54 protein-coding genes and 2 tRNA genes (2 of these 56 running past the window's edge) are annotated in these 56591 nt (G+C 55.0%); 31 read left to right on the forward strand and 25 right to left on the reverse strand.

Annotation, left to right across the window (positions count from 1 at the left end; all coding sequences use genetic code 11):
* A protein-coding gene (gene tssM, locus NYE85_RS14460) for a type VI secretion system membrane subunit TssM (RefSeq protein ID WP_259005447.1) crosses the window boundary here: on the forward strand, window positions 1-532 show its end. 2948 nt of this gene lie to the left of the window's left edge; only the last 532 of its 3480 coding nucleotides appear in the window; its start codon lies off the left edge, out of view; its stop codon occupies window positions 530-532.
* A 10-nt stretch (window positions 533-542) separates the two neighbouring features.
* Window positions 543-887, forward strand: coding sequence for a DUF6277 family protein (locus NYE85_RS14465; protein WP_259005448.1), 345 nt, complete (start codon window positions 543-545; stop codon window positions 885-887).
* Between the two features lie 109 nt (window positions 888-996).
* Here NYE85_RS14465 and NYE85_RS14470 read toward each other — a convergent pair whose 3' ends face one another.
* Window positions 997-1905: a LysR substrate-binding domain-containing protein gene (locus NYE85_RS14470; RefSeq protein WP_259005449.1), complete on the reverse strand. Its 909-nt coding sequence runs from the start codon at window positions 1903-1905 to the stop codon at window positions 997-999.
* A 270-nt stretch (window positions 1906-2175) separates the two neighbouring features.
* Between NYE85_RS14470 and NYE85_RS14475 the strand changes: the two genes are divergently transcribed.
* Window positions 2176-2472, forward strand: a complete 297-nt coding sequence (locus NYE85_RS14475) for a hypothetical protein (RefSeq protein ID WP_259005450.1) — start codon at window positions 2176-2178, stop codon at window positions 2470-2472.
* A gap of 1477 nt (window positions 2473-3949) precedes the next feature.
* Here NYE85_RS14475 and ychF read toward each other — a convergent pair.
* Window positions 3950-5041, reverse strand: a complete 1092-nt coding sequence (ychF, locus tag NYE85_RS14480; RefSeq protein ID WP_259005451.1) for a redox-regulated ATPase YchF — start codon at window positions 5039-5041, stop codon at window positions 3950-3952.
* Between the two features lie 374 nt (window positions 5042-5415).
* Between ychF and NYE85_RS14485 the strand changes: the two genes are divergently transcribed.
* Entirely contained in the window at window positions 5416-6891 is a 1476-nt protein-coding gene (locus tag NYE85_RS14485; protein WP_259005452.1) for a SulP family inorganic anion transporter, read from the forward strand.
* A 133-nt stretch (window positions 6892-7024) separates the two neighbouring features.
* Here NYE85_RS14485 and pth read toward each other — a convergent pair whose 3' ends face one another.
* Window positions 7025-7615, reverse strand: coding sequence for an aminoacyl-tRNA hydrolase (gene pth / locus NYE85_RS14490; RefSeq protein WP_259005453.1), 591 nt, complete (start codon window positions 7613-7615; stop codon window positions 7025-7027).
* Between the two features lie 312 nt (window positions 7616-7927).
* On the opposite strand from pth, the gene ychH reads away from it, so the two are divergent.
* Window positions 7928-8206: a stress-induced protein YchH gene (gene ychH / locus NYE85_RS14495; protein ID WP_259005454.1), complete on the forward strand. Its 279-nt coding sequence runs from the start codon at window positions 7928-7930 to the stop codon at window positions 8204-8206.
* Between the two features lie 169 nt (window positions 8207-8375).
* Here ychH and prs read toward each other — a convergent pair whose 3' ends face one another.
* The 3 genes from prs to lolB form a co-directional block, all read right to left on the reverse strand.
* Window positions 8376-9323, reverse strand: a complete 948-nt coding sequence (gene prs / locus NYE85_RS14500) for a ribose-phosphate diphosphokinase (protein ID WP_039992027.1) — start codon at window positions 9321-9323, stop codon at window positions 8376-8378.
* Window positions 9324-9495: 172 nt separating this feature from the next.
* The gene (gene ispE / locus NYE85_RS14505; protein ID WP_259005455.1) at window positions 9496-10362 is read right to left on the reverse strand and encodes a 4-(cytidine 5'-diphospho)-2-C-methyl-D-erythritol kinase; all 867 of its coding nucleotides are present in this window, start codon (window positions 10360-10362) and stop codon (window positions 9496-9498) included.
* The gene (gene lolB / locus NYE85_RS14510; protein ID WP_259005456.1) at window positions 10359-10982 is read right to left on the reverse strand and encodes a lipoprotein insertase outer membrane protein LolB; all 624 of its coding nucleotides are present in this window, start codon (window positions 10980-10982) and stop codon (window positions 10359-10361) included. Before lolB ends, ispE begins: the two co-directional genes overlap by 4 nt.
* Window positions 10983-11380: 398 nt before the next feature.
* Here lolB and hemA point away from each other — a divergent pair, with 398 nt between their 5' ends.
* From hemA to kdsA, 6 genes are read left to right on the forward strand one after another with little or no spacing between them, the layout of a single operon-like run.
* Window positions 11381-12643 (forward strand): glutamyl-tRNA reductase, encoded by a 1263-nt coding sequence (hemA, locus tag NYE85_RS14515; RefSeq protein WP_259005457.1) that lies wholly within the window; start codon window positions 11381-11383, stop codon window positions 12641-12643.
* Between the two features lie 32 nt (window positions 12644-12675).
* Window positions 12676-13761, forward strand: a complete 1086-nt coding sequence (gene prfA, locus NYE85_RS14520) for a peptide chain release factor 1 (protein ID WP_004962017.1) — start codon at window positions 12676-12678, stop codon at window positions 13759-13761.
* The gene (gene prmC / locus NYE85_RS14525; protein WP_259005458.1) at window positions 13761-14591 is read left to right on the forward strand and encodes a peptide chain release factor N(5)-glutamine methyltransferase; all 831 of its coding nucleotides are present in this window, start codon (window positions 13761-13763) and stop codon (window positions 14589-14591) included. Before prfA ends, prmC begins: the two co-directional genes overlap by 1 nt.
* A gap of 38 nt (window positions 14592-14629) precedes the next feature.
* Window positions 14630-15028 carry a SirB2 family protein gene (locus NYE85_RS14530; protein ID WP_259005459.1) on the forward strand — a complete coding sequence of 133 codons (399 nt, stop codon included), beginning with the start codon at window positions 14630-14632 and terminating at the stop codon, window positions 15026-15028.
* Window positions 15025-15834: an invasion regulator SirB1 gene (gene sirB1, locus NYE85_RS14535; protein ID WP_259005460.1), complete on the forward strand. Its 810-nt coding sequence runs from the start codon at window positions 15025-15027 to the stop codon at window positions 15832-15834. The genes NYE85_RS14530 and sirB1 overlap by 4 nt, the downstream gene beginning before the upstream one ends.
* Before the next feature lie 33 nt (window positions 15835-15867).
* Window positions 15868-16722, forward strand: a complete 855-nt coding sequence (gene kdsA / locus NYE85_RS14540; protein ID WP_259005461.1) for a 3-deoxy-8-phosphooctulonate synthase — start codon at window positions 15868-15870, stop codon at window positions 16720-16722.
* Window positions 16723-16776: 54 nt separating this feature from the next.
* On the opposite strand, the gene dauA is transcribed toward kdsA, so the two are convergent.
* The 3 genes from dauA to NYE85_RS14555 form a co-directional block, all read right to left on the reverse strand.
* Window positions 16777-18468, reverse strand: a complete 1692-nt coding sequence (dauA, locus tag NYE85_RS14545) for a C4-dicarboxylic acid transporter DauA (protein WP_259005462.1) — start codon at window positions 18466-18468, stop codon at window positions 16777-16779.
* Between the two features lie 520 nt (window positions 18469-18988).
* Window positions 18989-19078, reverse strand: a tRNA-Ser gene (locus NYE85_RS14550).
* Between the two features lie 417 nt (window positions 19079-19495).
* Window positions 19496-19585 (reverse strand) — tRNA-Ser (locus NYE85_RS14555).
* 430 nt (window positions 19586-20015) lie between these two features.
* Here NYE85_RS14555 and NYE85_RS14560 point away from each other — a divergent pair.
* The 4 genes from NYE85_RS14560 (at window position 20016) to NYE85_RS14575 (ending at window position 24026) form a co-directional block, all read left to right on the forward strand.
* Window positions 20016-21497 carry a peptide MFS transporter gene (locus tag NYE85_RS14560; protein WP_259005463.1) on the forward strand — a complete coding sequence of 494 codons (1482 nt, stop codon included), beginning with the start codon at window positions 20016-20018 and terminating at the stop codon, window positions 21495-21497.
* A gap of 135 nt (window positions 21498-21632) precedes the next feature.
* Window positions 21633-22574, forward strand: coding sequence for a glyoxylate/hydroxypyruvate reductase GhrA (gene ghrA / locus NYE85_RS14565; protein ID WP_259005464.1), 942 nt, complete (start codon window positions 21633-21635; stop codon window positions 22572-22574).
* Between the two features lie 90 nt (window positions 22575-22664).
* A complete protein-coding gene (locus tag NYE85_RS14570; protein WP_259005465.1) occupies window positions 22665-23402 on the forward strand; it encodes a phosphatase in 738 nt (245 codons plus the stop codon).
* Between the two features lie 42 nt (window positions 23403-23444).
* Complete coding sequence (locus NYE85_RS14575) at window positions 23445-24026, forward strand: molecular chaperone (protein ID WP_259005466.1); 582 nt, start codon at window positions 23445-23447, stop codon at window positions 24024-24026.
* Window positions 24027-24064: 38 nt separating this feature from the next.
* Here the strand turns inward: NYE85_RS14575 and NYE85_RS14580 are convergent, their stop codons facing one another.
* The 4 genes from NYE85_RS14580 to NYE85_RS14595 form a co-directional block, all read right to left on the reverse strand.
* Window positions 24065-24631 (reverse strand): lipoprotein, encoded by a 567-nt coding sequence (locus NYE85_RS14580; protein ID WP_259005467.1) that lies wholly within the window; start codon window positions 24629-24631, stop codon window positions 24065-24067.
* Between the two features lie 150 nt (window positions 24632-24781).
* Window positions 24782-26425, reverse strand: a complete 1644-nt coding sequence (locus tag NYE85_RS14585) for an AarF/ABC1/UbiB kinase family protein (protein ID WP_259005468.1) — start codon at window positions 26423-26425, stop codon at window positions 24782-24784.
* 31 nt (window positions 26426-26456) lie between these two features.
* Window positions 26457-27104, reverse strand: a complete 648-nt coding sequence (gene grxB / locus NYE85_RS14590; RefSeq protein WP_259005469.1) for a glutaredoxin 2 — start codon at window positions 27102-27104, stop codon at window positions 26457-26459.
* A gap of 126 nt (window positions 27105-27230) precedes the next feature.
* Window positions 27231-27476: a hypothetical protein gene (locus NYE85_RS14595; protein WP_259005470.1), complete on the reverse strand. Its 246-nt coding sequence runs from the start codon at window positions 27474-27476 to the stop codon at window positions 27231-27233.
* 382 nt (window positions 27477-27858) lie between these two features.
* Between NYE85_RS14595 and rimJ the strand changes: the two genes are divergently transcribed.
* The 4 genes from rimJ (at window position 27859) to murJ (ending at window position 31669) form a co-directional block, all read left to right on the forward strand.
* Entirely contained in the window at window positions 27859-28443 is a 585-nt protein-coding gene (gene rimJ, locus NYE85_RS14600) for a ribosomal protein S5-alanine N-acetyltransferase (protein WP_259005471.1), read from the forward strand.
* Window positions 28444-28452: 9 nt separating this feature from the next.
* Window positions 28453-29097 (forward strand): DUF480 domain-containing protein, encoded by a 645-nt coding sequence (locus NYE85_RS14605; RefSeq protein WP_259005472.1) that lies wholly within the window; start codon window positions 28453-28455, stop codon window positions 29095-29097.
* Window positions 29090-30025 (forward strand): Gfo/Idh/MocA family protein, encoded by a 936-nt coding sequence (locus NYE85_RS14610; RefSeq protein WP_259005473.1) that lies wholly within the window; start codon window positions 29090-29092, stop codon window positions 30023-30025. Before NYE85_RS14605 ends, NYE85_RS14610 begins: the two co-directional genes overlap by 8 nt.
* 108 nt (window positions 30026-30133) lie before the next feature.
* Window positions 30134-31669, forward strand: coding sequence for a murein biosynthesis integral membrane protein MurJ (gene murJ, locus NYE85_RS14615; protein WP_259005474.1), 1536 nt, complete (start codon window positions 30134-30136; stop codon window positions 31667-31669).
* Between the two features lie 62 nt (window positions 31670-31731).
* On the opposite strand, the gene argS is transcribed toward murJ, so the two are convergent.
* Window positions 31732-33462 carry an arginine--tRNA ligase gene (gene argS, locus NYE85_RS14620; protein WP_259005475.1) on the reverse strand — a complete coding sequence of 577 codons (1731 nt, stop codon included), beginning with the start codon at window positions 33460-33462 and terminating at the stop codon, window positions 31732-31734.
* 828 nt (window positions 33463-34290) lie between these two features.
* Here argS and NYE85_RS14625 point away from each other — a divergent pair.
* On the forward strand, window positions 34291-34854 hold the full coding sequence (locus NYE85_RS14625; RefSeq protein WP_259005476.1) for a VOC family protein: 564 nt from the start codon (window positions 34291-34293) through the stop codon (window positions 34852-34854).
* Here the strand turns inward: NYE85_RS14625 and NYE85_RS14630 are convergent.
* On the reverse strand, window positions 34851-35999 hold the full coding sequence (locus NYE85_RS14630) for a MalY/PatB family protein (protein ID WP_259005477.1): 1149 nt from the start codon (window positions 35997-35999) through the stop codon (window positions 34851-34853). The genes NYE85_RS14625 and NYE85_RS14630 overlap by 4 nt on opposite strands.
* Before the next feature lie 101 nt (window positions 36000-36100).
* On the opposite strand from NYE85_RS14630, the gene cutC reads away from it, so the two are divergent.
* Window positions 36101-36859, forward strand: a complete 759-nt coding sequence (gene cutC, locus NYE85_RS14635) for a copper homeostasis protein CutC (RefSeq protein WP_259005478.1) — start codon at window positions 36101-36103, stop codon at window positions 36857-36859.
* Window positions 36860-36944: 85 nt separating this feature from the next.
* Here the strand turns inward: cutC and NYE85_RS14640 are convergent, their stop codons facing one another.
* Window positions 36945-38786: an exopolysaccharide biosynthesis protein gene (locus tag NYE85_RS14640; RefSeq protein ID WP_259005479.1), complete on the reverse strand. Its 1842-nt coding sequence runs from the start codon at window positions 38784-38786 to the stop codon at window positions 36945-36947.
* A 187-nt stretch (window positions 38787-38973) separates the two neighbouring features.
* Between NYE85_RS14640 and NYE85_RS14645 the strand changes: the two genes are divergently transcribed.
* Window positions 38974-39687 (forward strand): HPP family protein, encoded by a 714-nt coding sequence (locus tag NYE85_RS14645; protein WP_259005480.1) that lies wholly within the window; start codon window positions 38974-38976, stop codon window positions 39685-39687.
* A 62-nt stretch (window positions 39688-39749) separates the two neighbouring features.
* Here NYE85_RS14645 and cmoB read toward each other — a convergent pair whose 3' ends face one another.
* The 5 genes from cmoB to NYE85_RS14670 form a co-directional block, all read right to left on the reverse strand.
* A complete protein-coding gene (gene cmoB, locus NYE85_RS14650) occupies window positions 39750-40721 on the reverse strand; it encodes a tRNA 5-methoxyuridine(34)/uridine 5-oxyacetic acid(34) synthase CmoB (protein WP_259005481.1) in 972 nt (323 codons plus the stop codon).
* Window positions 40718-41461 (reverse strand): carboxy-S-adenosyl-L-methionine synthase CmoA, encoded by a 744-nt coding sequence (gene cmoA / locus NYE85_RS14655; protein ID WP_259005482.1) that lies wholly within the window; start codon window positions 41459-41461, stop codon window positions 40718-40720. Before cmoA ends, cmoB begins: the two co-directional genes overlap by 4 nt.
* A 207-nt stretch (window positions 41462-41668) precedes the next feature.
* A complete protein-coding gene (locus tag NYE85_RS14660; protein WP_259005483.1) occupies window positions 41669-42064 on the reverse strand; it encodes an MAPEG family protein in 396 nt (131 codons plus the stop codon).
* Between the two features lie 102 nt (window positions 42065-42166).
* Window positions 42167-42982, reverse strand: coding sequence for a DUF72 domain-containing protein (locus NYE85_RS14665; protein ID WP_259006335.1), 816 nt, complete (start codon window positions 42980-42982; stop codon window positions 42167-42169).
* Window positions 42983-43042: 60 nt separating this feature from the next.
* Window positions 43043-43627 (reverse strand): hydrolase, encoded by a 585-nt coding sequence (locus NYE85_RS14670; protein ID WP_259005484.1) that lies wholly within the window; start codon window positions 43625-43627, stop codon window positions 43043-43045.
* Window positions 43628-44023: 396 nt separating this feature from the next.
* On the opposite strand from NYE85_RS14670, the gene aspS reads away from it, so the two are divergent.
* The 6 genes from aspS to ruvB all read left to right on the forward strand — a co-directional run bounded on the left by aspS (window position 44024) and on the right by ruvB (window position 49355).
* Window positions 44024-45808: an aspartate--tRNA ligase gene (gene aspS / locus NYE85_RS14675; protein WP_259005485.1), complete on the forward strand. Its 1785-nt coding sequence runs from the start codon at window positions 44024-44026 to the stop codon at window positions 45806-45808.
* Window positions 45808-46254: a dihydroneopterin triphosphate diphosphatase gene (gene nudB / locus NYE85_RS14680; protein ID WP_259005486.1), complete on the forward strand. Its 447-nt coding sequence runs from the start codon at window positions 45808-45810 to the stop codon at window positions 46252-46254. Before aspS ends, nudB begins: the two co-directional genes overlap by 1 nt.
* A 22-nt stretch (window positions 46255-46276) precedes the next feature.
* Window positions 46277-47020 carry a YebC/PmpR family DNA-binding transcriptional regulator gene (locus tag NYE85_RS14685; RefSeq protein WP_259005487.1) on the forward strand — a complete coding sequence of 248 codons (744 nt, stop codon included), beginning with the start codon at window positions 46277-46279 and terminating at the stop codon, window positions 47018-47020.
* 61 nt (window positions 47021-47081) lie between these two features.
* Entirely contained in the window at window positions 47082-47603 is a 522-nt protein-coding gene (gene ruvC, locus NYE85_RS14690) for a crossover junction endodeoxyribonuclease RuvC (protein WP_259005488.1), read from the forward strand.
* 112 nt (window positions 47604-47715) lie between these two features.
* Window positions 47716-48330, forward strand: coding sequence for a Holliday junction branch migration protein RuvA (ruvA, locus tag NYE85_RS14695; protein ID WP_259005489.1), 615 nt, complete (start codon window positions 47716-47718; stop codon window positions 48328-48330).
* A gap of 20 nt (window positions 48331-48350) precedes the next feature.
* On the forward strand, window positions 48351-49355 hold the full coding sequence (gene ruvB, locus NYE85_RS14700) for a Holliday junction branch migration DNA helicase RuvB (RefSeq protein ID WP_259005490.1): 1005 nt from the start codon (window positions 48351-48353) through the stop codon (window positions 49353-49355).
* Window positions 49356-49409: 54 nt separating this feature from the next.
* Here the strand turns inward: ruvB and znuB are convergent, their stop codons facing one another.
* Together znuB and znuC are read right to left on the reverse strand one after the other, a co-directional pair.
* The gene (gene znuB / locus NYE85_RS14705; RefSeq protein ID WP_259005491.1) at window positions 49410-50195 is read right to left on the reverse strand and encodes a zinc ABC transporter permease subunit ZnuB; all 786 of its coding nucleotides are present in this window, start codon (window positions 50193-50195) and stop codon (window positions 49410-49412) included.
* Entirely contained in the window at window positions 50192-50950 is a 759-nt protein-coding gene (gene znuC, locus NYE85_RS14710) for a zinc ABC transporter ATP-binding protein ZnuC (protein WP_259005492.1), read from the reverse strand. Before znuC ends, znuB begins: the two co-directional genes overlap by 4 nt.
* A gap of 78 nt (window positions 50951-51028) precedes the next feature.
* Between znuC and znuA the strand changes: the two genes are divergently transcribed.
* From znuA to lpxM, 3 genes are all read left to right on the forward strand, one after another.
* Window positions 51029-51985 (forward strand): zinc ABC transporter substrate-binding protein ZnuA, encoded by a 957-nt coding sequence (gene znuA, locus NYE85_RS14715; RefSeq protein ID WP_259005493.1) that lies wholly within the window; start codon window positions 51029-51031, stop codon window positions 51983-51985.
* Window positions 51986-52006: 21 nt separating this feature from the next.
* Complete coding sequence (gene mepM / locus NYE85_RS14720) at window positions 52007-53329, forward strand: murein DD-endopeptidase MepM (protein ID WP_259005494.1); 1323 nt, start codon at window positions 52007-52009, stop codon at window positions 53327-53329.
* A gap of 159 nt (window positions 53330-53488) precedes the next feature.
* Window positions 53489-54457, forward strand: a complete 969-nt coding sequence (gene lpxM, locus NYE85_RS14725) for a lauroyl-Kdo(2)-lipid IV(A) myristoyltransferase (RefSeq protein WP_259005495.1) — start codon at window positions 53489-53491, stop codon at window positions 54455-54457.
* Between the two features lie 51 nt (window positions 54458-54508).
* Here the strand turns inward: lpxM and NYE85_RS14730 are convergent, their stop codons facing one another.
* Both NYE85_RS14730 and pyk read right to left on the reverse strand, forming a co-directional pair.
* Window positions 54509-55399: a leucine-rich repeat domain-containing protein gene (locus tag NYE85_RS14730; RefSeq protein ID WP_259005496.1), complete on the reverse strand. Its 891-nt coding sequence runs from the start codon at window positions 55397-55399 to the stop codon at window positions 54509-54511.
* 90 nt (window positions 55400-55489) lie between these two features.
* Window positions 55490-56591: the 3' portion of a pyruvate kinase gene (pyk, locus tag NYE85_RS14735; RefSeq protein ID WP_004962140.1), read on the reverse strand. It continues 341 nt past the right edge of the window; only the last 1102 of its 1443 coding nucleotides appear in the window; its start codon lies beyond the right edge, outside the window; the stop codon is at window positions 55490-55492.

A 56591-nucleotide genomic window follows, 5' to 3' on the forward strand; every position in this document is an offset into this window, starting at 1 on the left:
TTACGTAGACAATACGGCGGGTAAGCTGCAAGTACGTGAAGGTAGCCGCGGGTTGCTCAGCGCCAGTACGTTGCGGGCATTTGAAAACGCCATGTTGATTGGCGATACCTTCTTTAACAAGGGCGGTGAAACCATGGCCTTTTCCCTGTATCTGCGGCCTTTGACGCTGTCGTCCAATATTATGGAGGCCGAACTGGATATTGATGGTCAAGTGCTCCGCTACAGCCATGGCAGCACTCAACCGGTGAGCGTTCAGTGGCCTGGGCAAAATGGTGGAGCTTACGTACGCCTGTCGTTCAAGGACTTGAATGGTCGCATAGAATCAGTCAGTTTCAATGGGCCCTGGGCACTATTCCATCTGTACGATAAGAGCAACCCGATCTCTATCGATCGCGATCGCCAAGAGCTAACGATGGGGATCTCTTCCATGAATGGTCTATTCAAAGTGGAATTGCGCTCAACCATGAATGATTTTCCACTTTGGTCGCGGGCGCTCAATGAGTTTTCTTGCCCAAATGTAAAAAGTAAATAATGGAGAAGCTATGTTGGACCCTAATAAATTAATTGAGATGTTGACGAATATGACGGCAATGAGTCAGTCAACCCAGCAGTCTCTGACACAAAGCTTTATGTCAGGTGCCGCTGGGATGAATATGAACGGCGCGGGGGAAATGGAAAAAATAATGTCGCAGATGTCGCAGATGAGTGAGAAAGCAGCATTGGACATGGGAGATATGATGAAAACTTTTCAGCAGGAGTGCAGCATGATGAAAACATCCCAGCAGGAGAGCAACATGCAGGTTAGAAACGGGGAAAAAGAGTCGGAACAGGGGGGGAGTTTCCCTCAGGGAGCGATGGATTTTTTCACCAATATGCAAAAGAAATAATCAAATGACCCCAACGTACCGGTGTTCACGCCGGTACGTAATCTCACTGACATACCTTTCCAATTCCTTTCCAGCGTCACACAATGTTGCTCGTGGCACATCCACAGTTTCAGCAAGCGGCCGAGCCGATCTTTTTACTGAGAAAGTCTTTAGTATAGTCGCGTAACCATTTGTGCGAAGGAGAGTTGTCGTGGCGGGGATGCCAGGCCTGGATCAGGTTAACTTCAGGAAAGGCATTTTCTGGCTCAAAGGCGATGGCGTCCATATGAGCGCTGCCAATGGCCTGCATGAAGAAGGTGGGAACAACTGCTAGGGTATCGGTTCGCAGGACGGTTTCCAGCGTGGTGAGATAACCGGGACTTATGCCGACAATCTTGCGCTGATAACCATGAGCATTGAACATGGCGTCAACGTCTTCATTAAGCCGTCCTTTAGTGCTGATAAAATCGCAATTAGCAAGATTGCTGAGAATCGGTGCCAGACTGAAAATTTTATGTTTTTTGTTGGCGATTAGCATGCAACGGTCACGGTGGATAGTCCTGATTTTTATTTCCGGGCTAAGCTGTCTAGGCTCACCGATATAGAGATCAATATTATCTTTGCGTAGAAAATCCACGGAACCATGATCATAGGAGAAATCCAGCACCACGCTTTGCTCCTGCTTTTGCAGCTCTTGCAACATGCCGGAATTCAACATGGCGATGGTCAGATCGTTAGAGGCTATACTGAAGGTCAGTGTGGTGCGACTGATATCGAAAGAGAGATTTTGGTTGAGTACCGAGTCAATGTTATTAATCAGACTGCGAATTTGTGGTCTCAATTGTGTGGCCAATGGCGTGAGTATCAGCATGGATCCTGAACGTACCAGCAATTGATCCTGAAATGAATCCCGTAGTTTATTGAGAGATTTGCTGATTGCCGGAGGCGTAACGTTTAATTTTTTTGCAACCTTGCTCACGCTGCACTCTTCCAGCAGCGAGTCTAATATTATTAATAAGTTCAGATCTGTGCGTGGCATATAACGTTAGTCCCTAATGTAAATAATAATCATCAAGAAAACACCACTGACAGGCCATATCGATAATACAGGTTGCCTGCAATTATTGTTAGGTAAAAACCTGTTTTACGTTAAGGGTGCAATGGGTTTGTTTAATTCAATAGATATATTTTATTTAACCGCCAGTGAAGATCGTGAAATAAATAATTAAAGAGTAGTTAACTTGTTTTCAATGGAGCTGGTTGGCAGATTAAGATAAATTTTTTTTAAACAACCTACCAGGTAAATCCAATGAACCTAAAACAAAATCCGGAGACGTTAATCAAAACAGTTCATTATGAGTGGAATGAACTTATGCGTGATACTGAGAATACGTCTATCACCTTTAGAGTTATCTGTAGCATCGCAACACATTCAGGTTTAAGTGTTGAAGGCAGTCACATTTTTACTATTCATAATATCTTCCATGCGGAGGATAAGAATGCGCTGGCGTTAACCTCCGAAAGTGCTGCTTATAATAATGCGATACAGTGTTTGACCGCAGCCTTTGCCTTCAGTGGGCAGACGCTTCCTGCCATGAAGGAATGATATGGAATAAAGTCCACCGTTTTTGTTATTGCTACCCCGTTAAATCGGGGTAAACCGCCCTTAAATCATACCTGCTCTGATTGTAAAAATTCATGGTTGACGCCAAGAGTAATTTGGCATCGAAGAATTATTTTACGATTGCTTCTCCTGAACCATCTTTTCATGTCGTAAAGTTTTACATTGTTAACTATTTCGACGCAGGGAAGCAGCAAGTTTTTCCTACTGATAGCATAATGTTTATTTTTCTTCGTTATGTCTTCGGTTTTTTTTTAGCTCCATTATTTTAATATGACGATAGAAAGAGTAAGTGGATATAGCTAAAAGAACCATTATACACATGCAATAAATCAACAGCATTTTATCTTTTCATCCATTTTATGTTACAATTTTAATATTTATGCAACCAGTGCAATTATACTAATTAACAAATATTTTACCGTAAGTAAACTTTTAGTATGTTGTGATATTTCTCTGATTAATCCCTCTGGCGATAGCATTGTTTGGTGGTTTAATCCACTTGCTGTTATAAAAAAAAGCCCCAATATGTACCGGGGCAAATGCATAACGCGATAATGTGGGGGTGGCCTATATTTTGGCCAGGAGTAGGTGGTTATATTAAAAGTCGGTAGCGGTTATTCAGCTAAGAGGAGATTAGATTCTGTACAACCGTCCAGCGACAAGATGAATTTATACCGGATATGTCGATGAATAAAGTGAATCATGGTTATTGACTCATTTCCGCCATCGTTAACATTTGACGATAATATAAATGGAGTAATTAACTAGGTTCAGATGATTTTGGCTGTGAGTATTAATTGATCATGCCCCCAAAATTCTACCTCATTCAGCAAAACATGCCGTCATGGCGAATACGCATTCTGAATGGAAGTAGCGTTGATGACAAGTCACGGTTGTTCGAACGGTGGATTACCGGTGCACTTAGGCTGGATTAGCTGATAATAGGTGTCAGAACACTATGGCTGACAGTCCCACTCAAGGGGGACAGGAATTATAGGTTCGTGATTGCGCTAATAAAAAGCGCTATTGTCAGCCGCAATAGTTTAGATACACGCTCCGTTATGGCAGATGACCGTATACCATGCTTTGCGAACTTGTTAGAACAGCGGCCTGATTGCCTTATGGTTACTATAGGAATAAATATGGCATTAGATATTTATCAGTAGTAAGAAATACATATGACATAAATCAGATTTGGGGTGATGGATATCGGGATGGAGATGTTAACCGTCCTGATTTTTGGTTAGTGAGTATGACGATTTATGATGCGTTTCTTATGCTATTACTATACAACCTAAATAAAATGAACATTCATTACGCGAGCCAATGAGCTAAAGCTGCGTTAGCATGATTCAAATTGCATTACCAGAAAATGAAAAACCCACGCTGTTGCGTGGGTTTCATAAAAATTTTCTGCCCGACGAGGTTGAGTGAAACCTCATTCAATAACAGAAATAATTTAGACGTTGAACAGGAAGTTCATCACGTCGCCGTCTTTGACCACGTAGTCCTTGCCTTCTGAACGCATTTTGCCGGCCTCTTTGGCACCTTGCTCACCTTTATAGGTGATGAAGTCGTCAAAGGCGATGGTCTGAGCGCGGATAAAGCCTTTTTCGAAATCGGTATGGATTTTACCGGCAGCCTGCGGTGCGGTTGCGCCAACTGGGATAGTCCAGGCGCGAACTTCCTTCACGCCGGCGGTGAAGTAGGTTTGCAGGTTCAGCAACTGGTAACCGGCACGGATTACTCGGTTCAGGCCCGGCTCTTCCAGGCCCAGTTCGGCCATAAATTCGTCGCGGTCTTCGTCTTCCAGTTCGGCAATGTCGGACTCAACGGCGGCGCATACTGCCACCACCACCGAACCTTCGCCCGCGGCGATTGCGCGCACGGTGTCGAGATACGGGTTGTTTTCGAAGCCGTCTTCGTTGACGTTGGCGATGTACATGGTCGGTTTCAGCGTCAGGAAGCTCAGGTAACGGATGGCCGCCTTGTCTTCATCGCTCAGATCCAATGCGCGCAGCATGCCGGCGTTTTCCAGATGCGGCAGGCATTTTTCCAGTGCGGCCAGTTCGGCTTTGGCGTCTTTGTCACCGCCTTTGGCTTTCTTCTGCACGCGCTGAATGGCACGTTCGCAGGTATCGAGATCCGACAGCGCCAGCTCGGTATTGATAACGTCAATGTCTTCGGCAGGATCGACCTTGTTGTTGACGTGAATGATGTTGTCGTTTTCGAAGCAGCGTACCACGTGACCGATGGCTTCGGTTTCGCGGATGTTGGTCAGGAACTGGTTACCCAGGCCTTCCCCTTTGGATGCGCCCTTTACCAGGCCCGCGATATCAACGAATTCCATGGTGGTCGGCAAGATGCGCTGTGGTTTTACGATCTCGGCCAGTTGATCCAGACGCGGATCGGGCATCGGCACCACACCGGTGTTCGGTTCAATGGTGCAGAACGGGAAGTTGGCTGCTTCGATGCCCGCTTTGGTCAACGCGTTGAACAGGGTGGACTTGCCGACGTTTGGCAGGCCGACGATACCGCATTTGAATCCCATGTTGTTATCACCTTAAATATCTTAACTATCAGCCAGTTAACTTTAACTGACCGCATAAAGGGCAAAATAATGCCGTCATTATACACGTAATGCGCATTTATCTCGATCCCGCCGTGCTGCCACGCCAATGGCGGCGCGTTGCACACTCGGCGACCAAAGGTTTGTGTTGAGATCCTGCTCACATTTCAACATACTTGTCGCTATATTTAACCAACAGGAAACGTGTCGGATGTATTTCTTGCCTAGTCCACCCTGAGTGTTCCCGCCAACTAAATTGCCTATTACATCACTGACGCCTCGTCAGGGTTGATGTTTTCTGCTGCCCAAAGTGGGTATTCGCGTTAGTTATCAAAATCAGACTATCTGGAAAATTTATGTTTAACCTGAGCAATTTCAGGCTGGCGGACGTCAAGAATGAGGTTCTGGCCGGTTTTGTTGTAGCGGTATCGATGATCCCGGAAGCGGTAGGCTTCTCGCTGGTGGGCGGCCTTTCGCCGATTGTCGGCCTGCATACCGCCTTTATCATCGGCCTGACCACCGCGCTGTTCGGCGGCAAGCCGGGCATGGTTTCCGGCGCGGCGGGGTCGATTGTGGTGGTGCTGATGAGCCTTGCTGCGCAACATGGCATGGATTATGTGCTGTGGGCGACGATATTCGCCGGGATCATTCAAATCCTGATCGGCCTGTTCCGGTTGGGAAAATTCATCCGGCTGGTGCCGCTGCCGGCAATCCATGGCTTTGTCAACGGGCTGGCGATTGTCATCATGCTGGCGCAGTTGCACATGATCGCCGGCCATGGACTATTGATGTACGGGCTGGTGCTGCTGGCAATTCTGGTGGTGGTGTTTTTCCCGCGCTTGGCGCGGGCCATTCCGGCATCGCTGGCGGCATTGCTGGTGGTATCGGCGCTGGCCGTCGGTTTGAATCTCGACACGCTGCGCGTGGGCGATCTGGCAGACATTTCCGGCAGCCTGCCGCATTTCAGCCTGCCGATGGCGCCGTTTACCCTGGATATGCTCAAGGTGGTGCTGCCGTATGCGCTGATCATTGCGCTGGTTGGTCTGATTGAATCGCTGCTGACCATGACGGTGCTGGATGAAATGGGCGGCAAAAAGGGCAATGGCAACCGCGAAAGCCTGGCTCAGGGCGCGGGCAATGCCATCTGCGGCCTGTTTGGCTGCTTCGCCGGCTGCGCGATGATTGGCCAGTCGATCATCAACTTCACTTCGGGTGGCCGCGGGCGTATTTCCGGCGTGGTGGGGGCGTTGCTGCTGATTCTGTTCGTGGTCAGCCTGTCGTCATATATTGGCGTGATTCCCGTCGCCGCGCTGGCGGGTATCATGCTGGTGGTTTGTTACAATACCTTTGAATGGAGCTCATTGCGCCGTTTGAAGCGCATGCCAAAAGAAGACGCCTTTATCCTGCTTACCGTTACCTTGATTACCGTTTTCGCCGATTTGGCGGTGGCGGTAATCAGTGGCGTGATCATTTCGGCACTGGTCTTCGCCTGGCAACATGCACGTATCACCATCCGTGATAAAAAAACCGAATCCGACACGGTTATCTACTCTCTGGAAGGACCGCTGTTCTTTGGTTCGGCGGCGGCCTTCGCCGAACTGTTCCAGCCACACAACGATCCGCAATCTATCGTATTGGATTTTGCCCAGACGCGGGTGATGGATTCCAGCGGGGTTGAAGCCATTGACAAGTTGACGGCGCGCTACCTGGCGGCCGGCAAAACGGTGCGGTTACGCCATTTGAGTGAAGATTGCGTCAGCCTGCTGCGCCAGGCCGGGCCGTTCTGCGTGCATGAGCTGGACGATCCGACCTACCGCGTTGCTGCGGATTAAGCGGCTTGAACCATGCCCACTACGCCAGCGCAGGCGCGGGAATGGTCACGCAACTTCAGCAGTGGGGCGGTATTGTGGCGTTGCGCTACGCCACATCATTGCCCGCCGGATGGCGGACCGCCATTGAGCGGAATCAGCCACCGGCCTTGAAGGCGTGTAGGCGGTTCATGGCTTTGGTCATGCCTTCTTGCAACAACAGTTCGGTGCAGCGCAGCGATTCGTCGATGGCGTCATCAATCAGCGCCTGCTCGCTGGCAGGCGGCTTGCCCAGAACGAAACCCACCACTTTGTTGCGATCGCCCGGGTGGCCGATGCCGATGCGCAGGCGGTAGAAGTTGGGGTTGTTGGCCATTTTGCTTTGAATGTCTTTCAGACCGTTATGCCCGCCGTTGCTGCCACCCAGTTTCAGCTTGGCCACGCCAGGCGGCAGATCCAGTTCGTCATGCGCCACCAGAATTTCATCGGGTTGGATACGGTAAAAGGTCGCCATCGCCGCCACCGCTTTGCCGCTGAGATTCATAAAGGTGGTAGGTACCAGCAGGCGAACGTCATGACCTGCCAGATTCAGGCGTGCGGTATAACCAAAGAATTTGCCTTCTTCCTTTAGCGGTTGGTTATGGCGCTGTGCCAGCAGGTCTACATACCACGCCCCGGCATTGTGGCGCGTTTGGGCGTATTCGGTGCCTGGGTTCGCCAGGCCAACAATCAATTTGATACTGCTCACGGAGTGATTCGCTATGCTCAGAATAATGGAAAGGGCATTAGTCTACCTTCCGAGGTGCCGAATGACAAAACGCGTGCTGCCGTCGTCCCCGTCAAGTTGATTTACCTGCAATAGTGAATAATACATTAGCGTAACAATTCAATTTGAGCGCTAATAATTACCATAACGTAAAGAATTGTCAGACTTAATTCCTCATTTGTGATCGTCAACTCAATACCCTTGCTAGCGTAGTGTCTATACTTTACTTATCAAAGAGGGTTAACAATTTATCTGTTACTCCCGTTTGGTTTTCTGGCATGGAGGAGGTGACATATGAAACGTAAAAATGCACAGTTGATGAGCAACGTTCTGATGGGCCTGGGGCTGGTAGTCATGATCGGCGGGGTTGGATACTCCATTGTGGCTGAAGTATCAAGCTGGAATTTACCGCAGTTTTTTGCCCACGGCGCAATCTTCAGCATCTTTGTCGGCGCACTGCTGTGGCTGGTTGGCGCACGCGTCGGCGGGCGTGAGCAGGTGGCGGATCGCTACTGGTGGGTCAAGCACTTTGATAAACGCTGCCGCGGTAATCAGCATCACTCTTCACATTAATCTAAAAGGAAGCGGTTGTTCGGCAAGGGAATCATGCCGTGTAATCAGGTTGTGAGCCATGTCCGTCATTAATAGAAAACCCGTTGTCGCTTGCGCTTCAACGGGTTTTTCTTTTACTGCAATGCGTCAACGCCATGCCGGCATGCGAGGGTTGCGTGCCAGCCAAGAATCAATGTTCGAACATCGCCGAAATTGATTCTTCGTTGCTGATGCGGCGGATGGCTTCTGCCAGCATGCCGGACAGCGTAAGCGTGCGGACGTTTTTCAGTGCCTTGATTTCCGGCGACAGCGGGATGGTGTCGCAGACGATCACTTCGTCGATGACCGAGTTCTTGATGTTGTCCACGGCATTACCGGAGAAGATCGGGTGCGTCGCGTAGGCAAATACGCGCTTGGCACCGCGTTCTTTCAACGCTTCAGCCGCTTTACACAAGGTACCACCGGTATCAATCATATCGTCAACCAGCACACAGTCTCGGCCTGCGACGTCACCAATAATATGCATCACCTGAGAAACGTTGGCGCGTGGGCGGCGTTTGTCGATGATAGCCATATCGGTATCGTTGAGCAGTTTGGCAATAGCACGGGCGCGTACTACACCACCGATATCCGGCGAAACCACGATTGGGTTTACCAGGTTCTGTTGCAGCATGTCTTCCAGCAGGATCGGGCTACCGAACACGTTATCTACCGGGACATCAAAGAAGCCTTGAATCTGTTCAGCATGCAGATCCACTGTCAATACGCGGTCAACCCCTACGCTGGAGAGGAAATCGGCAACAACTTTGGCAGTGATCGGAACACGCGCAGAACGCACGCGGCGATCCTGACGAGCGTAACCGAAGTAGGGGATAACGGCAGTGATACGACCTGCGGAGGCGCGACGCAGGGCATCGACCATAACAACCAGTTCCATCAGGTTGTCGTTGGTGGGGGCACAGGTGGACTGGATGATGAAAATATCACCACCGCGTACATTTTCGTTGATTTGCACGCTCACTTCGCCGTCGCTAAAACGACCTACAGCGGCGTCACCAAGGCTGGTGTACAAACGGTTGGCAATACGTTGTGCTAGTTCCGGGGTGGCGTTACCAGCAAAAAGCTTCATATCAGGCACGAGAAGAACCTCAGGCTTGCGTCCAGAGAAGATATTGTCATTCGGCCTTCGCCAAGGGGCAATTGGCGACGCCGACGCAATATACATACGGGTGTGTAAAACTCAATGAGGCGTAGCTGGCGCTGGGATGACAGGGGCAGGTGTGGCTGACCCTGTGCAGCAAAACGTTGAGCTACGACTCAAACTGCCCGGAACGGCGACGATGTAGTGGAGAGACGTTAACGCCACGCGCTACAAAACCACGCAACCACTCCGGGGCTTGACTTAACACCTGACGGGCGGCGATCTCTGTGTCGAATTCGGCAAACACACAGGCTCCGGTGCCAGTCAGGCGTGACGGCGCGTATTGTAACAGCCATGAAAGAAGCTGTTCAACCTCGCGAAAACGTTTTCTTGCGATCGGTTCGCAATCATTTGCGTACGGCGCCTGTAATAGTACGTCCAGTGGGCGAACCGGGGTATTTCTTTTTAATTCTGCATCGCCAAAAATCAGCGGTGTGGCAATGCTGACGCCCGGATGAGCCACCAGATACCATTTTTCCTGTGGTTCAGCCGGCAGCAAACGCTCGCCGATGCCTTCGGCGAAGGCGGCGTGACCGCGTACGAACACCGGCACATCGGCACCCAGGGCCAGACCCAGCGCCGCCAGACGCTCATCGCTGAGGCCGCATTGCCACAGGCTGTTAAGCGCCACCAGCACCGTGGCGGCGTTGGAGGAGCCGCCGCCGAGCCCGCCACCCATCGGCAATACCTTGTCGATGCTGATATCGGCGCCGCATGGTGCGCTGTCAATCTTCTGTTCGCTGCAATAATCTTGCAGCAGACGCGCCGCACGCACGATCAGATTCTGTTCATCCGGCACGCCGTCGACCGGCGTCAGCAAACGAATCTGCCGATCCTGGCGCGGCACGATGGTCAGGCTGTCGCCGTAATCGAGAAACTGGAACAGCGTCTGTAATTGATGATAGCCGTCGGGGCGACGGCCGGTGATATATAAAAACAGATTGAGTTTTGCCGGAGAGGGCCACGGGTGAATCATTTGAGCGTCCAGTTATCCATCTTCAACTTGATGCGCTGCTCGCCCTGTTGCAGTTCCAGACGGCTTGGCAGCTGGGGCTTCAGGTCGCTATTGTAATCCTGATAGTCGACGTTCCAACGCTGGCCGCCTTGCTGGTAGCTGAGCTTGCTCAGGCGATACTGGTCATCAAGCGTAAAATCGCTGGCTTCTCCCGGCAGGCCGAGCATCCATTGGCGCAGGTTATCCAGCGGGATCGACATGCCGGTCAGTTTGTGGATCATTTCTTCGGCGTTATCGCTGACGTAGCGCTTGCCCTGATTGTCCGTCAGTTGCACCACATTTTGCTGCACGTTCAGTTCCAGTTCGGTACTGCCCAGCGGATTGGTCAGCAGCAGGCGGTAACGCTCGGGTGAGTATTGTTGCCAGAAGAAACGGGCGTAGACTTTCTTGCGATCGGAAATATAGGCAAAGGCACCACGGGTCTGATACTGACTCAACTGCTGTACCGCCTGTTCATGGGCGCGCCATTGCGGCGAGGTAGGACTGGTCGCCGGGCCGGTCGGCCGGGTGGTGGTACAGGCCACCAATACCAGGCTGGCCAGGGGTATCAGACGGAGCAGACTGACTTTGCGGATTGGCATAACTTTTGTCCTTTTGTCCTTGCGGGCTAACGTGATGCAACCCATTCTGCCACCACGCTAGCGGGCGAATGGCGTAGCGTCAATAGGCGAGGGTGGGAGTTCGGTTGGCTGACGATGCGGGAAGCTTCCCCAGATAAATGCTCAATAATCGCCACGCGGCGCCCAATTGGCTGGTAAACCCACTAGACTGTTAGATACGGGCGGCGTGATTGTTAAGCTATCGCGGTATTTTCGTCGTCTAATCATGATATTAGCCATTTATTGAACTTTTTGCTCAATTTATAACGTCTATAACAGTGATTGGACGGAAGATGCGGTTGTTACTTTTATTGATCCCGCGCATCAAGTAGAATGCCGTTCAACGAGAACCCGTACCAATATAAGTATTACTCGAAGCAATGACCCTGCTGGCGTTAGGTATCAATCACAAAACCGCTCCGGTTTCCTTGCGGGAAAAAGTTACCTTTTCCCCCGAGTCAATCGATCAGGCGCTGAACAGCTTGCTCCAGCAACCGCTGGTGCAGGGCGGTGTCGTGTTGTCCACCTGTAACCGCACCGAGCTGTATCTCAGTGTTGAACAACAGGAACACATTCACGAACAGCTGGTCGCCTGGCTGTGCGAATACCACAAGCTGCGGCCGGAAGACGTCAGCAAAAGCCTGTACTGGCACCATGACAACGACGCCGTCAGCCATCTGATGCGCGTTGCCAGCGGTCTGGATTCGCTGGTGCTGGGCGAACCGCAGATCCTTGGCCAGGTGAAAAAAGCCTTTGCCGAATCGCAACGCGGCCAATCGCTGTCGGGCGAACTCGAGCGCCTGTTCCAGAAATCCTTCTCCGTCGCCAAACGCGTGCGTACCGAAACCGACATCGGTGCCAGTGCGGTTTCGGTGGCCTTTGCCGCCTGTACGCTGGCACGCCAGATCTTCGAATCACTGGCGGATCTGAACGTCCTGCTGGTGGGCGCCGGTGAGACCATCGAGCTGGTGGCGCGCCATCTGCGCGAGCACAATGTCAAACACATGATCATCGCCAACCGTACCCGCGAGCGCGCCCAGCTGCTGGCGGACGAAGTCGGTGCCGAGGTGATCACCCTGCCTGAGATCGACGCACGTCTGGCGGATGCCGATATCATTATCAGTTCTACCGCCAGTCCCCTGCCGATCATCGGTAAAGGGATGGTAGAGCGAGCGCTGAAGGCGCGTCGCAATCAGCCTATGCTGCTGGTGGACATCGCTGTTCCGCGCGATATCGAACCGGAAGTCGGCAAGTTGGCCAACGCCTATCTGTACAGCGTTGACGACCTGCAGGCGATTATCCAGAACAATCTGGCGCAGCGTAAGGCGGCAGCGGTACAGGCAGAAACCATCGTTCAACAGGAAAGCACCAACTTTATGGCCTGGCTGCGTTCGCAGGGGGCGGTGGAAACCATTCGCGACTACCGTTCCCAGGCCGATCAAATCCGTGCCGATATGGAAGCCAAAGCGCTGGCGGCCATTGCCCAGGGGGCCAACGTGGAGCAGGTTATTCACGAACTGGCCCACAAGTTGACCAACCGCCTTATTCATGCCCCTACCAAATCCCTCCAGCAGGCAGCCGGCGACGGCGACGTGGAGCGGTTGCAAATATTACGCGACAGCCTCGGGCTGGATCAGCACTAGTTTTCTCTTATTAACAGGGTTTATAACCACGCATGAAGCCTTCTATTGTTGCCAAACTGGAAGCGTTACAAGAGCGCCATGAAGAAGTTCAGGCGCTGCTCGGCGATGCCGGCGTTATTGCCGATCAGGATCGGTTCCGCGCGTTGTCGCGCGAATATGCGCAGCTGACCGATGTCAGCCGTTGCTTCCTGGAGTGGCGCCAGGTGCAAGACGATGTTGCCACCGCCGAGATGATGCTGGACGACCCGGAAATGCGCGAAATGGCGCAGGAAGAGCTAAAACAGGCCAGAGAAACCACTGAAACGCTGGAGCAGCAGTTACAGCTGCTGCTGTTGCCGAAAGATCCGGACGATGAGCGCAGCTGCTTCCTTGAAGTGCGTGCCGGTACCGGCGGCGATGAGGCTGCGATTTTTGCCGGCGATCTGTTCCGCATGTACAGCCGCTACGCCGAGGCGCGGCGCTGGCGGGTAGAAGTCATGAGCGCCAACGAAGGTGAGCACGGCGGCTACAAGGAAGTGATCGCCAAGGTATCCGGCGACGGGGTGTATGGCCAGCTTAAATTCGAATCCGGCGGCCATCGCGTACAGCGGGTACCGGAAACCGAGTCGCAGGGCCGTATTCACACTTCCGCCTGTACCGTGGCGGTGATGCCGGAAGTGCCGGAGGCCGAGCTCCCCGAGATCAATGCGGGGGATTTGAAGATCGACACCTTCCGTTCCTCTGGCGCGGGCGGCCAGCACGTCAACACCACCGATTCGGCGATTCGTATTACCCACTTGCCGACCGGCATCGTGGTGGAATGCCAGGACGAACGCTCACAGCATAAAAACAAGGCCAAGGCGATGTCGGTGCTTGGTGCACGCATTCGCGCTGCAGAAATGGCCAAGCGTCAGCAGGCGGAAGCCTCCACCCGCCGCAATCTGTTGGGCAGTGGCGATCGTTCTGACCGTAACCGTACCTATAACTTCCCGCAGGGGCGCGTGACCGATCACCGCATCAACCTGACGTTGTACCGTCTGGACGAAGTGATGGAAGGGAAACTGGACATGCTTATCCAGCCGATCGTGCAGGAGTACCAGGCCGATCAGCTGGCCGCGCTGTCTGCCGAGCAAGAGTAATGGATTATCGCTGTTGGCTGACGGCCGCGACTGCGCGTTTGACGCACAGTGACAGCGCCAAACGGGATGCGGAAATCCTGCTGGGGTTTGTCACCGGTCGTGCCAGAACCTTTTTGCTGGCGTTTGGCGAAACCCTGCTGACGCCGCAGGAAAGCGCCCAACTGGAACAGCTGCTGGCGCGCCGTGAACGCGGCGAGCCGGTGGCCTATCTGATTGGCGAACGCGAATTCTGGTCATTGCCGCTGTCGGTATCTCCCGCTACGCTGATCCCGCGTCCTGATACCGAATGCCTGGTGGAACAGGCGCTGGCGCGGCTACCGACACACCGCTGCGAGATCCTCGACTTGGGGACCGGTACCGGGGCAATTGCCTTGGCGCTGGCCAGTGAACGCGCGGATTGTACGGTGACCGGCGTGGATTTACAGCCGGCAGCGGTCGCCCTGGCGCAGCATAACGCGCAAAAGCTGGCGATTGGCAATGTGCAATTTCATCAGGGCGACTGGTTTACGCCGGTTGCCGGCCGCCGTTTTCATCTGATCGCCAGCAACCCGCCATACATTGACGCTACCGATGGGCATTTGTCGCAGGGCGATGTACGCTTTGAACCCGACAGTGCGCTGGTGGCGCAGGAGCATGGCCTGGCAGATTTACGCGCTATCGTACAGCAGGCTCCACGCTATTTGCAGCCGCGAGGCTGGCTACTGCTGGAACATGGTTGGCAACAGGCCGAAAGCGTGCGCGGCATGCTGGCGGCGGCCGGCTTCAACGCGATAGAAAGTTGTCGCGATTATGGCGGCAATCTACGCGTGACGCTCGGCCAATATCTTTGACATAAAAATAACGACACAGACAAGGCAAGGGAACCGGTATGGCAGCATACGCCGCATTAAAGCATTTGCATCTACTGACGGTCGCTATCAGTATTACGTTGTTCATCCTGCGTTTTTTCTGGCATTGGCGCCATTCGCCGATGATGCACAAGCGCTGGGTGAAGATCGCGCCGCACATTAATGATACGGTACTGTTTCTCAGCGGGATCGCTCTGGTAGTGATGTTCAAGTTTTATCCACTGCTGGGTATGGACTCTTGGCTGACCGAGAAGCTGTTTGGCGTTATTATCTATATCCTGCTGGGCTACGTCGCATTGGGCAAGAAAACCCGCAGTCAGAACCTGCGCACGTTGGCATTTGTTCTGGCGCTGGGTTGTCTCTACCTGATAATTAAACTTGCCACGACGAAAATACCGTTTTTGATGGGATATTTATGAGTAGTATTGCCGAGTTTGAATTTAACACCTCACCACTGAGTGAAGGCGTGATGCTGGTATCGCAGGCGGTACGCCGTGATTTCCCCACAACCGACGTGGCGCGTCAGTTGCAGCAACTGACCGCAGAAGCGCGGGCGGCGGTGCCGAGTGATATCAGCCAGGAACAGCAATTGGAGGCACTGATTGAGCTGTTCTATAAAACCTGGGGGTTCGGCGGCGCAAGCGGCATTTACCGCCTGTCTGATGCTATCTGGCTGGATAAAGTGCTGGAAGGCCGGCAGGGTACGCCAGTCTCTCTCGGCACTATTTTCTTGCATATTGCTCACCAGTTGAATTTGCCGCTGATGCCGGTGATTTTCCCGACCCAGCTAATTCTGCGAGCCGACTGGATGGATGAAGAGATGTGGCTGATCAATCCGCTCAATGGTGAAACGCTAAACGAACATATGCTGGAAGTGTGGATCAAAGGCAATCTCGGCCTGGGCGCAGAGTTGGAAGATGACGATCTGGAAGAGTCGGAAAATGTCATGGTGGTGCGCAAGATGCTCGATACGCTAAAGGCCTCGCTGATGGAAGAAAACCAGATGGAGCTGGCGCTGCGAGCCAGCGAAACCGTGCTGTGCTTTGATCCCGACGATCCATACGAAATTCGCGACCGCGGGCTGATTTATGCGCAGTTGGAATGCAATCATATTGCCATTTCCGATCTGAACTATTTTGTCGAGCAGTGTCCTGAAGACCCGGTCAGCGAAGTGATCAAGGTACAGATCCACGCGATTGAACCGAAACAGGTTACGCTGCATTAATTTCTTCGATTTATCACTAACAAAGGCGTAAGCATGAAACAGAAAGTGGTTAGCATTGGCGACATCAAGGTAGCGAACGATCTGCCGTTTGTGCTGTTCGGCGGCATGAACGTGCTGGAATCACGCGATTTGGCGATGAGCATTTGCGAACACTACGTCACCGTGACGCAAAAACTGGGCATTCCCTACGTTTTCAAAGCTTCTTTTGATAAAGCCAATCGCTCTTCAATCCATTCGTACCGCGGGCCGGGCTTGGAAGAAGGGATGCGTATTTTCGAAGAGATCAAACAAACCTTCGGCGTAAAGATCATCACCGATGTGCATGAGTCTGCTCAAGCGCAGCCGGTTTCTGAAGTGGTTGATGTGATTCAATTGCCGGCGTTCCTGGCGCGTCAGACCGATCTGGTCGAAGCGATGGCCAAAACCGGTGCGGTGATCAATGTGAAAAAGCCGCAGTTCGTCAGCCCGGGCCAGATGGGTAACATCGTTGATAAGTTCAAGGAGGGCGGCAACGATCGGGTTATTTTGTGCGATCGTGGCAGCAACTTTGGCTATGACAATCTGGTGGTCGACATGTTGGGCATCAACGTGATGAAAAATGTTACCGGTGGCCATCCGGTGATTTTCGACGTTACGCACGCATTGCAAACCCGCGATCCGTTCGGTGCCGCTTCCGGCGGCCGTCGTGCGCAGGTTGCCGAATTGGCGCGTGCCGGCATGGCGGTTGGTCTGGCCGGTCTGTTCATCGAAGCGCACCCGGAGCCAAACAGCGCCAAATGTGACGGTCCGTCAGCGTTGCCGCTGGATAAACTGGAGCCGTTCCTGGTGCAAATGAAAGCGATTGACGATCTGGTCAAGAGCTTCCCGGAGCTGGATACCAGCAACTGAGTCCGGTCAATCACCGGCAGGTTAAAGCGAGCCCGACATGATGTCGGGCTTTTTTTATTGCGCGTCCAGCTCAGCCAGGGCTTCCGGCAGTGTCGAATAGAACAGCAGTCGGCCAGCGATTGGTTGAACACCTGCTCGTGCCAGCGTTTTCAACGGTTGGAAAGGGATATCGCTGACGATTAGCCGTTTGCCTTGCGGCAGGGCATCGATGAAACGTTGCAGGGCATTTAAGCCGCCGGCATCCAGCACCGGTACGGCATCCCATTGCAGGACGATGTCCTGATAGCGTTCGCTGCAGGTCAATAAGTCGGCGAAGATGCGCTCGGCGGCAGCGAAAAATAGTGGCCCGTTGACCCGCAGAACCAAGCGCCGGTTATCGCTGCTCAGTTCACTCAACCTGGTCATGCGTGCGATACGGCGCATAAACAGCAACGATGCCAATACAATGCCGACGGTAATCGCGATCACCATGTCGAACAGTACCGTCAACGACATGCACAGCAGCATGACCAGAACGTCATCTTTTGGCGCACGGCGCAGTAGATACAACACCTTATGCGCTTCGCTCATATTCCAGGCCACCAGTAATAACAGTGATGCCATGGCCGCCAGCGGCAGATAAGACAGCCAGGGTGCCAGCACCAGCAGTGCCAATAACACCAGCAGGGCGTGGATGATGGCGGAAACCGGCGATGTGGCGCCGGCACGTACGTTAGCCGCCGAGCGCGCGATGGCGGCGGTAGCGGTGATGCCGCCAAAGAAGGGAGCGATGATATTGCCCGCGCCCTGGCCGATCAGTTCGCTATTGGCGTGGTGCTTTTTGCCCGTCATGCCATCCAGTACCACTGCGCAAAGCAGGGATTCAATAGCACCCAGCATGGCCATGGAAAACGCTGCCGGCAGCAGGGCGGTCAGGGTCTGCCAGTTCAATGCCATGTGTTTGCCGTCGATTGCCGGTAGCTGCCAGGGCAACGCCAATTGCGGCAAAATTGGCGGTATACCGTGACCTTGGCTACCGTCCGCCAGCAAATAGCTAAAGCGAGAACCGATGGTGGCGACCGGATGATCAAACCCATTCAGCAACGCCATCACCGCAGTGCCGATCAGCAGCGCCGGCAGATGGCCAGGCACGCGCAGGCCAAGTTTCGGCCAGTAAACCAGCGTGAGCAGTGTCAGAACGCCAATCAGCGTGTCGCCGATATCCAGCGTCGGCATTGCCTGTAGCAAAGCATAAATTTTACCGAGGTAATGCTCTGGCAGCTCAGTGATATGCAGGCCGAAGAAATCTTTGATTTGCAGCGTCGCAATGGTGATGGCGATGCCGGAGGTAAAACCGAGCGTGACCGACAACGGAATATATTCAATCAAGCGACCAAAACGTGCCAATCCCATCATGACCAGAAAAATCCCCGACAGCAGCGTGGCGATCAGCAGACCGGACAGGCCAAACTGTTGCGAAACCGGGTACAGGATCACCACGAAGGCGGCGGTGGGGCCGGACACGCTGTAACGTGAACCACCGCTGATGGCGATGACGATCCCGGCGATGGCGGAGGTATACAGGCCGTACTGTGGCGGTACGCCGCTGGCAATCGCCAATGCCATCGCCAGCGGGATGGCAATAATGCCAACGGTGACACCGGCAACGGCGTCTTTCAGCAGGCGTTGCAAGCTATAAGGCTCTCGCCAACAGGCGTCAATCAGAGCGCTGAATGGCCGAATGCCGTTAATTTGGTGCGTTTTCATCTAAGGTGCAAACCAACTTTGAGAAAAGAAAGGAATGGCGGGCCAGATGAGGTCCGTCTCGAAAAGTTGTAGGGCAATATACGCCTTTCACTGCGGCGTTTCCTAGATATGGGTCAATGGTCAGACGCAAAATCGCCACTTGTGATTTTGTTCGTGCGTTCTATTCACCAGAACAGTGCTGTTGCGGCATGGAGGGGGGGAGAACAGTAACAAAGTGCATTTTTGCCGGTTATCTGGGCACGGCTATGGTTAAGCAGTAAAAAGATGTTGTAGCTGTCCCAGTGTCGTTGTAACAACGCTGGGCTATAGAGCAAAAAAGCCTGAACGTGAGTCCAGGCTTTCTTTTAGAATTTGGCGGTGAGAGAGGGGTTGATTCGCTGCGCTCACCCTACGGGCAGCCTGCGGCTGTCCAAAACGCGGTGCGTTTTGTCGAACCCGGTCGAGGGTTCTCGCCCCTCTCTGTGTTGCGGGCTATAGAGCAAAAAAGCCTGAACGCGAGTCCAGGCTTTCTTTTAGAATTTGGCGGTGAGAGAGGGGTTCGAACCCTCGATACACTTTCGCGTATACACACTTTCCAGGCGTGCTCCTTCAGCCACTCAGACACCTCACCGTTTTTGTTACGCCGAACTCGTCAGTGCAACGGGGCGCTACTATAGGGAGTGACGGTCAATGGGTCAAGCTTATTTTATTACTTTCATCACGGGTGGTTAACTCCTGTTCGCATTGGTGGAAACTCAAGCGAAATAAGCTGTTGTGCGCCAATCCATCATCTCTTGACGCGGGAAATATCAGTACAGAGGCCGACCGATACGTTATAGGGCGGAAAAAAACGAACGTGAGTCCAGGCTTTTTCTTGGAATATGGCGGTGAGGGAGGGTTTGATTCGCGGCGCTCATCCTACGGGCAGCCTGCGGCTGTCCAAAACGCGGTGCGTTTTGTCGAACCCGGTCGAGGGTTCTCACCGCTCCCTGCTGGGGAATATAAAGCAAAAAAGCCTGAACGTGAGTCCAGGCTTTTTCTTGGAATATGGCGGTGAGGGAGGGGTTCGAACCCTCGATACGCTTTCGCGTATACACACTTTCCAGGCGTGCTCCTTCAGCCACTCAGACACCTCACCATATTGTCGCCGGCAACGCTTTACGCTGTCGACGGGCGCTAATGTAGGAGAAACTGATTACAGCGTCAATACCCTTGTGAGCACTCTGCGATCGTTTAGCCAAACTTGCAGCAATTTGCTGATTTCACGAACGATATACGCTGCATTTATGCCAGTTACACTGGCTTGTCACACCATCCGCACATATTTGGGGGATGGGTGATATTCGAGCAACCTGACGTCGGGCGGATTAATATGCCAGCATTTAATGCGATTATTGTGATGTTATATGCATTAATACTGGATTATTAGTCACATGTGTCGCTAAATGGGCGGGCTGATGCGGCGACTTTGGCAAGGAATTTATACCGCCGCTCGGGCGGCCGCGCCAGTCGTGACGACAAGCCGGCAGGAACCGATTGATGAAATAATAATGCAGTAGAGGTTTGCTTTGACTTTATCAGACTCCACTCTGGCAGCGCAGCAGCGTCATGCCATCCCTCCCGGCGCGGGCGCGCTGTTTTTTATCCAGATTTTCGCCACCCTCGGATTTGCCGTGCTGTATTCGACCCTGGTGCTGTACGCCACCAAACGATTGGGATTCAGCGAAAGCAGCGCCAATACCATGATGGGGGTGTTTGGCGCCTTCAACTACGGTCTGCATATGTTTGGCGGCTACCTTGGCGGGCGTTTCCTCAGCAATCGCAACCTGTTCGTGCTCGGAATGGTGTTGCAAGTGATTGGCTGTGCACTGATTGCCGTTGCCGGCGTTGCGGGGCTGTACTGGGGGCTGGCGATGTTTCTCACCGGCAGTGGATTGAACGTTACCTGCATCAATATGATGTTGACGCAAAGATTTCACCCAGAAGACGATCGCCGTGAGTCGGCATTCTTGTGGAATTACGCCGGCATGAATCTTGGGTTCTTCGTCGGATTCTCGGTCGCCGGCTATTTCCAGTTGACCGAAAACTATCGTGCGTTGTTCCTGTTCGCCACGCTGGGCAATGCGGCTGCCATTTTGGTGGCTGCTGTGCGCTGGCGCATTCTGGTCGATATCAATACCCCGCTGCGTGAGGCTACGCCTGGGCAATATCGCCAACGCATGCTGGTCGGTTTGGCAGTATTGATCGCCCTGGTGCCTATCGTTCGGCTGATGCTGACGCACGCCGAGTTTAGCGGGCATTTTGTCATTGGGCTCGGCCTGCTGATTTTTCTGCTGCTGTGCGTGCTAACGCTGCGCCATTCTCCTCGCGATGAGCGGCGCCGTATGCTTGCCTATCTGATTCTGGCGCTGGGCTCGCTGGTATTCTGGATGCTGTATCAGTTGGCGCCGATGGGGCTGATGCTGTTTTCCGAACACAATATCGATCTGAACGTCTATGGCATGCGGGTGGCACCGCAGTGGATTCAGAATATCAATACGCTGGTGATTGTCGTTGGCGGGCCGCTGCTGGCCTGGTGGTTCAATCGACTGCGCGCACGCGGCTGCAACATTGACATACCCCTGCAGTTTGCCGCCTCGCTATTGTGTATCGGCCTTGGCATGCTGGTTTTGCCTTTGGGCATCAGCATGGCCGGCGGCAATGGCATGGTGGCGTTCAAATGGATTGTCATCAGCTATCTATTGCAAAGTATCGGTGAGTTGCTGATTTCGCCGATTGGTTACGCGATGATTGGCAAACTGGCGCCGCCACGTTATCAAGGGGTAATGATGGGATGCTGGATGATGGTGACCGGCGTGGCGTCGGTGTTGGCGGGATATGTCTCGGCTCTGATGCCGGAAAACAGTGGCAGTACGCCATTACAGACCAACCCCGGTTACAGCCACATTTTTGGTTTGCTGGGATGGGGGGCGGTAGCGGTGGCTGTGGTATTGCTGATATTGATCCCTTTGCTGCGCCGCCTGATTCGCCGCGAGGCCATCGCCGCCTAGTGTCGCAGCAAAGGCGTACTGATTGCGTTATACAGCTCCACTGGTCGGGGCTGTTTTCTTTTGTGCGTTTAATTCTTGCATCTGTCGCCGAATCACGAAAGTCTTGAACAAAACGAAAACAACGGAGCAACGTCGATGAACATCATTTTCTATCATCCTTTTTTTGACGTGCAGTCATGGCTCGACGGCATGAAGCAACGCCTGCCGCAGGCCAGAATACGGCAATGGCTACCGGGGGACGACCAGCCGGCGGACTATGCGCTGGCGTGGCAACCGCCGTTCGAGATGCTGGCCAATCGGCAGCGTTTAAAGGGGATTTTTGCCCTCGGTGCCGGCGTCGACGCCATCTTGCAGCAGGAGCGGCTACGACCCGGTACGCTACCGGCCGGCGTGCCATTGGTGCGTTTGGAAGATACCGGCATGGCGCAACAGATGCAGGAGTACGCGTTAAGCTATGTATTGCGCTATTTCCGGCGTTTCGATGAGTATCAACTGTTGCAGCAGCAAAAACGGTGGCAACCCCTGGCACCGCACCAGCAGGAAAACTTCACCATCGGCATTCTCGGTGCCGGGGTGCTGGGGAAAAGCGTGGCGCAAAAACTGGTGGAGTTTGGCTTCGAGGTGCGTTGCTGGAGCCGCAGCGCCAAGCAGATCCCGGGCGTCGCCAGCTTTGCCGGCGAAGGGCAGCGCGCGGCATTTCTTGACGGCACGCGACTGATTATCAATCTGTTGCCCAATACGCCGGAAACCGCCGGCGTGCTTAACCGCGACCTGTTTGCCCATCTGGTGCCGGGCGCCTATCTGATCAATCTGGCGCGCGGCGCGCATTTGGTGGAAGACGATCTGCTGGCCGCGCTCGATCAGGGGCAGATTGCCGCAGCGACGCTGGACGTTTTTGCCCGTGAACCGTTGGCGACGGAGCATCCTTTCTGGTGTCATCCGCGTGTCACCATAACCCCGCATATTGCTGCGATTACCTTGCCACAGCAGGCGATGGACATGATCGCAACCAATATTCAGGCGATAGAAGCCGGGCGGGCGCCGAGCGGAGTGGTGGACATGGCCCGCGGCTATTAATGCCAGCAGTTGGCCGGCGTAAGCTGCTATGCTAAACAGAAACCGAGCCTGTGGCTGGTGGCAAGCACCGGCAATCAAAAAGGAGAACCAATGTACCCCGTTGATCTACATATGCATACCGTCGCCAGTACCCACGCTTACAGCACGTTGCATGATTATATTGCCGAAGCCAGGCAGAAAGGCATCAAACTGTTCGCCATTACCGACCACGGGCCGGATATGGCCGATGCGCCGCATTATTGGCACTTTATGAACATGCACGTATGGCCGCGTCTGGTTGACGGCGTCGGCATCCTGCGCGGTATTGAAGCCAATATCAAAAATCGCGATGGAGATATCGACTGTACCGGTCCGATGCTCACGGCAATTGACCTAATCATTGCCGGCTTCCACGAACCGGTATTTGCGCCGCAGGATCAGGCAACGCACACCCAGGCGATGATCGCCGCTATGGCCCAGGGTGATGTGCATATCATCAGCCACCCGGGAAACCCGCGTTATCCGATTGACATTGCCGAGGTGGCTGCCGCGGCTGCGCGCTATAACGTGGCATTGGAGCTGAACAACTCCTCGTTTACCCACTCGCGTAAAGGTAGCGAAGCCAATTGCCGTCGCATCGCCGCGGCGGTACGTGACGCCGGCGGCTGGCTGGCGTTGGGCTCCGATTCGCACATTGCCATGTCGCTGGGCAACTTTGAGCACTGTGAGCGCATCCTTGCCGAGGTGGAATTCCCTCAGGAACGCATTCTTAACGTCAGTCCACGGCGTCTGTTGAATTTTCTTGAGCAGCGCGGCAAGCCGGCGATTGCGGAATTGGCGGATTTGTGACATCGTCACGGCAAAATTTACCGTTTTGCATGAGGTTTAATCATGAATGAGTTTTCCATCGTCTGTCGCGTGCTGGGTACGCTGTTTTACCGCCAACCGCAAGACCCGCTGCTGGTGCCGCTGTTTGCGCTGATTCAGGAGGGGAAGCTGCAACAGCATTGGCCGCTTGAACAGGATGAACTGCTGACGCGTTTGCAGCAGGGCTGCGAGCCGCATTTGTTGGCCGCCGATTTTAATGCGTTGTTCGTGGGTAACGAATGCAGCGTCTCGCCGTTCCGTTCGACCTATGTCGACGGTGCGACAGAAAACCAAGTTCGGGCGTTTCTGCAACAGCGTGGCATGCCGCTGAGTGACGCGCCGGCCGATCACTTCGGTTCTTTATTGTTGGCGGCCTCGTGGCTGGAAGACCAGTCGCAGGAAGATGAAGCGCAGGCGCAGATTATGCTGTTTGATGAATATCTGTTGCCGTGGTGTGGGCGTTTTCTTGGCAAGGTGGAAGCACATGCTACCAGCGGTTTTTATCGCACCTTGGCGCTGATTACGCGTGATGCCTTACAGGCCATGCGTGACGAATTGGCGGAATATGAAGACAGCGACGATGACGCAGCGCAAGACGAGCAGTAAAGGGGGAAAGGCGCAGACAGCGCTGCGCCAAAGTTGGACTAGTCGGTAAAGGGAATGACCAATTGCCCGGGTTTAACTTCCAGCCCTTTCGCCAGTTTGCGTGCCATGGCTTCCGTTTTGCTGTTTTCCGGGTTTAACACGTAGGCCGGTTTCTGATCGAAATAGCTCTTCAACGACTGATTCAGATAAGGCGTTAGCGCCTTCATCACCGTATCCATTTTCTCGGGCTGAATTTTATAATCCGTCAGCTCCATATCCTTGAGGAAAATCGCGCCTTTCTCGCGGTCATACACCGGCTGCGCTTTTAGCGTCAGCTGCATATCGGCTTTTTGCGGGCCGAGGAGGGAGGTGATATCGACTTTGGCGTTACCTGTCAGCGTCACCTTACCCGGTTCGCTGCGGCCAATCTGGCTCTGCAACTCGGTTAGCACGATATGCGCATCCACCAGACCTGGTACGCCGAGCTGCTTCTGATAGTCATTATGTTTTTGCAGGTAATCGTTCACTTCCTGTTCGCTGAGCGTGTATTGCGTCAGCTGATTGCAGCCGGCAATCACGCCGGCGAACACCAGGGCGGCGACGCCCATAAAGATTTTTTCATACATGCCTCATAATACCGCCAACGGAACAACGGCAGTCAATCGTTTGATTTTCATTATAAACATTCAGCTGTCTTGAACCCAAGGTTTAAACGCGATGTGCAACGATAGTGCGGGTGAAACACAAAACCGCCTATCGGATAACGCTGAAACTGTTCAGCGGCGCAGGCGCAGTAGCAACCACGCTACCCCGGCGAGACACAGTAGCCCGCCGAGCGTGGGGAACAGCGGCAGCCCCCATAGACGCAGCGTAGACTGCATCAGATACGGTGCCAGCCCAAGTGCGAACGCGGCAGTGACAATGGCAATCGCCAGGGTGACCGCCGCGCGCTCCAGCGACTTGCTGAGATCGCCAATATTGCTGACGCTGATATCAGCGCCGATCCGCCCTTGTTTTAACCGTTTCAGCAACAGACGAACGGTTTGTGGCAGTTCGTCGCCTGCGTCCAGCGCCTCCGCACCCAGCGACAGCATGCGCTCGCGCAGCGCCTCCGGCGTATGCCGTTGCAGCATCACCTGCTGCAACATCGGTTTTAGCGTAGCGATGATGTCGAACTGCGGATCCAGCCGATGCAGTACCCCATCGGCGGTGATTAATGCCTTGAACAGCAACACCAGATCCGGTGGCAGCGCCAACTGGTGTTCACGTGCCATAATCAGCAGATCGGTTAGTGCCTTTCCCAGCGTTAGCGTGGCAGAGGCCTGCTTGTCGAGAAAGTTCTGTGCAGCCAGCTCCAGATCCAGCACATCAAGCTGATGCCCGTCTGACCAGGCGATCAGCGTATTAACGATGCCATCGCTTTGCCGCTCGGTAATCGCCTGTAATACTCGCAGTAACTGATTACGCCGCCGCTGGGAAAGTTGCCCGACCATGCCGAAATCGATCAGGCCAACGCGGTTATCGCTAAGCGCCATAACGTTGCCGGGATGGGGGTCGGCGTGATAGAAGCGGTGTTCCAGCACCATACGCATAAATGTCTGCGCGCCACGTTGCGCCAACAGTGGGCCGTCGAAACCGGCATTGGCCAGCTGCTGCGGGCTTTCCGGCGCGACGCCGGGTAAAAAATCCTGAACCAGCAGCCGTTTAGACGACCATTGCCAGTAAATCCGGGGTACCACTACCTCGGGGTGTGCGGCAAACTGTTGCGCGACCCGATCGCAATTATTGCCTTCGTGCGTCAGATCCAGTTCATGACTCAGGGCAGTTGCCAGTGCGCGTATCATCTGGCGTGGCCGGTAGCGGGCCAGCGCCGGGCTTTGCTGTTCCACCACCTCAGCCAGATAGGCCAGCAAGCGCAGATCGGCTTGAATGGTTTTCGCCAGCCCAGGGCGTAACACCTTGACCACCACCGCTTCGCCGCTGTGCAGTCGGGCGCGGTAAATCTGCGCCATCGACGCCGCGGCTAGCGGCTGGGTGTCAAATTCGGCAAAAACCTGCTGCGGGTCAGCGCCCAGATCGGCGCGTATCTGGCCTTCCAGCGCGCTCCAGGGCAGCAACGCCGCCTGACTGTGCAGCCGGTCAAGTTCATCGGTCCAGTTTTGCTCAAGGAGGTCGGAGCGGGTCGCCAGGATCTGGCCGAATTTGACGAAGGTAGGCCCGAGCGCTTCCAGCGCGGCACGCAGGCGCTCGGGTAGCGACTGCTGGCTGCCGTCATCGCGACGGTTGCCGACGGCCGCGCCCAACAGGCTATTGAGCCCGAGCAGACGTACCACATCCTGCAAGCCGTAGCGGATAAGTACCGTAGAAATCTCCGCCAGTCGAGCGCGATCGCGCGCGGTAACCAACACCATTTTCAACATTTGCGCGCTACTCCGTTATCGCGAATGGCGGTCAGTGTTCCATGTCCAGCAATAGCGCAACCTCGCTGAGGTCAGCCATGCGGTTACGGTACGCTTCGACGTTGTCTGGCAGCGACACGCCAGCGACGATCGACAGCGAGCGCAACAACGGGAACAGCTGGATATCGTCTTCCGACAGTTGGCCATTTACCGCATCCGGTGCAACGATCAGTGGCGATAGGGTTTGCAGATCGTGTTCCAGGCGGCCGATCAGGTCGGCGCTGTTGGCCAGATGGGTGCTAAAGTCGCCAATAGCGGCCTGTTTCTTTTGCGTGAAGTACTCGCGAGCGCTGTCGGTGGCAAACTCTTCAAAATCTGCCTGGGCAAAACGTGGTAGCAACAGCTCGGCGCTGTACTCGCCAACTTGTTGCAACCAGTCGCCAATCGCCGGGTTGGTTTTACCGGTCAGCAGCGGCTGGCCGTCAAGTCGATCGACGTAGTGCACGATATCCATGCTCTCCGGTAGATAGCTGCCGTCATCTTTTTGCAGAATCGGCGCCATCTTTTTGCCAATCATATTGGTGGGTGTCAGCTCGTCATCGTTGAGTAGCGTGATCAGGCGTACCGGCTGGTTTTTCAGGCCGAATATCATGCGCGCCTTTACGCAGAATGGGCAATGGTCATAAATAAACAGTTTCATGCTCGCTCCCGGTTCTCTGGTTTTACTGCAATAGTTATCACAGCATACTGAAACTGTCGCACGACATTCTTGTTGCAAGATGCGTAATGTGACATGGCCCGCTTAGAAAATACGGGCCGTTAGCGGTTATTTTTTGGTTGGAACGGCGTTCAGGACTTCAATCAAGTGCAGACGAGCCTGCTCCAAATCGACCTTGTCGCGTTCGTTGCTGGCGCTGACCAGCTGTAGCTGCTTGATAACCTCACTTTTCAACGGCGGATCCGCGGCGAGGATGTGCGCCAGCGTCTTTTCTATCAACGTAGATCGCGCATAAATCGTGCGCAGGTTCAGTACCATGTGTTCTAGCAATTGCGGTAGGTTAGTTTCGGACATGCCAACGACTCCTGGGTCATATTTTTACTAACAGAATAGCAGCTATGGTAAATTTGGCAGATTTTCTGGTGACTTAGCACCTGGTTGGGCATCAATTGATTAAAAGCAGCGACCTTTCTGCCGGCGGCAGCGGCAGAATAACCTGCTCTGATCGACAAAAACGACGGAAATCGGCGTAAAGCGCCCAAAAACGGTGTGAACGGTTATTTACTGAACGGGCAAGATTTTACCTGTGGGGCAGGCTAAGGTTATATTAATCAAGGGCAATTGCGGTTCTGCGCCGGCCAATGAAAAATCGCGCGAGCAACTATTCTGGGTATTGGCATTCGAATGCACGCCCATCAACACTGTTATCAGAACCGTCCTGACCGCGGGGGAAATGATGTTCGGCTATCGCTCTGCATCACCAAAAGTACGTCTTACTACTGACCGGCTGGTTGTCCGCCTGGTACATGAACGCGATGCCTACCGGCTGGCGGAGTATTACGCGGAAAACCGCGCGTTTCTAAAACCGTGGGAACCGGTACGCGACGACAGCCATTGCTATCCTTCCGGCTGGCAGGCGCGTCTTGGCATGATCACCGAAATGCAAAAGCAGGGCAGTGCCTACTACTTCATCCTGCTCGATCCGGATGAAACCGAGGTGCGCGGCGTGGCGAATTTCAGCAATGTGCTGCGCGGCTCGTTTCACGCCTGTTTTCTCGGGTATTCGCTCGGGGAAAAATGGCAGGGGCAAGGGCTGATGTATGAAGCATTGCAGACGGCGATCCGCTATATGCTGCGCCAGCAACGCATGCATCGCATCATGGCCAACTATATGCCGCACAACCACCGCAGCGGCGCATTGCTTGCCCGACTCGGTTTCGAACGTGAAGGTTATGCCAAGGATTATCTGCTGATCGATGGGCAGTGGCAGGATCACGTATTGACCGCATTGACCAACAAAGAATGGTTACCGCCACGCTGAGGCCAGAAAATGAAATATCAATTAAGCGCCAAAGAAGCCCGGGTGATTGGTTGTCTGCTGGAAAAGCAGGTCACCACCCCGGATCAATATCCACTGTCTCTCAATGCCATCACGCTGGCCTGCAATCAAAAAACCAATCGCGATCCAGTGATGGATCTGACCGAAAGCGAAGTACAGCAACTGCTCGATCTGCTGGTGAAACGGCATTTTCTACGTACGCTAAATGGCTTTGGCAATCGGGTGGTCAAATACGAACAGCGTTTCTGCAACTCGGAGTTCGGCCAGCTTAAACTGTCCCCGGCCGAGGTGGCGGTGGTTGCCACACTGTTATTGCGCGGTGCGCAGACGCCGGGCGAGTTGCGTACCAGAACCGCTCGCATGCATGATTTCAGCGATGTCGGTGAGGTTGAACAACTGTTGCAGCAGTTGGCGAGCCGGGAAGACGGGCCGTTGGTGGTGCGATTGGCGCGTGAGCCAGGCAAGCGTGAAAGCCGTTTCATGCACCTGTTCAGCGGCGAAATTGCGCCGGCCGAGGAGGCGCAGGACGGCGCTGACGATAGCGCGCTGGGCGAGCGGGTCGCGGCGCTGGAGGAACAGGTGGCGCTGTTGAAACAGCAACTGCAACAACTGATGGCGCGGAGCGAAAATGAATAAATTGCGTATTGGCGTGGTCGGGCTGGGCGGCATTGCGCAAAAGGCCTATTTGCCGATCCTCAGTCAGGCGGGGGAATGGCAGCTGATGGGGGGATTCTCGCCTAATCAGCAGAAGGCGCAGACGGTATGCGACAGCTATCGCATGCGCTGCTTTTCGCGCCTGGATGCGCTGGCCGAACAGTGTGATGCGGTGTTTGTCCACAGCAGTACCGCCAGCCATTTTGCCGTGGTGCAACAGCTGCTGCAGCAGGGTGTGCACGTTTACGTCGATAAACCGTTGGCTGAAACGGTGGCGCAAGGTGAGCAGCTGATCGAACTGGCCCAGACGCGCGGCAAGACGCTGATGGTTGGTTTTAACCGCCGTTTTGCCCCACTGTATCGCCAGTTGAAGCAACAAATGCAGCAGCCGGCTTCGCTACGCATGGATAAACACCGTAGCGACAGCGTTGGACCACAGGAAATGCGCTTTACCCTGCTGGACGACTATTTGCACGTGGTTGATACCGCGCTCTGGCTGGGAGGCGAACAGGCCATGTTGCAAAGCGGTCATTTGCAGGCCACCCCCGCCGGCGAGATGCTGTACGCCGAGCACCACTTTCAGTGTGGCGAGACGCAGATCACCACCAGCATGCACCGCCGGGCGGGCAGCCAGCGCGAAAGCGTGCAGGCGGTAACGGACGGCGCATGCTATCAATTGCTTGATATGCGTCAATGGCTGCGAGAAGACGCCCGCGGCATAGTAGAGCAGCCGGTGCCAGGCTGGCAGTCCACCTTGGCACAACGCGGTTTTGACGGTGCAGTGCGTCACTTTATCGAGGCGGTAAGCAACCAGAGCGTGCCGGAAACCGCCGGCGAACAGGGGATTCGTGCCCAGCGGGTTATCGAGTGCCTGCTGCGCGAAGCGGCGGTGCAAGGTTACGCCATGTAACAGTTGACGGTAGCTATTCTTTGATGGATGCGTAAACTGAAGCCACTTTATTGTCACCAACGCCTGCAGCCGCAGGCGTTGATATTTTACGGTATTATTCAAAACCACATGAACCTACTAAAATCACTGGCAGCCGTCAGCTCGATGACGATGTTCTCTCGGGTGTTGGGCTTTGCGCGTGATGCCATCGTGGCACGCGTTTTTGGGGCAGGGATGGCAACGGACGCCTTTTTCGTGGCGTTCAAGTTACCCAACCTGCTGCGGCGCATCTTTGCCGAAGGGGCGTTTTCGCAGGCTTTCGTGCCAATTTTGGCGGAATACAAAAATCAACAGGGCGAGGAAGCGACGCGTACCTTTATTGCTTACGTTTCCGGTCTTTTGACGCTGGTGCTGGCCATTGTGACAGTGGCGGGAATGCTGGCCGCTCCCTGGGTAATCTTTGTCACCGCGCCGGGCTTTACCGATACGCCGGACAAATTCGCGCTGACCTCGGCGTTGCTGCGCATTACCTTCCCCTACATTCTTCTGATCTCGCTAGCCTCGCTGGTAGGGGCGATCCTTAATACCTGGAACCGCTTCTCGATACCGGCGTTTGCGCCGACGCTGCTTAACGTCAGCATGATCGGGTTCGCGCTGTTTGCTGCCCCGTATTTTAACCCACCGGTGCTGGCGCTGGCGTGGGCGGTAGTGGTCGGCGGCGTGCTACAGTTGGGTTACCAACTGCCGCACCTGAAGAAAATCGGCATGCTGGTATTGCCGCGCATCAAATGGCGTGATGCCGGTGTCTGGCGCGTTATGCGCCAGATGGGGCCGGCGATCCTCGGGGTGTCGGTGAGCCAGATTTCCTTGATTATCAACACCATTTTTGCTTCGTTCCTGGTGTCCGGCTCGGTGTCATGGATGTATTATGCCGACCGCCTGATGGAGTTTCCTTCCGGTGTGCTGGGGGTGGCGCTGGGTACCATTCTGCTACCGTCGTTGGCAAAAAGCTTCTCCAGTGGCAACCATGATGAATATTCACGCTTGATGGACTGGGGGCTGCGCCTGTGTTTCCTGCTGGCGTTGCCTAGCGCGGTAGCGCTGGGCATTCTGGCCAAGCCGCTGACGGTCTCGCTGTTCCAGTACGGTAAATTTACCGCGTTCGACGCGGCGATGACGCAGCGTGCGCTGGTTGCCTATTCGGTCGGTCTGATGGGGCTTATCGTGGTGAAAGTGCTGGCGCCGGGCTTCTATTCGCGGCAAAACATCAAAACACCGGTTAAAATTGCCATTGTTACGCTGATCATGACGCAGGTGATGAACCTGGCGTTTATCGGACCGCTGAAACACGCCGGCCTGTCCCTGTCGATCGGTCTGGCCGCCTGCCTGAATGCCTCCTTGCTGTACTGGCAGTTGCGCAAACAGGATATCTTCCAGCCGCAGCCGGGCTGGGCGGTGTTTCTTGCCAAGCTGCTGGTTGCGGTGCTGGTGATGTCGGCAGTGCTGGTGGGTGTGATGTGGCTGATGCCGGCCTGGGACCACGGTAATATGCTGGAACGGCTGTTGCGGCTGGCGGTGGTGGTGGTGGCCGGTGTCGTGGCCTACTTCGGCGTACTGGCAGGGTTAGGGTTCCGCCCGCGTGATTTTGCCCGCAGAGCGGCGTAACGCGCCAGCAGATGCAAAAAGGGTCGCCAAGGCGACCCTTTTTACTGCCGGTGAGGCAGGCGTTACATGCGTTCGACGGTTTCGATACCCAGCGTATCCAGGCCGGTTTTCAACGTCTTGGCAGTGAGCAACGCCAGTTTCAAACGGCTCTGGCGCGCTTCTTCGCTGTCAGCGTTCAGAATCTGGCAATGTTCATAGAAGCTGGAGAACAGGCCGGCAACATCGTACAGATAGCTGCACATCACGTGAGGCGTACCTTCACGTGCTACCACGGTGAGGGTTTCCTCAAACTGCAGCAATCGGGTCGCCAGCGCCATTTCGCGCTCTTCGGTTATCACCAGCGGCAGCGTCAGTGCGGCTTCATCAATGCCGGCACGCTTGAACACCGAGGCCACACGGGTATAGGCGTACTGCATGTAAGGGGCGGTGTTGCCTTCGAACGACAGCATGTTGTCCCAGTCAAAGATATAGTCGGTGGTGCGGCTTTTTGACAGGTCGGCATATTTCACCGCGCCGATGCCGACGGCGTTGACCACATTCTTCAGTTCGTCGGCAGGCATGTCCGGATTCTTTTCGGCGATCAGCTTCTCCGCGCGCTCGATGGCTTCATCCAGCAGGTCGGACAGCTTGATGGTGCCGCCTGAACGGGTTTTGAACGGTTTGCCGTCCTTGCCCAGCATCATGCCGAACATATGGTGTTCCAGCGAGACGGAGTCCGGCACGTAACCAGCCTTGCGCACGATGGTCCAGGCCTGCATCAGATGCTGGTGCTGACGGGAGTCGATGTAGTAGAGCACCCGATCGGCACCCAGTGTCTCATAACGGTACTTGGCGCAAGCGATATCGGTGGTGGTATACAGGTAACCGCCATCTTTCTTCTGGATGATGACGCCCATAGGCTCGCCATCCTTGTTTTTGTATTCGTCCAGGAACACCACGGTTGCGCCTTCGCTTTCAACCGCCAAACCTTTGGCCTTCAGATCCTCGACAATGCCCGGCAGCATGGCGTTGTACAGGCTTTCGCCCATCACGTCGTCTTCGGTCAGGGTAACGTTGAGGCGATTGTAGACCAGTTGGTTCTGCGCCATGGTGATGTTGACCAGCTTGCGCCACATGTCGAGGCAGTACCGATCGCCACCCTGCAGTTTAACCACGTAGCCACGGGCACGTTCGGCGAACTGCGCATCTTCGTCGTAGTGTTTCTTTGCTTCACGATAAAACTGTTCCAGATCCGACAGACCCATCTCGCTGGCGTTTTCGTTCTGCATTTTTTCCAGGTAGGCGATCAGCATGCCGAACTGGGTGCCCCAGTCGCCGACGTGGTTTGCCCGGATTACCTTATGTCCGAGGAATTCCTGGGTGCGGGCAGCCGCGTCACCAATGATGGTGGAACGCACGTGGCCCACGTGCATCTCTTTGGCGACGTTTGGCGCCGAGTAGTCGATAACGATGGTTTGCGGCTCGACCGGCGCAACGCCCAGTTTCGGCGCATGCAATGCGGCGTCGGCATGTTTTGCCACCCAGGCCGGAGTAAGGAAGATATTGATAAAGCCCGGGCCGGCGATTTCTACTTTAGTGGCGATATCGCCGAGATCCAGCAGTTGCACCACTTTTTCAGCCAGTTGTCGCGGGGGCATGGCGAGTTTTTTCGCAACGGACATGACGCCGTTAGCCTGATAATCACCAAACTGCGCCTTGGCGGACTGACGAACCTGAGCTTCGCAATCGGCGGGGGCGCCTGCGGCAATCAGCGCCTGGCTGACTTTTTCTGAGAGAAGAGCCTGAATATTCACCGGGATACCTTAAATGACGAACGAGGGTCGCGCACTGCGCCCCTCCGGAAAACAGCCTGTAATTGTACCCGATTGCAGGCGCCGCGTCAGCAGTTGGCGCGGATTGAAACAGAGGGAAAGCCTGATGCGCAGTCGCAAAGCGTTACCCACGGCTTTGGCAAGTGGGCGAACGGAGATTAAGTAAGCAAAGTAGGGGAGGGTAAAACAAAAAACGAATGGGGAGATTAATGCTTTTTATTACGACGTTTCGCATCCAGGCTACTGGTGCGACGTGTTTTAAAATGGCGGTAAATGGCGTAAGCGGCAATAACAATCAATATTGCGGATAGCGTTAAAAGGAACATGATAATTTATCTCTGTTATAACATTTTCCCAAAATAGCTGAATTACTTGCATGAATCAATTCGTGATAATTCATTTAAGATAAGTCTCAGGCGTTTGGCCCTAAAGGCTGATTTAAAACAGCCACATGGTAAAGAGTTTGCTTATTATTTAATCTATTGCGTTGTTGGTTTCGAGCGTTGCAATGCGTCATTATTTTTTGCACGAGAGTGAGTGGCTAATGGCAGATTCACCTATCATTTGGTTATTAAGTTAGGATCTTGTTTTTGTTTTTTGCGAAATTTTCAGCATGCGAAAATTCCTAAAAAACAAATTAACGCACAAAAGATTAACGCTAATGAAATTCATTAGCCATATAACGAATCGAGCCTGTTCTTTTTATCTCATCATTCAGTGATGAAATTAATATGGCCGAACGTAGCAGTCGGCGCGCCGCCAGTGTAAATTATGCAGTTTGCAATGGGGTAGTGTTGTCGCAGGAGCTTTATGACCAATTTATCCGCTATCGCCGAATTAGGCGACCTGGTGCTGGATCTGCCGCGTTTTGAGCAGGCGCTGGCGCAATTTGCCGAAAAACTGCACCTCGACCTGTCGCAGTTTTCTGCCGATCATATTTCGCTGCGTTGCCACCAGCAGGCCACCGCTGAACGTTGGCGGCGAGGTTTGCTGCAATGCGGCAGTCTGATGTCCGAGGCGATGATTAATGGCCGGCCGATCTGCCTGTTCAGTCTGGCTGAACCGTTGTCGGTAGGGCCGTGGCGCATTGACTGCATCGAGTTGCCATATCCCGGAGAGAAGCGCTACCCGCACGAAGGCTGGGAACATGTGGAACTGGCTTTGGGTGGCGATCCGCAGACGCTATATGCGCGCGCGCTGGCGCTGTTGCCGGACCAGGCGCTGCTGGCGCCGGGCATCAAACTCAAGCAGAGTTCGCCAAAAGGCGAAGGCGAACGTTTGCCGAATCCGACGTTGGCAATCACCGATGGTAGCGTAACCATCAAATTCCATCCTTATACGTTGCGTGAGATTGTGGCCAGCGAAGGTGGTTAACCCATTAGCGCCTGCACGGCGTTGCTCATGCGTTGCAGCGCACGCAGCAGTAAGTCACGCTGGCAGCCAAAATTGAGCCGTACAAATCGGCGATCGCCGAAATCCAGGCCGGGGCTCAACCCGACGCCGGCCTGTTCAAAAAATACATGCGGGTTGTCGACTGGCAACCCACTGCAATCGATCCAGGCCAGATAGGTCGCTTCCACCGGCTGCAATTGCAAACCGGGCAGGGCATTGATGCACTCCATTACCAAATCACGGTTACCACGCAGGTAGGTGAGCTGGGCGTCTAGCCATGGCTGGCCGTGTCGATAGGCTGCCTGGGCCGCAACCAGCGCCAACACGTCGACCTCCGGCACGATACCGCGGCGTTCACGGCACAGCGCACGACGCAACTCGGGGTTGGGTACGATGGCCATTGATGCGCCCAGCCCGGCGATATTGAAGGTCTTGGACGGTGACATCAGCGTGACGCTGCGCAGCGCCGCATCCTCATTAAGCGTGGCAAAAGGGATATGCCGCATGCCGGGCTCCAGCAACAGATCGCAGTGTATTTCGTCGGAACAGACGATCAGCTCGTGCGCTTGTGCGAACTGCTGTTGTGCCAGCAGTTCATCGCGGCGGTAAACCGTGCCGCCGGGGTTGTGCGGGTTGCATAACAGCAGTAATTTTTCCCGTCCGGTCAACTGCCTGGCTACGGAAGGCAAATCCGGTAGCCAGCGCCGGTCATGCAACTGCATTGGTATTGATAGCTGGCTGCGCCTGACAAACATGGCTGCCTTACGAAACGGCGGATAAATCGGCGTAGGAGCGATGGTGCCGTCGTCGTCAGAGGTAAAGGCACGCACGCACAGGTTCAGCCCACACACCAGGCCGGGCAAAAAAATCAGCCATTCGGGCTTGATGCACCAGTTATAGCGCTCTACCATGCGCCGGGTAAAAACCTTGATAAGTTCGGGGGATGGGTGGCCATAACCGAATACGCCGTGTGCGACCCGCTGATGCAGCGCGTCGATCACCGCCGGCGGGGAGAGAAAATCACTGTCGGCGACCCACAGCGGAATAATGTCGCGATCGTGATATTTGTCCCACTTAACGCTTTCACTGTGACTGCGGTCTACCCATTGATCAAAATTGAATGCCATAGTTAGCTCCTGAACCGTTTCAATATTGATGCTTTGAGCCTAGGCGAGAAGCCTCGTGCTTAACAACCGTTGTGGTATTTGGCCGTCATCTGGGGGTGACAATGATTAAACTGGAAGTTTGTTGCTATAGCGTAGATTGCGCATTGACGGCTGAACGGGCAGGTGCCGATCGTATTGAACTCTGTGCCAGCCAGAGCGAAGGCGGTTTGACGCCAAGCTACGGTTCCCTGTTACTGGCGCGCGAGCGTGTGGGCATTCCGGTGCACCCGATCGTTCGTCCGCGCGCAGGCGATTTCTGCTACGGCGCGGTAGACTTTGCCGTGATGAAGAACGATGTCTCATTGATGCGCGACATGGGATTCACCGGCGTGGTGGTGGGTATGCTCGACGAAGAAGGGCATATCGATCTGCGGCGGATGCAGGAAATCATGTCGCTGAGCGGCAATATGGCGGTGACCTTCCACCGCGCCTTCGACATGTGCCAGAACCCGATGATCGCGTTGGCGCAACTGACCGATCTTGGTGTTGCGCGCATTCTGACCTCGGGCCAGCAGCAAAACGCCGAGCTGGGGTTGCCGCTGCTGCGTGATTTGCAGCAAGCCAGTCAGGGGCCGGTGATTATGGCCGGCGCCGGGGTGCGTTTGAGCAATCTGCACAAGTTTGTCGATATCGGCATTCGGGAACTGCACAGTTCGTCGGGCCATACCGTGCCGTCAACCATGCGTTACCGCAAGGCTGGGGTTACCATGTGCGCTGATAATGAATTTGACGAATTCAGCCATTACTGTGTGGACGGCGAGATGGTCGAGGCGATGAAGAATGCGCTGGCGCTGGTAGATCCGATGGCGCAAAGCGCCTAAAGTTTTACGCCGTTGCTGATGCAGTGTTTCGGTTAGCCGAGAAAACATAGCCCCGGTCATCACTGACCGGGGTTTTTTATCGCTTTTAGAACAGTGCTAACGAGCTGAAATCAAACAGTTGGCCTGGGCTGATGCCGGATGCGATCACTTTGACAACGTTACCATTGGAGCCTGGATTTATCAGAATGTCATGAATGGTTCGCGTATTGTTCATAAAATACTGGGCGTAATACAGGCTACCAATCCTGACCCAGGATACCGTCTGACTTTCGACCAGGTCGGTATAGCCATCGTTATAACTTCTGGCCCAAATACCGGTGGAAACGCTGGGAATCGGCGAATCAGGGGGCGTTACTACATTGGGATCGCCAATATACGAGGCGACTACCCAAAACGTTCTTGGACCAAGTGGGCGCTGAATGCGCTGCATAATACCTTTATAGGCTGCATTTTCTCCTGTAGCAGTGAGCTGATTGCCTTCTGCCGTCAGATTGCCATCGATCAGCCAATCGAGAGGCATTTTATTCGCATCAATGTTAATCATACTGGCATTGGTAAGATAATTATGCGGCGTGGCGGTCAATCGGAAAGCACGTTGAGCCAAGGTTACCTCACCCCTTAAAATATTATAGCCAGGTGCGTTATTAAGGCGGCCATTTTGCCATAACGGCATAACGGTATTGTTAAAGTTAAGTTGGTAACCGCTATCAACGTCAAAGCGAATGGCCTGTGGCGCCAGGACTCCATTAGGGTTGTTGGCGGTAGAGAAAGAAACGTTCGTTAGCTGAACGGGAGTAATATTGTTGCGTGTAAGCGATTTCCTCAGAATCATAAACCCGCTATCGGCATTACTATAGTCATTGATATAGGAACCATTGGCTATCTGAATATTCGCCGAGGAATCCGAGTCAATATCAATGCAGGTGCTGCAGCGATCGGCCATAAAGTTTGACAGGCTGATCCCCCCCAAATAGCTTGTCCCCTCAGTCTTGGTTTTGATAAAGATGCCTTTGCCAAACGCAAAAACGTTACTCAAAAACGTATTGTCATGGCGATCAAGGTTAAACGCGCAGGAGCCTTCGATGGTGATCGACGCGGCCACCGCCTCAGGGCGTGGTCGTTCTACGTTGGGGTTAACATGAACGTTGGTAAAGCGGTTTATTTCACGACTGTTAGACAGGTGATAATCACAACGTACGGCCCAACCATAGATGCTGTCAAAATAGTTCGCTTCACCTAACGCGTCGACAAAATCGAAGGCGCCGACATAGCGACAATGAGCCACCGACAGGGTTCCTTTCGACGAAATCGTTGCGCCATATTTTATAAATTGCGAACTGGAGCTTGCGGCATAATTTTGGTCTGGGTATAAAAATGACCAGCCGTCAAACACCACGTCCCTTTCACAGCTGAAGCAAATAATCCCTACCGGCTTACGGATGATGAATGCGCTATCATCGGACAGGTTGGCACGGGCCGAGCCTTGCGAAACATCGCTGGATGGCCCTTGTGCCATGGCTGCACGGTTCCCTTTAACCGTCACGCCGGCGGGGACATTGATAGGTTGACTACCGTTAAGCAAATAACGCGCGTTTTCACTGGCATAAACGATTTTGCTTTTTTGCGTGCTGACAAAGGTAATCGCCCTGCCTATGGCGACATCAGCCGACGTTGCACCGCTGGGATCGGCACCAAAATCGTCAAAAGTAACCTTGCTGCTTAGTCTCTTCCAGCGAGCACCTCCTGTCGTCACAATGATTGTGCCGTTGTTATCGCTGCTCGTGGTGTCAGCCGGGTCATAGTAAAACTCACCGCCACCATGATGACTGCCGGCCTGATGAGAGGTTAAAAAAACGACTTGATTGTTTTCTGTGGGTTCGAGTGTTTTCAGTGCAGCGATACCGTCGATATATTGCATTGTAGCCATGATGTTATCCTCGGTTGGGTTCATTGGCATGTTATCGAGCCGATAGAGCCCCTGCTATCGATGGCGGTTGTGCCTCTGATGCCACAACGGACCCCATCAGAAAAATGAAGTCAGGCAAGGGAGCAACCCTCGGCGGTCGTGTGATATATTTGCTGCCGAAACGTTAATTTTATTATTGTCAGGTAGCATGATTAACCCGTTAGTTAAGCAGTTGAAGATTGGATGTGCGCGCCTGTGGCCGCACCCGCTGGGCGTAGGGAAGAAGGAGATGTTGCTCTCCGGTTGCGGCGCCGGTTTAGGATTAATGATCACCGGCTGGATCAGCCATTGGATGCTGGGGGAGGCCAATCTATGGTTTATCGCGCCGATGGGCGCCTCGGCGGTATTGCTGTTTGGCGTACCGGGCAGTCCACTGGCGCAGCCGTGGTCAATCGTTGGCGGCAACCTGGTAGCGGCAACGGTGGGGGTCAGCGTTGGCGTACCGATCGCCGATCCCGGCATCGCCTGCGGCGTTGCGGTGGGCATCGCCATTGTGCTGATGTTCAAACTGCGCTGTTTGCATCCGCCGAGCGGTGCCGTGGCGTTGACGGCGATCCTCGGCGGGCCGACGGTGCATCAGTTGGGCTACGGCTTTGTGCTGACGCCGGTGTTGCTCAACTCCGTGTTGCTGGCTTTGCTGGCGCTGGTGTTCAACAATCTGGCTGGCCGCCGCTATCCGCACGCATTGGCCGACGCGGAGGCCAAGCCGGAACCGCTACCGATGGACGTACCGATCACCCGTGCGGATCTGCATGCTGCGCTGATGGACGGTGAATTTCTCGATATTGATGAAGACGACCTGCAGGAAATATTGCAGCGGGCAGAATGCGCTGCGCATCGGCGATTGGACATGCGCTCTTAAGCGCCAACCTGACGGCCGCGCACCGTGCCTGTGGCACCGCGGCCGTTCAGCAACCGGGTGGGTTAGGGTTTTCTGGCGATCAGCACCGCGCGGCGCGGTGCAGGATAGCCTTCAATGGTTTTGCTGCGATCGTCCGGGTCGAGGAAATCTGCCAGCGACTCGCTGGTCATCCAGTCGGTGCGGCGCTGCTCTTCGATGCTGGTGACGCTGATATCCGCCACTTTGACATCGACGAAACCACATTTTTCCAGCCAGCATTTCAGCGCTTCGGTTGACGGGATAAAATAGACGTTGCGCATCTGCGCGTAGCGGTCACCCGGCACCAGTACCTGATGGCGATCGCCTTCAACCACCAGCGTTTCCAGCACCAGTTCACCTTCATGTACCAGCTGACTCTTCAACTGATACAGGTGATCCAGCGGTGAACGACGGTGATACAGCACGCCCATGGAAAATACGCTGTCGAATGCCGCCAACTCCGGCAGTTGCTCAATCCCCAGCGGCAACAGATGGGCACGCCGATCGCCGCCCAGTAACTTGCGTACCGCTTCGAACTGGCACAGGAACAGCTGCATCGGATCGATGCCAACCACAAAGTGCGCTCCGGCGCCGATCATGCGCCACATGTGATAGCCGCTGCCACAGCCGACATCCAGCACCGTTCGGCCGGCCAACGGTGAAATATGCGGTAACACCCGCTCCCACTTCCAGTCGGAATGCCATTCGGTTTCGATATCTATACCATACAGCGAGAACGGCCCTTTGCGCCATGGCATCAGGGTGCGCAGCATTTTTTCGATGCCTTCACGCTGGCCAGCCGACAGCGGTTGATCCAGCTCGGCATGTACGCCGTTGAGCAGATCGAGTCGGGTCGGGGTCAACGACGGCAGGTGTTCTACCGAATTGAACCATTGCTTGAATTTGCCATGCAGCGATTCGCGCTGCCAGGCGGAGATTTGCGCCGGCAGGGTGTCCAGCCAGTGGCTGAGAGGGCTTTTGGCAATGTGCTGATAAAAATCACCGAACTCAATCATGCCGCTTCTCCTGACTTCAAGGCGACCAGCGAGCCGAAGTTGAAGCATTGGAACCACACTTCAGCATGCTCAAAACCGGCTTGCTTCAACCTTGCCTTATGGGCTTCTACCGAGTCGGTCAGCATGACGTTTTCCAGCATGCTGCGTTTCTGGCTGATTTCCAGTTCACTGTAGCCGTTGGCACGCTTGAAATCGTGGTGCATATTGAACAGCAGTTCGCCGATATCACCGTCTTCGAAGCTGAATTTTTCGGACAACACCAGTGCGCCGCCCGGGCGTAACCCTTGGTACACGTGCTGTAACAGGCGCTGACGATCGGCGGGTTCGAGGAATTGCAGCGTAAAATTCAATACCACCATCGACGCATTCTCGATGTTGATATCGAGAATATCGGCCTCGATCACTTCGACCGGCGTGTCGGCGCGGAAGGCATCAATGTGGCGACGGCAACGTTCGACCATCGCCGGTGAATTGTCGATGGCCAGGATGTTGCAGCCCTCAACCTTGATGTTCCGCCGCATTGACAGCGTCGCCGCGCCCAGCGAACAGCCCAGATCGTACACCTGGCTGTTCGGCTGTACGAAGCGCTCGGCCAGCATGCCAATCATGGAAATGATATTGGAATAGCCGGGAACGGAGCGCTGGATCATGTCGGGAAACACTTCAGCGACGCGTTCGTCGAAGGTCCAGTCGCCCAGTTTGTCTATCGGGGCGGAAAATAGAGTATCGCGGTTTGGCATAGCGGCAAAAAATCAGCTCAGAATTCGAAGGGGCGTATTCTAGCAGATATAGCCTAAATAATTCGAGTTGCATCGAGGCACGGCGGAGCGACAGACGATTTGCACTCGCTGGCATTGGCCGTCAAGAGGGTACAGGCGGAGGGACGAGTGAGTGGATTCAGATACCCGCTTCGGGAACAGGCGGCAACGCCGCCTTGAACCGCAATATCAGTACAGGCTGAAGATCAGATCCCACGGCAGGTAGACGATATTTGCCAACACCATCAGGACCAGGGCAATGTAGGTGGCGGACATGCCAGAACGACGCCAACCGACTTCACGGTTGCGCAGACCGTAATAATGCACCAGTCGGCCGGTCATCAGCATCAGGCCACACACGTGAATCATCCATACACCCGCGCCGTTCATCTCCATCATTATCAGCAGCACGGCGGCAATCGGGATGTATTCAACGGCGTTACCATGCACGCGAATGGCGGTTTGCAGTTCGTAAAAACCGCCGTCACCGTAGGCGACGCGATACTGTGTTCTAAGTTTGACTACGTCGTAAGAGAGTTTGATCAACAACAATGCGCCGAGCACCACATAAAGCGCGCTTACCATTATTTAACTCCATTCCCTAACCAAAACTGGCAACAGCATGATAACTGCCATTAGTCCGGCTGTCGCGGAGAAAAATCTGATGGAATGCGTCAGATTAATTGGTTAAAACAGTGAGTTCTGTTCCGGCCAGTCCGGTGGCGCAGGCAATGCCGGGATAACCCGCCGCAGCTGCTGCCAGATTTTTTGCGCCTGTTGGGGGGAGTCACCGTTATCCGGGGTGTGAATAAAAAGGTAAGGATTGTGCCGCTGTTGCCAGTCGGGCAGTTTTTGTTGCCAAGGGGCGAACCAGCGCAGATTATCCTCCAGCACATCGCCGCCAATGAAGCGCACCAGCGGGTTATTGGCGGTAATCAGCGCATGCACCGGCAGCATCGGTTTTTTCTGCTGGGCGTCACGTACTGCGGCACTGTTGGCGGTGGCGTGATGTACCGGTCGGCTATCGAGGATCACCCGGTTGATGCCGCGCTGATGTAGCCCCTGATTCAGCTGGCGCTCTTCTTCACCCTTGGCGAAAAACGTCGGGTGACGCACCTCCACCCCGTAGGTGAATGTTTTGGGCAACGCGTCGAAAAACGCCCACATCGTCGGCAGCTCGGCCGGACCGAACGCTGGCGGCAATTGCAACCACAGTTGGCCGATGCGTTGCTCGACGGGCGTCAGACATTGATAAAAAGCTTGAATATCCGCGCTGCAATTGCGCAGTGCCGCCTTATGGCTAATAGTGGAGGGAAACTTGAAACAGAAGCGAAAGTTGTCATCGGTCATGGCGTGCCAGCGCTGAACGACCTCCAGCTTCGGCAGCGCATAAAAGGTGGTATTGCCTTCCACGCAGTTAAAGTAGCGACTGTAGTCAGCCAGATCGCGCAGCCCGATACGTTGCCAGGCCGGGTGTTGCCATTGGGGTAATCCGATATACATTAGCGCCTTCGTCATGCATCGGCTGCCCCGGCAGGGCAGCGCAAAAAAATAATGCCTACGTTAGCGTGCAACCTTGAGCGCGGCAAGAATTTCACCGGTGCTGCGCACTCGTGCCAGGCGTGGGAAGATATTCTTGAAGGCAAAATGATGCATCTCGTCGTTCGGCGCGCTGCACATGTCTTCGGCGACGATCAGTTCAAACCCAAGCTCCCAGGCGGCACGCGCGGTGGATTCAACGCCGATGTTGGTGGCGATGCCGCCCAGAACCAGCGTTTTTATGCCGCGACGGCGCAGCTGCATTTCCAGATCGGTGCCGTAGAACGCCCCCCATTGACGTTTGACGATCAGAATATCGCTGTCGTCGACCGCCAGTGCGTCCGGGAAGGTCCACCAATCTGCGGGCAAGCCGCCAACCGGCGCCGGGGTTGGTTGATCGACCGGTTGTTTCAGCGCTTCGGCGAACGAATCCGACCAGCCAACGCGTACCAGCATCACCGGCGCGCCAAGCACACGGAAGCGGCCGGCAAGATGTGCGGCGTGTGTGACTACCTGTTCTGCGCTGTGCGGGCCACCGGCGTAGGGCAGAATACCGTTTTGCAAATCGATAACCACTAGCGCAGTGGTTTGGGCATCAATGTTTAACATGGCGATTTCTCATGATGTAAATGGGTTAAATCACCGCTGTAACCGACACGCGTAACCCGGTGTGTTACAGCAGGTTGTTTCAGGCTACGTGAAAATTCTGCGCCGGGTTAACGGGAATTTTGTTAACCAATGTGTTGATTCGGGTAAAAACGCGCCATTTAGCCGTTGAACAATGCTGTGTTCGCACTTATCGGACGGATGAATTTCCTTTATAATGACCGCCTTTTTTCAACACTCTTTAATCCTACGACCTATGCCGATTTACGAATGTGCCTACGCTGCCGACCGGCGTCGCGCGAGGCGATTCAAAACAGGTAATAAGCGTTCATCGGATAACCGCAGCGTGCAGAGCAGCAATTTCTCTGGCGCAGCATCGGCTGAGTAAAAGGATAGCGTATGCGTACTGAATATTGCGGGCAGTTGAATCTGTCTCACGTGGGCCAGGAAGTGACTTTGTGCGGTTGGGTCAATCGTCGTCGCGATTTGGGCGGCCTGATCTTTATTGATATGCGTGACCGCGAAGGCATCGTGCAGGTGTTCTTCGATCCGGACCAGAAAACGGCGTTCGATAAGGCATTCGAGTTACGCAACGAGTTCTGTATTCAGATCGTCGGCACCGTACGCGCCCGTCCAGCCAGCCAGATCAACAAAGACATGGCCACCGGCGAAGTAGAAGTATTCGCCCACGCGTTGGAGATCATTAACCGCTCCGAGCCGCTGCCACTGGACTCCAACCAGACCAATAGCGAAGAAGCACGCCTGAAATACCGCTATCTGGATCTGCGTCGTCCAGAAATGGCCGACCGTCTGAAAGCCCGAGCCAAAATCACCAGTTTTGTGCGCCGTTTTATGGATCGGCACGGTTTCCTCGATATCGAAACCCCAATGCTGACCAAAGCCACGCCGGAAGGCGCGCGCGATTACCTGGTGCCAAGCCGGGTACATAAGGGCAAGTTTTACGCGTTGCCTCAGTCGCCGCAGTTGTTCAAGCAGTTGCTGATGATGTCCGGCTTCGACCGTTACTATCAGATCGTCAAATGCTTCCGCGACGAAGATTTGCGTGCCGACCGTCAGCCTGAATTTACCCAGATCGACGTGGAAACCTCCTTTATGAGCGCCGATCAGGTGCGTGAAGTGATGGAGCAACTGGTGCGCGAGCTGTGGCAAGAGGTGAAGGGCGTCGATCTTGGCGATTTCCCGGTGATGACCTTTGCCGAAGCAATGCGCCGTTATGGCTCTGACAAACCGGACCTGCGTAACCCGCTGGAACTGGTGGACGTTGCCGATCTGGTGAAGGACGTTGAGTTCAAGGTGTTCTCCGGTCCGGCTAACGATGTCAAGGGACGCGTAGCGGCGATCCGCGTACCGGGCGGCGCGCAGCTGACCCGCAAGCAGATCGACGAGTACGGTGCGTTCGTCAATATTTATGGTGCCAAAGGCCTGGCATGGCTGAAGGTCAACGACCGCGCCGCAGGTCTCGAGGGCGTACAGAGCCCGATCGCCAAATTCCTCAACGCCGAGGTGCTGGAAGCCATGCTGGCGCGCAGCGAAGCGCAGACCGGCGACATTCTTTTCTTCGGTGCTGACAGCCACAAAATCGTGACCGATGCCATGGGCGCGCTGCGCCTGAAACTGGGCCGCGATTTGCAGCTGACCAAGCTGGACGCATGGGCGCCGCTGTGGGTCGTCGACTTCCCAATGTTCGAGGACGACGGCGAAGGCGGTCTGGCAGCGATGCACCACCCATTCACCGCGCCGCGAGATATGGCACCGGAAGCGCTGGCAAACGATCCTACCAGCGCCATCGCCAATGCCTATGACATGGTAGTGAACGGCTATGAAGTCGGTGGCGGTTCAGTGCGTATTCACCGTAGCGAGATGCAACAGACGGTATTTGGCATTCTCGGCATCAATGAACATGAGCAGCGTGAGAAGTTCGGTTTCCTGCTGGATGCGCTGAAGTATGGCACGCCGCCGCACGCCGGCCTGGCCTTCGGTCTGGATCGCCTGGTGATGCTGTTGACCGGTACCGACAATATCCGTGACGTGATCGCCTTCCCGAAAACCACCGCTGCGGCCTGCCTGATGACCGATGCGCCTAGCTTTGCCAACCCGGCGGCGTTGCAGGAGCTCGCCATCAGCGTGGTGAAGAAAGCCGCTAGCGAACAAGAGAGCGAGTGATGAACTACAAGCGTCCCGAGTCTATTCTGGTAGTGATTTACGCGCGATCCAGTGGTCGGGTGCTGATGTTACAGCGGCGCGATGATACCGAGTTCTGGCAGTCGGTTACCGGCAGCCTGGAATTGGATGAGTCGCCGCCGTGTGCCGCACGGCGTGAGGTCATGGAAGAAATCGGCATCGATATCGAAGCAGAGAATCTGCCATTGTTCGATTGTCAGCGCTGTGTGGAGTTTGAACTCTTTGTCCATTTGCGACATCGCTATGCGCCGGGAACCACGCGTAATAAAGAGCATTGGTTCTGTCTGGCGTTGCCCGAAGAGCGCGAGCCGGTGATTACCGAGCATCATGCTTACCAATGGCTTGAGGCGGCCGACGCCATCAAATTGACCAAGTCATGGAGCAATCAGCAGGCGATTGAAGAGTTTGTGATTAATTCAGTCCAGTAGTCTTTATTTTTGGAGATATTTTATGGCAGGTCACAGTAAATGGGCCAACACAAAGCACCGTAAAGCGGCACAAGATGCCAAGCGCGGCAAGATTTTCACCAAAATTATCCGTGAGCTGGTGACGGCGGCCAAACTGGGCGGCGGCGATCCGGATTCCAACCCGCGTCTGCGCGCGGCGATGGACAAGGCGCTGTCCAACAACATGACGCGCGATACCATGAACCGCGCCATTGCGCGCGGCGTCGGCGGCGACGACGACAGCAACATGGAAACCATCATTTACGAAGGCTACGGACCGGGCGGCACCGCCATCATGATCGAATGCCTGAGCGACAACCGTAACCGCACCGTGGCGGAAGTGCGCCATGCCTTCACCAAGTGTGGCGGCAACCTGGGTACCGACGGCTCGGTGGCTTACCTGTTCACCAAGAAAGGCGTCATTACCTATGCACCGGGTCTGGACGAAGACACGCTGATGGAAGCGGCACTGGAAGCCGGCGCTGAAGACATCATGACCTATGACGACGGCGCGATTGACGTTTACACCGCGTGGGAAAATCTGGGCGAAGTCAAAGACGCGCTGACCGCTGCCGGTTTCACCGCCGAGGCGGCCGAAGTGTCGATGATCCCGTCGACCAAAGCCGATATGGACGAAGAAACCGCGCCGAAACTGCTGCGTCTGATCGACATGCTGGAAGACTGCGACGACGTGCAGGAGGTTTACCATAACGGTGAAATCTCCGACGAGGTGGCGGCGACGCTGTAATGCGCGCGGATGCGCGACAGCGCAGGGCGATGCTGGCTGTTCACACGGGGCGGGGCTGACAATGGCGATTATTCTTGGTATCGATCCAGGTTCGCGCATCACCGGTTATGGCCTGATCCGTCAGCAGGGTCGTCAGCTGACCTATGTCGCCAGCGGCTGCATTCGCACGGTGGTGGACGATATGCCGACGCGCTTGAAGCTGATCTACGCCGGCGTCAGTGAAATCATCACTCAGTTCCAGCCGGATTTTTTTGCCATCGAGCAGGTGTTTATGGCGAAAAACCCGGACTCGGCGCTGAAGCTTGGGCAGGCGCGCGGCGTGGCGATCGTAGCTGCCGTCAACCAGAACCTTGAGGTGTTCGAGTATGCGGCACGTCAGGTCAAGCAGACGGTGGTTGGCACCGGAGCGGCGGAAAAGAGCCAGGTGCAGCATATGGTGCGCTCGTTGCTCAAGCTGTCTGCCAACCCGCAGGCGGATGCCGCCGATGCTCTGGCGATTGCCATCACCCATTGCCACCTCAGCCAAAACGTGCTGCGCATGAGCGAAGGGCGGTTGAATCTGGCACGCGGCCGGCTACGCTGAAAACGCGCGCTGCAACAACACGGGCTGGATATTCATCCAGCCTTTTTTATGGTATAAGCTTAGCAGCATTGCATGGCCGCAGGCCGTGATCGGAATCCAAGCAGGAGGGTAAATGATTGGTCGTCTCAGAGGTAATATCCTGGAAAAGCAGCCGCCGCTGGTTTTGCTGGAAGCGAATGGCGTCGGTTACGAAGTACATATGCCGATGACCTGCTTCTATGAACTGCCGGAGCTGGGGCAGGAAGCGATCGTATTTACCCATTTTGTGGTGCGCGAAGATGCACAATTATTATACGGTTTCAATGACAAGCAGGAGCGCGCGCTGTTCCGTGAGCTGATAAAAGTGAACGGCGTCGGGCCAAAGCTGGCGTTGGCTATCCTGTCTGGCATGTCGGCCCAGCAATTTGTCAGCGCGGTTGAACGCGAGGAAATCACCGCCCTGGTGAAACTGCCGGGCGTCGGTAAAAAAACCGCCGAACGTCTGGTGGTAGAAATGAAGGACCGCTTCAAGGGGCTGAACGGCGACCTGTTCAACAACAGCAGCGAAATCAGCCTGCCGGCCAGCGCGACCCAGACGCAGGAAGTCGACGCCGAGGCCGAAGCCGCTTCCGCCCTGGTGGCCCTGGGATACAAGCCACAGGAAGCCAGCCGCATGGTCAGCAAGATCGCCAAGCCGGGTGCGGATTGCGAAACCCTGATCCGCGACGCGTTGCGCGCCGCACTGTAACCGTTGCGAAGGGATAAAACATGATTGAAGCCGACCGCCTGATCTCTGCCGAGCCGATTACCGAAGAAGAGGTTATCGACCGCGCGATTCGTCCCAAGCTGTTGACGGAATACGTCGGCCAGCCGCACGTTCGTGAACAGATGGAAATCTTCATACAGGCGGCGAAGCAGCGCAGTGACGCATTGGATCACCTGCTGATATTTGGCCCGCCGGGGTTGGGGAAAACTACCCTGGCGAACATCGTTGCCAACGAGATGGGCGTCAATTTACGCACTACCTCTGGCCCGGTACTGGAAAAGGCCGGCGATCTGGCGGCCATGCTGACTAACCTCGAACCCCACGATGTGCTGTTTATCGATGAAATCCACCGTCTGTCGCCGGTGGTCGAAGAAGTGCTCTATCCGGCGATGGAGGACTATCAGTTGGATATCATGATCGGCGAAGGGCCGGCGGCGCGTTCGATCAAGCTCGACTTGCCGCCGTTTACCCTGATTGGCGCCACCACGCGCGCCGGCTCGCTGACGTCACCGCTGCGTGACCGTTTTGGCATCGTTCAGCGGCTGGAGTTTTATCAGGTAGCCGACCTTGAGCACATTGTTTCACGTAGCGCCCATTGCCTTGGCCTGAGCCTGTCGCCGGAAGGCTCGCATGAAATCGCCCGACGAGCGCGCGGCACGCCGCGTATTGCCAATCGCCTGCTGCGGCGGGTGCGTGACTTTGCCGAAGTGCGAGCCAACGGCCAGATCAGCGGCGAAGTGGCCGCACAGGCGTTGAATATGCTCAACGTCGACGCCGAAGGCTTTGATTATATGGATCGCAAACTGTTGCTGGCGATTATCGATAAGTTCACCGGCGGGCCGGTGGGGCTGGATAACCTGGCGGCGGCGATTGGCGAAGAGCGGGAAACCATCGAAGATGTGATTGAGCCATTCCTGATCCAGCAGGGCTTTATCCAGCGCACGCCGCGCGGGCGGATGGCCACGCTGCACGCCTATAAGCATTTCGGCATCGAACGCGAAGCATAATAAAAAGGGCGCAATAGATTGCGCCCGATTATTTCGTCATTCCGATTGCGGCATTTACGCCTGCTGCCTTTTCGCCAGGCTGAGTACGAACAGTATTGCCGCACTCAGCACCACCGACGGGCCGGCCGGGGTGTCGTAAAATGCCGAAAAGGTCAACCCGCCACTCACCGCCAGCATACCGATGACTACCGCATATCCGGCCATCTGTTCCGGCGTACGGGCAAACCGTCGCGCGGTGGCGGCTGGGATAATCAGCAGCGACGTAATAATCAGCGCGCCAACAAACTTCATCGCCAGGCCGATAGTCAACGCCGTCACCAGCATTAACACGGTACGCGCCCGAGCCAGATTGACGCCGTCAACGTGCGCCATTTCCGGGCTGATGGTCATCGACAGCAAATTGCGCCATTGCCACCATAGCACCAGCAGTACAACCGCCACGCCAATGGCAATCATGCCGATATCGCTCATGGTGACTGACAGCAGATCGCCAAACAGATAGGCCATCAGATCGACTCGCACGTTGGACATCAGCGCCACCACCACCAGCCCCAGCGACAGAGCGCTGTGCGCCATGATGCCAAGCAGGGTATCGACGGAAAGCTGCGGGCGACGCTCCAGCCACACCAGTACCAGCGCCAGCAGCAGCGTAACGGCAATCACGGCATAAAACGGATTGATATCGAGCAACAGGCCGAACGCGACCCCGAGTAATGACGCATGTGCCAGCGTATCGCCAAAGTAGGACATGCGGCGCCAGACTACAAAAGATCCCAACGGGCCGGCGGCGGCAGCCAGTAAAATCCCGGCCAGCCAGCCGGGCAACAACAATTCGATCATGCCTCACGGCCCCCGGTTTTCTTTAACACGATTCTTCCTTGCAGATCGTGGCGATGATTATGATGATGGCGGTAAATCGCCAACTGCTCCGCGCCGTGGTTGCCAAACATGGCGATGAATTCCGGGTGCATCGACACCACCTCCGGCGTACCGGAACAGCAAATATGCTGATTGAGGCACAGCACTTCGTCCGTTTTCGCCATCACCAGGTGCAGATCGTGAGATACCATCAACACCGCGCAGCCGAGCTCTTTACGCAACTGGTCGATAAGATCGTACAGCGCCAGTTGACCGTTGACGTCGACGCCCTGCGTCGGCTCGTCAAGCACCAGCAGTTGCGGCTTGTTGAGCAACGCGCGTGCCAGCAGGACGCGCTGGTTTTCACCACCGGACAGCTTTTGCATCGGTTGATCGAGCAGATGGGCGGCATGCACGCGCTTCAAGGCTGGCAGGATATCGGCCTTCTTGACGCCGGGCTTCAGGCGCATAAAACGGCTGACGGTCAGCGGCAGGGTGGCATCGAGGTGCAATTTCTGCGGGACATAACCGATGCGCAGGCCCGGCTGTCGTTCAACCTCGCCTTTGGTTGGCGCAATCAGCCCCAGAACCACGCGCACCAGCGTAGATTTACCCGCACCGTTCGGCCCGAGCAGCGTCAGAATCCGGCCTGGCAGCAGGCTGAGTGAAATATTCGACAGCACGTTACGGCTGCCAAAAGAAACGGAGATATTTTTTAGCGTTGTCAGTGTAGACATGTCTGATTACATTTTGCAGAACTTACCGGATGTTATAATATCACGCCTCGCGGATTAACACGATGGAGATAATCGACTATGACACAGAAAAATAAATGGCTGCAGCGCACGCTGTTGGCCAGTGCGTTGCTGGTGGCGGGCAGCGCCTCTGCAGCAGTGGTAACCACGCTGCGGCCGTTGGGCTTTATTGCGTCGGAAATTGCCGACGGCGTGACTGACACCGAGATTTTGCTGCCGGACGGTGCCTCACCGCATGATTTCGCGCTGCGTCCTTCCGATTTGCAACGCTTGCGCACAGCCGATCTGGTGGTGTGGGTGGGACCGGATATGGAAGCCTTCCTCTCCAAGGCGTTACAGCCGGTCGCAGCCAACAAGCAGATCGCCATTGCCGAATTGCCGGCGGTAAAACCGCTGCTGCTGAAAGGCGACGACCATCATGAGCATGAGCAAGAGGCGCATAATCATGCAGCACACGATCACGCCGATGAGCACGGTGATGACCAGCACCATCACGATCACGGTGAATACAATATGCACGTCTGGCTGTCGCCAGAAATCGCAAAAGTGACTGCGATCGCGATTCACGACAGATTATTGGAACTTATGCCGCAAAATAAGGACAAATTAGACGCAAACCTGCGCCGGTTCGAGGATCAGCTAGCGCAAACTGATAAAAATGTTGTTAAGATGCTTACGCCTGTGCAAGGTAAGGGTTATTTTGTTTTTCATGATGCTTACGGCTACTTTGAGAAACATTACGGTTTGAGCCCGTTGGGCCATTTCACCGTTAACCCGGAGATCCAGCCGGGAGCACAGCGCTTACACCAAATTCGAACACAGTTGGTTGAGCAAAAAGCGGAATGCGTTTTTGCTGAGCCACAATTCAGGCCGGCCGTAATCACTGCCGTTGCCAAGGGTACCAAAGTGCGTTCTGGAACGCTGGACCCGCTGGGCAGCGGCATCGCATTGGGGAAGGGCAGCTACGGGAACTTCCTGACAGCGCTGTCTAACCAATACGTGAGCTGCCTGAAGTAAAGATTATGAGGATAATATCGAGTGCAGCAGATAGTCCGAACTATCGCTCTGGCGTATAACAACCTGCCTCGACCCCACCGCGTCATGCTGGGGTCGTTGACAGTGGTTACCCTGGCCGTTGCCGTTTGGCGGCCTTTTGTTTACCACCCAGAACATGATCCCATCGTAAAGAACGTCGTCCTGGAGGCAAGCCAGGTACGATCGCTATTGCCAGAGGCCAGTGAGCCGATTGATGCCGACCAACCCACTCCCGATGATGACATCCCCCAGGATGAGCTGGACCAAAAGGTCGCCGGCGAGGAAGGCGTGCATGAATATGTTGTTTCTACCGGTGATACCCTCAGCAGCATCCTGACTCAGTACGGCATCGACATGTCGGACGTCGCCCAGTTGGCGACGCAAAACCGCGAGCTGCGCAATTTGAAAATTGGTCAGCAGCTGTCATGGACGGTGAACGAGGCCGGCGATCTGCAACGACTGACCTGGGAAGTCTCCCGTCGTGAAACCCGCACTTACGATCGTGTTGGCAACAACTTCAAGGAAAGCAGAGAAACCCAGAAGGGCGAATGGCGCAACCAGGTGTTGGCCGGCAGCCTGAAAGGCAGTTTCGTCAGCAGCGCGTCGGCTGCGGGCCTGAGCCGCAGCGAAATCAACTCGGTGATCAAGGCGTTGCAATGGCAGCTGGATTTCCGCAAGCTGCGCAAGGGCGATCAGTTCTCGGTGTTGATGTCGCGCGAGCAGTTTGAAGGCAAGAACGAGCAGAGCCAATTGCTTGGTGTACGCCTGCGCTCCGGTGGCAAGGATTACTATGCCATTCGCGCTGAAGACGGCAAGTTCTACGACCGTCAGGGTTCCGGGCTGGCGCGTGGCTTCATGCGTTTCCCGACCATGAAACAGTTCCGCATTTCCTCCAACTTCAATCCACGCCGTATTAACCCGGTAACCGGTCGCGTTGCGCCGCACAAGGGCGTTGACTTCGCCATGCCGGTTGGTACACCGGTATTGGCCATCGGTGATGGTGAAGTGGTTATCGCCAAGCGCAGCGGTGCGGCGGGCAATTACGTGGCAATCCGCCATGGCCGCCAATATACCACGCGTTATATGCACCTGAAAAAACTGCTGGTCAAGCCGGGCCAGAAGGTCAAACGTGGCGATCGCATCGCACTGTCCGGCAATACCGGCCGTTCAACCGGGCCGCATCTGCACTTTGAGTTCTGGGTTGGCAAGCAGGCGGTTAACCCGTTGACGGCCAAACTGCCACGCTCCGAAGGGCTGAGCGGCAAGGACCGCAGCGATTATCTGGCGCAGGTGCGTGAAGTGGTACCGCAGTTGCAACTGAATTAATCCGCAGGTGCCCGCCGCAAGGAGAGGGGTATAAATCTTCATTCATCGGCCTGAGTTATTTGTCAGGCCGATGTTTTTCTTTGGTGCTTCGCCGCAGTTAATTGCAAATTCATCATCTGCAATTATTATTAGCCGAACCGCTAAATTAAGAGTTGGTGCATGCAAAACGATAAAAAATCGAACGTTGAGTTCATTCCGCAATTTCAGAAAGCCTTCTTCCATCCACGTTACTGGGGCGTTTGGTTGGGAACCGGTCTGATGGCTGGCGTATCGCTGATCCCGGCGCGTATGCGTGACCCGGTGCTGGGCGCCGTGGGTAAACTGGCCGGTAAAGTGGCCAAGGGCGCGCGGCGCCGTGCACGGATAAATTTGCTGTACTGCTTGCCGGAAGTCTCGGAAAACGATCGCGAGCATATTATTGATGAAATGTTCGCTACCGCGCCGCAGTCGATGGTGCTGATGGCGGAACTGGCGTGTACCGATCCGCAAAGGGTGCTGAAACGCGTGCGTTGGCATGGCGAAGAGGTGCTGGATAACATCCGTGCCGAAGGCCGCAACGTGATTTTTCTGGTTCCCCATGGCTGGGCGGTGGACGTTCCGGCGATGCTGATGGCGGCACGCGGTCAACCAATGGCTGCGATGTTCCACAACCAGCGCAACCAACTGGTGGATTACCTGTGGAATGCGGTACGTCGCAAATTCGGCGGCCGCATGCATGCGCGTAATGACGGCATCAAGCCATTTATCAGCTCGGTGCGCCAGGGCTACTGGGGCTATTACTTGCCCGATCAGGACCACGGCGCGGAGCACAGCGAGTTCGTCGATTTCTTCGCCACCTACAAGGCAACCCTACCGGCGGTCGGGCGACTGATGAAAGTCTGCCGCGCGGCCATTGTGCCGCTGTTCCCGGTCTACAACGGCAAGACCAGCATGCTGGATATTTATATCCGTCCGCCGATGGATGATTTGGCGCAGGCCGATGACCGCCAGATTGCGCGCCGCATGAACGAGGAAGTGGAGAATCTGGTGGGGCCGAATCCAGAGCAATACACCTGGATCCTCAAACTGCTGAAGACACGCAAAGAAGGGGAGACTGAGCCTTATTCCCGTGACGATTTATACCGCTGATCGCTGAGACGCGTGAGAAAAGGCGCCGGTGGCGCCTTTTTCCGGATGGTTTCAAACGTGCACCAGACAGCCTTGTTCAATCAGGCTGTCGAGCACCGCGGGGTACTGCGTGAAGTTATTCCAGCGTAAATCCAGCCGGCGCAGATTTTTCATCGCCGCCAGGCCGGTTGGCAGCGTGCTGAGGCGATTGGCGCGCAAATCCAGCGATTGCAACGCGGCAAGTTGGCAAAACTCCTCGGGTAAATGCGTTAGTGCATTAAAACGTAAATTCAGCTCGCGCAGTTGGCTTAACTGGCCAAACGAGTCGGGCAGTCGTTCAATAGCATTGTTTGCAACGTCAAGCACGTCTAGCGCCGTTAATCCGGCAATGGCCGCCGGCAGTTCGCTCAGGCGGTTTTTCATCAGGTGCAGTTCGCGCAGCCTGGTTAACCGGCCGATCGCAGCGGGCAGGCTGGAGATGGCATTATTGTAGAGCCGCAGTTCCTGCAGATTGCCCAATTGCCACACCGCCGCCGGCACTGCGGTCAAACGGTTATCGGTGACGTTCAGGTAGCGCAACTCGGACAGTTGGCCGAGTGTGGTCGGCAAATCGCTAAAAAGGTTATCGCTCAGATAGAGATACCGTAACCGGGTTAACTGACCAATCTCTACGGGGACCTGTGTCGCCTGGTTGTGGCCGAAATCCAGCATTTCCAACTGGCGTAATGCCCCGATCTGCGGTGGCAGCTGCGTGAGTTGATTGCAGGAAATATTCAGCACCCGCAAATTTGTGTGATTGAATATTTGCTGTGGGAATACCGTGAGGCGGTTGTCATACAGGCTGATTTTACGCAGTTGCGAGCCCTGCAATGCTCGCGGGTCGATTTGCGTCAGCGCCTGCCCGTCACAGTCAAGATGCGCTGTCGAGGCGTTCACGGTGCTTGAGGTATGTTGATGAAGCATAGGAGCTGATCCCTGCAAGGGGGTGAGGCATTCACGCCGTGGAACATCGGTGGGGAAAATGCCGGTCAATGACCGGCATTAAACAGCGAATTACTCAACGCGCAGGATGCGGCTGGTATTGGTGGTACCGACGGTACTCATCACATCACCCTGGGTGACGATCACCAGATCGCCGGACAACAGATAGCCCTTGTCGCGCAGACGATTGATGGCGTCATTGGCGGCAGCCACGCCATCGGTGTGGCTGTCGAAGTACACCGGCGTCACGCCACGATACAATGCGGTCAGGTTCAGGGTGTGCTCATGGCGAGACATGGCAAAGATTGGCAGCCCGGAGCTGATGCGTGACATCATCAGCGCAGTGCGGCCGGACTCGGTCATGGCAATGATGGCGGTGACGCCTTTCAGGTGGTTGGCGGCATACATCGAAGACATGGCAATCGCTTCTTCGATATTGTCGAACTGCACCTCGAGGCGGTGTTTGGAGACGTTGATGCTTGGGATTTTCTCCGCACCCAGGCAAACCCGCGCCATCGCTGCTACCGTTTCTGCCGGGTATTGGCCGGCGGCGGTTTCCGCAGACAGCATCACGGCGTCGGTGCCATCCAGCACCGCGTTCGCCACGTCCATCACTTCGGCGCGGGTTGGCATCGGGTTGGTGATCATCGACTCCATCATCTGGGTAGCGGTGATCACTACGCGGTTCAGCGTGCGCGCACGACGGATCAGTTTCTTCTGGATGCCGACCAGCTCAGGATCGCCGATTTCTACGCCCAGATCGCCACGGGCCACCATCACCACATCGGACGCCAGAATGATATCGTCCATCGCTTCGTCGGTGCAGACGGCCTCTGCGCGTTCGACTTTGGAGACGATTTTGGCGTTGCAGCCGGCATCACGCGCCAAACGGCGAGCATAGTTCAGATCTTCACCGGTGCGCGGGAAGGATACCGCCAGGTAGTCGACGCCGATTTTGGCAGCGGTGACGATGTCGGCCTTGTCTTTGTCGGTCAACGCTTCGGCAGACAGACCACCGCCGAGTTTGTTGATGCCCTTGTTGTTTGACAACGGGCCACCGACGGTCACTTCGGTGAATACCTTCATGCCTTGCACTTCCAGCACTTTAAGCTGAACGCGGCCGTCATCCAGCAACAGCACATCGCCCGGCACCACGTCGGCAGGCAGGCCTTTA

The organism is Serratia sp. AKBS12 (genome assembly GCF_024793895.1).
In the GTDB taxonomy this organism is placed as follows: domain Bacteria; phylum Pseudomonadota; class Gammaproteobacteria; order Enterobacterales; family Enterobacteriaceae; genus Serratia_F.

Bases quoted from the DNA above. Each gene is read 5' to 3' on its own strand.
- cutC (WP_259005478.1), top strand. From the start codon at position 36,101: ATGATTAAACTGGAAGTTTGTTGCTATAGCGTAGATTGCGCATTGACG.
- ruvB (WP_259005490.1), top strand. From the start codon at position 48,351: ATGATTGAAGCCGACCGCCTGATCTCTGCCGAGCCGATTACCGAAGAA.
- NYE85_RS14585 (WP_259005468.1), bottom strand. From the start codon at position 26,425: ATGTTGAAAATGGTGTTGGTTACCGCGCGCGATCGCGCTCGACTGGCG.
- ruvA (WP_259005489.1), top strand. From the start codon at position 47,716: ATGATTGGTCGTCTCAGAGGTAATATCCTGGAAAAGCAGCCGCCGCTG.
- cmoA (WP_259005482.1), bottom strand. From the start codon at position 41,461: ATGCCAAACCGCGATACTCTATTTTCCGCCCCGATAGACAAACTGGGC.
- lolB (WP_259005456.1), bottom strand. From the start codon at position 10,982: ATGCCAATCCGCAAAGTCAGTCTGCTCCGTCTGATACCCCTGGCCAGC.
- NYE85_RS14640 (WP_259005479.1), bottom strand. From the start codon at position 38,786: ATGGCTACAATGCAATATATCGACGGTATCGCTGCACTGAAAACACTC.
- NYE85_RS14575 (WP_259005466.1), top strand. From the start codon at position 23,445: ATGAATGAGTTTTCCATCGTCTGTCGCGTGCTGGGTACGCTGTTTTAC.
- nudB (WP_259005486.1), top strand. From the start codon at position 45,808: ATGAACTACAAGCGTCCCGAGTCTATTCTGGTAGTGATTTACGCGCGA.
- sirB1 (WP_259005460.1), top strand. From the start codon at position 15,025: ATGAGTAGTATTGCCGAGTTTGAATTTAACACCTCACCACTGAGTGAA.
- ychH (WP_259005454.1), top strand. From the start codon at position 7,928: ATGAAACGTAAAAATGCACAGTTGATGAGCAACGTTCTGATGGGCCTG.
- NYE85_RS14730 (WP_259005496.1), bottom strand. From the start codon at position 55,399: ATGCTTCATCAACATACCTCAAGCACCGTGAACGCCTCGACAGCGCAT.
- grxB (WP_259005469.1), bottom strand. From the start codon at position 27,104: ATGAAACTGTTTATTTATGACCATTGCCCATTCTGCGTAAAGGCGCGC.
- prmC (WP_259005458.1), top strand. From the start codon at position 13,761: ATGGATTATCGCTGTTGGCTGACGGCCGCGACTGCGCGTTTGACGCAC.
- NYE85_RS14625 (WP_259005476.1), top strand. From the start codon at position 34,291: ATGACCAATTTATCCGCTATCGCCGAATTAGGCGACCTGGTGCTGGAT.
- ychF (WP_259005451.1), bottom strand. From the start codon at position 5,041: ATGGGATTCAAATGCGGTATCGTCGGCCTGCCAAACGTCGGCAAGTCC.
- murJ (WP_259005474.1), top strand. From the start codon at position 30,134: ATGAACCTACTAAAATCACTGGCAGCCGTCAGCTCGATGACGATGTTC.
- aspS (WP_259005485.1), top strand. From the start codon at position 44,024: ATGCGTACTGAATATTGCGGGCAGTTGAATCTGTCTCACGTGGGCCAG.
- znuA (WP_259005493.1), top strand. From the start codon at position 51,029: ATGACACAGAAAAATAAATGGCTGCAGCGCACGCTGTTGGCCAGTGCG.
- znuB (WP_259005491.1), bottom strand. From the start codon at position 50,195: ATGATCGAATTGTTGTTGCCCGGCTGGCTGGCCGGGATTTTACTGGCT.
- ispE (WP_259005455.1), bottom strand. From the start codon at position 10,362: ATGATTCACCCGTGGCCCTCTCCGGCAAAACTCAATCTGTTTTTATAT.
- NYE85_RS14630 (WP_259005477.1), bottom strand. From the start codon at position 35,999: ATGGCATTCAATTTTGATCAATGGGTAGACCGCAGTCACAGTGAAAGC.
- NYE85_RS14580 (WP_259005467.1), bottom strand. From the start codon at position 24,631: ATGTATGAAAAAATCTTTATGGGCGTCGCCGCCCTGGTGTTCGCCGGC.
- NYE85_RS14610 (WP_259005473.1), top strand. From the start codon at position 29,090: ATGAATAAATTGCGTATTGGCGTGGTCGGGCTGGGCGGCATTGCGCAA.
- NYE85_RS14665 (WP_259006335.1), bottom strand. From the start codon at position 42,982: ATGTATATCGGATTACCCCAATGGCAACACCCGGCCTGGCAACGTATC.
- NYE85_RS14685 (WP_259005487.1), top strand. From the start codon at position 46,277: ATGGCAGGTCACAGTAAATGGGCCAACACAAAGCACCGTAAAGCGGCA.
- ghrA (WP_259005464.1), top strand. From the start codon at position 21,633: ATGAACATCATTTTCTATCATCCTTTTTTTGACGTGCAGTCATGGCTC.
- hemA (WP_259005457.1), top strand. From the start codon at position 11,381: ATGACCCTGCTGGCGTTAGGTATCAATCACAAAACCGCTCCGGTTTCC.
- dauA (WP_259005462.1), bottom strand. From the start codon at position 18,468: ATGAAAACGCACCAAATTAACGGCATTCGGCCATTCAGCGCTCTGATT.
- rimJ (WP_259005471.1), top strand. From the start codon at position 27,859: ATGTTCGGCTATCGCTCTGCATCACCAAAAGTACGTCTTACTACTGAC.
- NYE85_RS14660 (WP_259005483.1), bottom strand. From the start codon at position 42,064: ATGGTAAGCGCGCTTTATGTGGTGCTCGGCGCATTGTTGTTGATCAAA.
- NYE85_RS14475 (WP_259005450.1), top strand. From the start codon at position 2,176: ATGAACCTAAAACAAAATCCGGAGACGTTAATCAAAACAGTTCATTAT.
- NYE85_RS14485 (WP_259005452.1), top strand. From the start codon at position 5,416: ATGTTTAACCTGAGCAATTTCAGGCTGGCGGACGTCAAGAATGAGGTT.
- NYE85_RS14670 (WP_259005484.1), bottom strand. From the start codon at position 43,627: ATGTTAAACATTGATGCCCAAACCACTGCGCTAGTGGTTATCGATTTG.
- NYE85_RS14530 (WP_259005459.1), top strand. From the start codon at position 14,630: ATGGCAGCATACGCCGCATTAAAGCATTTGCATCTACTGACGGTCGCT.
- ruvC (WP_259005488.1), top strand. From the start codon at position 47,082: ATGGCGATTATTCTTGGTATCGATCCAGGTTCGCGCATCACCGGTTAT.
- NYE85_RS14465 (WP_259005448.1), top strand. From the start codon at position 543: ATGTTGGACCCTAATAAATTAATTGAGATGTTGACGAATATGACGGCA.
- znuC (WP_259005492.1), bottom strand. From the start codon at position 50,950: ATGTCTACACTGACAACGCTAAAAAATATCTCCGTTTCTTTTGGCAGC.
- lpxM (WP_259005495.1), top strand. From the start codon at position 53,489: ATGCAAAACGATAAAAAATCGAACGTTGAGTTCATTCCGCAATTTCAG.
- NYE85_RS14595 (WP_259005470.1), bottom strand. From the start codon at position 27,476: ATGTCCGAAACTAACCTACCGCAATTGCTAGAACACATGGTACTGAAC.
- NYE85_RS14470 (WP_259005449.1), bottom strand. From the start codon at position 1,905: ATGCCACGCACAGATCTGAACTTATTAATAATATTAGACTCGCTGCTG.
- NYE85_RS14605 (WP_259005472.1), top strand. From the start codon at position 28,453: ATGAAATATCAATTAAGCGCCAAAGAAGCCCGGGTGATTGGTTGTCTG.
- NYE85_RS14570 (WP_259005465.1), top strand. From the start codon at position 22,665: ATGTACCCCGTTGATCTACATATGCATACCGTCGCCAGTACCCACGCT.
- cmoB (WP_259005481.1), bottom strand. From the start codon at position 40,721: ATGATTGAGTTCGGTGATTTTTATCAGCACATTGCCAAAAGCCCTCTC.
- prfA (WP_004962017.1), top strand. From the start codon at position 12,676: ATGAAGCCTTCTATTGTTGCCAAACTGGAAGCGTTACAAGAGCGCCAT.
- NYE85_RS14645 (WP_259005480.1), top strand. From the start codon at position 38,974: ATGATTAACCCGTTAGTTAAGCAGTTGAAGATTGGATGTGCGCGCCTG.
- kdsA (WP_259005461.1), top strand. From the start codon at position 15,868: ATGAAACAGAAAGTGGTTAGCATTGGCGACATCAAGGTAGCGAACGAT.